The sequence below is a fragment of the Micromonospora sp. NPDC005163 genome, assembly GCF_053599835.1.
Window position 1 is genome coordinate 57,134 of the sequence record NZ_JBSFYP010000012.1, and the last position, 57,671, is coordinate 114,804.

Annotated in this window: 47 protein-coding genes (2 of these 47 running past the window's edge); 27 read left to right on the forward strand and 20 right to left on the reverse strand. The window is 71.5% G+C overall.

Annotated features, from left to right (window positions below):
- The 9 genes from ACWD6N_RS11410 to ACWD6N_RS11450 form a co-directional block, all read left to right on the forward strand.
- A protein-coding gene (locus ACWD6N_RS11410; protein ID WP_354966842.1) for a response regulator transcription factor crosses the window boundary here: on the forward strand, positions 1 to 599 show its 3' portion. 70 nt of this gene lie to the left of the window's left edge; 599 of the gene's 669 nt are visible here — the last part of the coding sequence; the start codon falls outside the window, past its left edge; it ends in the stop codon at positions 597 to 599.
- The gene (locus ACWD6N_RS11415; RefSeq protein WP_354966841.1) at positions 571 to 1,662 is read left to right on the forward strand and encodes a sensor histidine kinase; all 1,092 of its coding nucleotides are present in this window, start codon (positions 571 to 573) and stop codon (positions 1,660 to 1,662) included. The genes ACWD6N_RS11410 and ACWD6N_RS11415 overlap by 29 nt, the downstream gene beginning before the upstream one ends.
- Before the next feature lie 378 nt (positions 1,663 to 2,040).
- Entirely contained in the window at positions 2,041 to 7,254 is a 5,214-nt protein-coding gene (locus tag ACWD6N_RS11420; protein WP_387326405.1) for a hypothetical protein, read from the forward strand.
- 169 nt (positions 7,255 to 7,423) lie between these two features.
- Entirely contained in the window at positions 7,424 to 8,569 is a 1,146-nt protein-coding gene (locus tag ACWD6N_RS11425) for a multicopper oxidase domain-containing protein (RefSeq protein WP_387326408.1), read from the forward strand.
- 34 nt (positions 8,570 to 8,603) lie between these two features.
- Positions 8,604 to 10,616, forward strand: a complete 2,013-nt coding sequence (locus tag ACWD6N_RS11430) for a multicopper oxidase domain-containing protein (protein ID WP_387326411.1) — start codon at positions 8,604 to 8,606, stop codon at positions 10,614 to 10,616.
- Positions 10,617 to 10,645: 29 nt separating this feature from the next.
- On the forward strand, positions 10,646 to 11,626 hold the full coding sequence (locus ACWD6N_RS11435; protein ID WP_387326413.1) for a multicopper oxidase domain-containing protein: 981 nt from the start codon (positions 10,646 to 10,648) through the stop codon (positions 11,624 to 11,626).
- A gap of 14 nt (positions 11,627 to 11,640) precedes the next feature.
- Positions 11,641 to 12,183 carry a hypothetical protein gene (locus tag ACWD6N_RS11440; protein WP_354966836.1) on the forward strand — a complete coding sequence of 181 codons (543 nt, stop codon included), beginning with the start codon at positions 11,641 to 11,643 and terminating at the stop codon, positions 12,181 to 12,183.
- Positions 12,167 to 14,065: a copper resistance CopC/CopD family protein gene (locus ACWD6N_RS11445; protein WP_450004684.1), complete on the forward strand. Its 1,899-nt coding sequence runs from the start codon at positions 12,167 to 12,169 to the stop codon at positions 14,063 to 14,065. Before ACWD6N_RS11440 ends, ACWD6N_RS11445 begins: the two co-directional genes overlap by 17 nt.
- Positions 14,062 to 16,335: a S8 family serine peptidase gene (locus ACWD6N_RS11450; RefSeq protein WP_449936842.1), complete on the forward strand. Its 2,274-nt coding sequence runs from the start codon at positions 14,062 to 14,064 to the stop codon at positions 16,333 to 16,335. The genes ACWD6N_RS11445 and ACWD6N_RS11450 overlap by 4 nt, the downstream gene beginning before the upstream one ends.
- A 51-nt stretch (positions 16,336 to 16,386) precedes the next feature.
- On the opposite strand, the gene ACWD6N_RS11455 is transcribed toward ACWD6N_RS11450, so the two are convergent.
- From ACWD6N_RS11455 to ACWD6N_RS11465, 3 genes are all read right to left on the reverse strand, one after another.
- Positions 16,387 to 17,643: an NAD(P)/FAD-dependent oxidoreductase gene (locus tag ACWD6N_RS11455; protein WP_387326422.1), complete on the reverse strand. Its 1,257-nt coding sequence runs from the start codon at positions 17,641 to 17,643 to the stop codon at positions 16,387 to 16,389.
- A 28-nt stretch (positions 17,644 to 17,671) separates the two neighbouring features.
- Positions 17,672 to 18,268 (reverse strand): GTP cyclohydrolase I FolE, encoded by a 597-nt coding sequence (folE, locus tag ACWD6N_RS11460; RefSeq protein ID WP_387326424.1) that lies wholly within the window; start codon positions 18,266 to 18,268, stop codon positions 17,672 to 17,674.
- Positions 18,269 to 18,359: 91 nt separating this feature from the next.
- Positions 18,360 to 18,521 carry a hypothetical protein gene (locus ACWD6N_RS11465; protein ID WP_354966831.1) on the reverse strand — a complete coding sequence of 54 codons (162 nt, stop codon included), beginning with the start codon at positions 18,519 to 18,521 and terminating at the stop codon, positions 18,360 to 18,362.
- A gap of 72 nt (positions 18,522 to 18,593) precedes the next feature.
- Here ACWD6N_RS11465 and ACWD6N_RS11470 point away from each other — a divergent pair, with 72 nt between their 5' ends.
- Positions 18,594 to 19,256, forward strand: coding sequence for a helix-turn-helix transcriptional regulator (locus ACWD6N_RS11470; protein ID WP_387326427.1), 663 nt, complete (start codon positions 18,594 to 18,596; stop codon positions 19,254 to 19,256).
- 112 nt (positions 19,257 to 19,368) lie between these two features.
- On the opposite strand, the gene ACWD6N_RS11475 is transcribed toward ACWD6N_RS11470, so the two are convergent.
- The 5 genes from ACWD6N_RS11475 to ACWD6N_RS11495 form a co-directional block, all read right to left on the reverse strand.
- Positions 19,369 to 20,118 carry a DinB family protein gene (locus tag ACWD6N_RS11475; protein WP_387326430.1) on the reverse strand — a complete coding sequence of 250 codons (750 nt, stop codon included), beginning with the start codon at positions 20,116 to 20,118 and terminating at the stop codon, positions 19,369 to 19,371.
- A gap of 138 nt (positions 20,119 to 20,256) precedes the next feature.
- A complete protein-coding gene (locus ACWD6N_RS11480; protein ID WP_387326433.1) occupies positions 20,257 to 21,450 on the reverse strand; it encodes an erythromycin esterase family protein in 1,194 nt (397 codons plus the stop codon).
- 73 nt (positions 21,451 to 21,523) lie between these two features.
- Positions 21,524 to 23,350, reverse strand: a complete 1,827-nt coding sequence (locus ACWD6N_RS11485) for a glycoside hydrolase family 15 protein (RefSeq protein ID WP_387326436.1) — start codon at positions 23,348 to 23,350, stop codon at positions 21,524 to 21,526.
- Positions 23,351 to 23,384: 34 nt separating this feature from the next.
- On the reverse strand, positions 23,385 to 23,861 hold the full coding sequence (locus ACWD6N_RS11490) for a hypothetical protein (RefSeq protein ID WP_354966826.1): 477 nt from the start codon (positions 23,859 to 23,861) through the stop codon (positions 23,385 to 23,387).
- A 291-nt stretch (positions 23,862 to 24,152) separates the two neighbouring features.
- On the reverse strand, positions 24,153 to 24,788 hold the full coding sequence (locus ACWD6N_RS11495) for a class I SAM-dependent methyltransferase (protein WP_354966825.1): 636 nt from the start codon (positions 24,786 to 24,788) through the stop codon (positions 24,153 to 24,155).
- 95 nt (positions 24,789 to 24,883) lie between these two features.
- Between ACWD6N_RS11495 and ACWD6N_RS11500 the strand changes: the two genes are divergently transcribed.
- The gene (locus tag ACWD6N_RS11500) at positions 24,884 to 25,477 is read left to right on the forward strand and encodes a helix-turn-helix domain-containing protein (RefSeq protein ID WP_354966824.1); all 594 of its coding nucleotides are present in this window, start codon (positions 24,884 to 24,886) and stop codon (positions 25,475 to 25,477) included.
- On the opposite strand, the gene ACWD6N_RS11505 is transcribed toward ACWD6N_RS11500, so the two are convergent.
- Positions 25,463 to 26,407: a PfkB family carbohydrate kinase gene (locus ACWD6N_RS11505; RefSeq protein ID WP_354966823.1), complete on the reverse strand. Its 945-nt coding sequence runs from the start codon at positions 26,405 to 26,407 to the stop codon at positions 25,463 to 25,465. The two genes, ACWD6N_RS11500 and ACWD6N_RS11505, sit on opposite strands and share 15 nt — an antisense overlap.
- A gap of 70 nt (positions 26,408 to 26,477) precedes the next feature.
- Entirely contained in the window at positions 26,478 to 28,634 is a 2,157-nt protein-coding gene (locus ACWD6N_RS11510) for an amylo-alpha-1,6-glucosidase (protein WP_354966822.1), read from the reverse strand.
- 230 nt (positions 28,635 to 28,864) lie between these two features.
- Between ACWD6N_RS11510 and ACWD6N_RS11515 the strand changes: the two genes are divergently transcribed.
- From ACWD6N_RS11515 to ACWD6N_RS11530, 4 genes are all read left to right on the forward strand, one after another.
- On the forward strand, positions 28,865 to 29,476 hold the full coding sequence (locus tag ACWD6N_RS11515) for a hypothetical protein (protein ID WP_354966821.1): 612 nt from the start codon (positions 28,865 to 28,867) through the stop codon (positions 29,474 to 29,476).
- Positions 29,477 to 29,489: 13 nt separating this feature from the next.
- Entirely contained in the window at positions 29,490 to 30,398 is a 909-nt protein-coding gene (locus ACWD6N_RS11520; protein ID WP_354966820.1) for a hypothetical protein, read from the forward strand.
- A gap of 107 nt (positions 30,399 to 30,505) precedes the next feature.
- Entirely contained in the window at positions 30,506 to 31,804 is a 1,299-nt protein-coding gene (locus ACWD6N_RS11525; protein WP_387326446.1) for a D-alanyl-D-alanine carboxypeptidase family protein, read from the forward strand.
- 159 nt (positions 31,805 to 31,963) lie between these two features.
- Positions 31,964 to 32,341 carry a MerR family transcriptional regulator gene (locus ACWD6N_RS11530; protein ID WP_354966904.1) on the forward strand — a complete coding sequence of 126 codons (378 nt, stop codon included), beginning with the start codon at positions 31,964 to 31,966 and terminating at the stop codon, positions 32,339 to 32,341.
- Between the two features lie 12 nt (positions 32,342 to 32,353).
- Here the strand turns inward: ACWD6N_RS11530 and ACWD6N_RS11535 are convergent, their stop codons facing one another.
- Entirely contained in the window at positions 32,354 to 33,067 is a 714-nt protein-coding gene (locus tag ACWD6N_RS11535; protein WP_354966818.1) for a DUF4386 domain-containing protein, read from the reverse strand.
- A 105-nt stretch (positions 33,068 to 33,172) separates the two neighbouring features.
- On the opposite strand from ACWD6N_RS11535, the gene ACWD6N_RS11540 reads away from it, so the two are divergent.
- The gene (locus ACWD6N_RS11540) at positions 33,173 to 33,877 is read left to right on the forward strand and encodes a TetR/AcrR family transcriptional regulator C-terminal domain-containing protein (protein ID WP_354966817.1); all 705 of its coding nucleotides are present in this window, start codon (positions 33,173 to 33,175) and stop codon (positions 33,875 to 33,877) included.
- Between the two features lie 151 nt (positions 33,878 to 34,028).
- Entirely contained in the window at positions 34,029 to 35,405 is a 1,377-nt protein-coding gene (locus ACWD6N_RS11545; RefSeq protein ID WP_387326450.1) for an FAD-dependent oxidoreductase, read from the forward strand.
- Positions 35,406 to 35,446: 41 nt separating this feature from the next.
- On the opposite strand, the gene ACWD6N_RS11550 is transcribed toward ACWD6N_RS11545, so the two are convergent.
- The 5 genes from ACWD6N_RS11550 to ACWD6N_RS11570 all read right to left on the reverse strand — a co-directional run bounded on the left by ACWD6N_RS11550 (position 35,447) and on the right by ACWD6N_RS11570 (position 39,668).
- A complete protein-coding gene (locus tag ACWD6N_RS11550; RefSeq protein WP_354966815.1) occupies positions 35,447 to 35,926 on the reverse strand; it encodes a heme-degrading domain-containing protein in 480 nt (159 codons plus the stop codon).
- Positions 35,927 to 36,031: 105 nt separating this feature from the next.
- Positions 36,032 to 37,492 (reverse strand): SDR family NAD(P)-dependent oxidoreductase, encoded by a 1,461-nt coding sequence (locus ACWD6N_RS11555; RefSeq protein ID WP_387326454.1) that lies wholly within the window; start codon positions 37,490 to 37,492, stop codon positions 36,032 to 36,034.
- A gap of 129 nt (positions 37,493 to 37,621) precedes the next feature.
- Entirely contained in the window at positions 37,622 to 37,855 is a 234-nt protein-coding gene (locus ACWD6N_RS11560) for a hypothetical protein (protein WP_354966813.1), read from the reverse strand.
- Positions 37,856 to 37,872: 17 nt separating this feature from the next.
- Positions 37,873 to 38,715: an ABC transporter permease gene (locus ACWD6N_RS11565; protein ID WP_354966812.1), complete on the reverse strand. Its 843-nt coding sequence runs from the start codon at positions 38,713 to 38,715 to the stop codon at positions 37,873 to 37,875.
- Complete coding sequence (locus tag ACWD6N_RS11570) at positions 38,712 to 39,668, reverse strand: ABC transporter ATP-binding protein (protein ID WP_354966811.1); 957 nt, start codon at positions 39,666 to 39,668, stop codon at positions 38,712 to 38,714. Before ACWD6N_RS11570 ends, ACWD6N_RS11565 begins: the two co-directional genes overlap by 4 nt.
- 445 nt (positions 39,669 to 40,113) lie before the next feature.
- Between ACWD6N_RS11570 and ACWD6N_RS11575 the strand changes: the two genes are divergently transcribed.
- The 9 genes from ACWD6N_RS11575 to ACWD6N_RS11615 all read left to right on the forward strand — a co-directional run bounded on the left by ACWD6N_RS11575 (position 40,114) and on the right by ACWD6N_RS11615 (position 52,077).
- Entirely contained in the window at positions 40,114 to 42,258 is a 2,145-nt protein-coding gene (locus tag ACWD6N_RS11575; protein WP_450004685.1) for a TOMM precursor leader peptide-binding protein, read from the forward strand.
- A gap of 53 nt (positions 42,259 to 42,311) precedes the next feature.
- The gene (locus ACWD6N_RS11580; protein WP_046564715.1) at positions 42,312 to 42,494 is read left to right on the forward strand and encodes a hypothetical protein; all 183 of its coding nucleotides are present in this window, start codon (positions 42,312 to 42,314) and stop codon (positions 42,492 to 42,494) included.
- A 190-nt stretch (positions 42,495 to 42,684) separates the two neighbouring features.
- The gene (locus ACWD6N_RS11585; RefSeq protein WP_307871652.1) at positions 42,685 to 42,900 is read left to right on the forward strand and encodes a hypothetical protein; all 216 of its coding nucleotides are present in this window, start codon (positions 42,685 to 42,687) and stop codon (positions 42,898 to 42,900) included.
- A 77-nt stretch (positions 42,901 to 42,977) separates the two neighbouring features.
- The gene (locus ACWD6N_RS11590) at positions 42,978 to 43,163 is read left to right on the forward strand and encodes a thiazolylpeptide-type bacteriocin (protein WP_089021435.1); all 186 of its coding nucleotides are present in this window, start codon (positions 42,978 to 42,980) and stop codon (positions 43,161 to 43,163) included.
- Between the two features lie 92 nt (positions 43,164 to 43,255).
- Positions 43,256 to 45,223 (forward strand): TOMM precursor leader peptide-binding protein, encoded by a 1,968-nt coding sequence (locus ACWD6N_RS11595; RefSeq protein ID WP_354966809.1) that lies wholly within the window; start codon positions 43,256 to 43,258, stop codon positions 45,221 to 45,223.
- A gap of 10 nt (positions 45,224 to 45,233) precedes the next feature.
- Positions 45,234 to 46,850 (forward strand): SagB family peptide dehydrogenase, encoded by a 1,617-nt coding sequence (locus tag ACWD6N_RS11600; protein WP_387326465.1) that lies wholly within the window; start codon positions 45,234 to 45,236, stop codon positions 46,848 to 46,850.
- 79 nt (positions 46,851 to 46,929) lie between these two features.
- Positions 46,930 to 49,740 (forward strand): lantibiotic dehydratase, encoded by a 2,811-nt coding sequence (locus tag ACWD6N_RS11605; protein WP_449936861.1) that lies wholly within the window; start codon positions 46,930 to 46,932, stop codon positions 49,738 to 49,740.
- Positions 49,733 to 50,779 (forward strand): lantibiotic dehydratase C-terminal domain-containing protein, encoded by a 1,047-nt coding sequence (locus ACWD6N_RS11610; protein WP_354966806.1) that lies wholly within the window; start codon positions 49,733 to 49,735, stop codon positions 50,777 to 50,779. The genes ACWD6N_RS11605 and ACWD6N_RS11610 overlap by 8 nt, the downstream gene beginning before the upstream one ends.
- On the forward strand, positions 50,776 to 52,077 hold the full coding sequence (locus tag ACWD6N_RS11615; protein WP_387326474.1) for a metalloprotease: 1,302 nt from the start codon (positions 50,776 to 50,778) through the stop codon (positions 52,075 to 52,077). Before ACWD6N_RS11610 ends, ACWD6N_RS11615 begins: the two co-directional genes overlap by 4 nt.
- Here the strand turns inward: ACWD6N_RS11615 and ACWD6N_RS11620 are convergent.
- The 4 genes from ACWD6N_RS11620 to ACWD6N_RS11635 are packed head-to-tail and all read right to left on the reverse strand — an operon-like array spanning position 52,044 to position 56,939.
- The gene (locus ACWD6N_RS11620; protein ID WP_387326477.1) at positions 52,044 to 52,949 is read right to left on the reverse strand and encodes a siderophore-interacting protein; all 906 of its coding nucleotides are present in this window, start codon (positions 52,947 to 52,949) and stop codon (positions 52,044 to 52,046) included. The two genes, ACWD6N_RS11615 and ACWD6N_RS11620, sit on opposite strands and share 34 nt — an antisense overlap.
- Before the next feature lie 29 nt (positions 52,950 to 52,978).
- Positions 52,979 to 55,081, reverse strand: coding sequence for an iron ABC transporter permease (locus ACWD6N_RS11625; protein ID WP_387326715.1), 2,103 nt, complete (start codon positions 55,079 to 55,081; stop codon positions 52,979 to 52,981).
- Positions 55,082 to 55,086: 5 nt separating this feature from the next.
- Entirely contained in the window at positions 55,087 to 56,070 is a 984-nt protein-coding gene (locus ACWD6N_RS11630; RefSeq protein WP_387326480.1) for an ABC transporter substrate-binding protein, read from the reverse strand.
- 35 nt (positions 56,071 to 56,105) lie between these two features.
- Positions 56,106 to 56,939, reverse strand: a complete 834-nt coding sequence (locus tag ACWD6N_RS11635) for an ABC transporter ATP-binding protein (protein ID WP_354966802.1) — start codon at positions 56,937 to 56,939, stop codon at positions 56,106 to 56,108.
- Between the two features lie 229 nt (positions 56,940 to 57,168).
- On the opposite strand from ACWD6N_RS11635, the gene ACWD6N_RS11640 reads away from it, so the two are divergent.
- Positions 57,169 to 57,671: the 5' portion of an FAD-dependent oxidoreductase gene (locus tag ACWD6N_RS11640; RefSeq protein ID WP_354966801.1), read on the forward strand. The gene runs 931 nt beyond the window's last position; 503 of the gene's 1,434 nt are visible here — the first part of the coding sequence; the start codon lies at positions 57,169 to 57,171; the stop codon falls past the right edge of the window.

Genomic DNA, 57,671 nt, shown 5'->3' on the forward strand with positions numbered 1-57,671 from the left:
ACGGGCACGTCGTCGAGCGGGCCGGAACCGGGCGGGACGGTCTGGACGCGGCCCTCGCCACCGAGTTCGATCTTGTGGTGCTGGATCTGATGTTGCCGGGCATCAGCGGTGTCGAGATCCTCGACCGGCTCGTTGGCTCCCGCCCCGACCAACGGGTCTTCGTCGTGTCCGCGGTGCCGGAGATCGGCATCAGGGTCGCCTGCCTGGAGGCGGGAGCGGCCGACTTTCTCGTCAAGCCGTTCGCGGTGGCGGAGCTGGTGGCCCGGGTACGGGCGAGGATGCGCGGCCCCGCCCCCGGTCCGGCGCAGCGTTCCCTGTCCGTGGGGCCGGTCCGCCTGGATCTTCGGCTGCGCCGCGCCTCGGTGGCCGGCCGGCCGGTCGAGCTGTCGCTGCGGGAGTTCCTTCTGCTTCAGCACCTGATGGAGCGGGCCGGGCAGGCGTGCAGCCGGGCTGAGTTGTTGGCCGACGTCTGGGGGCTACTGTTCGACCCAGGCAGCAACGTGGTCGACGTGTACGTTCGCCGGCTCAGAGCAAAGCTGGACACCCCCGAGCGGGTGGAGACAGTACGCAATGTCGGGTATCGATTCATCGCGGAATGACCGCCTTCTCCTCGCCGCCTGGGCCGCCACGGCGATGGTCAACAGCTGCCTGATGTACGTCTTACCCGGAAAGGAGACAGTTCCCTTCCATCTCGTGTGGATCGGGCTGTCGGTCGTGTACGGACTGACCACCTGGCGCCCGGTTGTCATGGTCGTCGTGCTCGCCGCCGTCACGCTCACCACGGGATACATCCTCGTCCACCATGCCGCCGCGGCCGCCATCGGGTGGGAGGAAGTCACCGAGGTGCCACTGATGGCTGCGGTGTTCGGCGTCATGGTCTGGCATGTGCGGCGACGCCAGCAGATGGTGGCCGAGGTCGCCCGACTTGCCGATGTCGAGCGCCGGCGCGCCGAGTCCCAGGACCGCTTCGTACGGCTTGCGTCACATGAATTGCGAACCCCGATCACGATCGCCCGTGGGCACACCGAGCTGGTGTCTGCTGCCACTTCCGATCCCGTGATCCGGGAGGACACTAGAATCGTGCTGGAGGAGTTGGATCGGCTGGCCGGCATAACCCACCGGCTGGTGACCCTCATGCAGTTGGACGGGCCGTACGTCCGCGAGATGCGAGACGTCGACCTGCTGCTGGCTGGCATCGTGCGGCGGTGGCGGCCCGCTGCGGATCGCCAGTGGGGCGTGTGCTCCACGGTCGAGATGGCGTCGATCAATCAGGACCGTCTGGAGATGGCTCTCGACTGCCTTCTTGACAATGCGGTCAAGTTCACCGAAACCGGTGACCGGATCGAGGTCGAAGGAATCGGCACGCGAAACAGCTGGACCATGGTGGTCGCCGACTCGGGCAAGGGAATGTATCCGGAGCAGGTCGAGGCGCTGAGCAACGCTGGTGCGTCACCGGCCCCCCCGGGCATGTACTCCGGCACGGGACTCGGCTTGGCGATCGTAAGAGCCGTCGTCGGTTCGTGGGGCGGTTCGCTGCGGGTGGAGAGCGAGCCCGACGTAGGTACGAGGATCTCAATGGTCTTCCCACGCTTCGTCGCGCAGCAGGCGCCTACGGATGCGGCGCCCGCGCCCCAGCAGCGGGGTTCCGCCCCAGGCGGTTGAGGCGGCCCGAACGCCCGGCGCAGGACAACTGCGCGAGATCCGGGCCGACGGACCTCCGGCATGACAGCCAGATGACAAACCTGTCACGAACGCCGCGGGCCGACCTCCGGGCTCCATCATCAGTGTGACGCACGACCTGTGCCCTGATCTGGGGATCCGTGCCGAGCGTCGCGCCGGGAGGTGGAGCCGATGCGACCAGATCGGTCGAGGGCGACGATGACGAGCGCGCTGCGGACAGCATGGAAGACGTGGTGTCCACGGCCTTCGAGCCGTGGATCGGCTGCGACCCCGGACAATCGCCGTCCGGGCCGAGTCGATCCACGGTCGGGGCCAATCCTTCTCCCTGCGGTACGCCGGCGATTCCGGCGACCTCGCCGCGTGATCGCACCGTCGACGGTCGTCCTCATGGTCGCCGCTCTTCTCCCACCGGTGATGGGATTCACCGGCGCCTCGTCGGCGCTGGCGGCCACCGCGTGTCCGGCCGGGGGCTGCACGGTCACCGTGGACGCGCGCGACTTCGCGACCGCTCGGGACAACCCGGCCGCCGGGCAGCTGGCGAACTTCACGTACATCATCAACGCGGACAACACCAAGCTGGCCAGCGATCCGCTCGTCCTGAACACCGAGAGCAACAGTCCGATCGTGGCCGAAGGCGACCAGAGCCGTCCGACGGTCAAGCTGCCCGCGGGACGTTACCTGATCTCGGTCCGCTCGCTGGATCACAAGATGTGGGGCAAGCACATCACGCTGCCCATCGATGCCGCTACTGACGGAACGCTGACCGCGCGGATCGACCTGACCGAGCAGAGCGAGGACCACCCGCTGCCGCTGGGGAAGATCCGGGTCTTCGTGTTCGAGGACAACACGTGGGCCAACGGCGCTCCGGACACCGAAGAGGCGGGTCTGGAGGGCTTCAAGGTCGGGCTCGAGGAGCAGACCGGCAACGCGGTCACCGTCGACTACAACAACAATCCGCTCTGCGGCGGGAACTGCCTGACCGACGACACCGGGTTCACCCAGCTCGACGACCTCGGGCCGGCGACGTACTTCATCGACGTGCATCCGCCGGACCAGCCCTGCAACAGCGACCCTGACAGCCGGTGGTACCAGACCACGACCATCGACGGTGGGCTGCAGCTGCTGGCCCCCGTCGAGGAGGGCAGCGACGGCACCGGCGCTCCGGGCGAGCAGTTGTGGGAACCGCCGAACAACCGCACCGCGTACTGGTTCGGCTTCGTGTGCTCTCCCACCCCGTTCGCCACCAGCGGCACGGGCGAGATCACGGGCAGGGCGCGCAACTGGGCGGAATGGGCGCCCTACACGACCGGAACCTACAACGAGCCGGTGGAGAACCCGTTCGTCGCGCTGTCCGACAGCACCACCGACCAGACCGTCTACATCGGCCGGGGCGACGAGGACGGTAACTTCGACATCCCGCACGTCCCAGCGGGGACCTACAACCTGTCGGTCTGGGATGAGCAGCTCAGCTACATCATGCGCTTCAAACCCCTCACCGTGGGCGCAGGACAGACCGTCGACGTCAACGACACCGGCGACGACGGTGAGGTCGGCCTGGGTGTGTCCCGCTGGTTCGGCTGGCTGGACGGGCACGTCTACAAGGACCTGAACAACAACGGCAAGTACGACGCGGGCCTCGACGCGCCGATCCCGACCACCGACGTGGACCAGCGGTGGCGGGACGGCTCCATCAAGGAAGCGACGTTCACCGACGCCCGTGGGCACTACGAGTACCCGACGGCGGAGGGCGGCCCACTCGGCCGGTGGATCGTCAACGAGCAGGGCTTCGCCCGCTTCACCGCCTACCCCGGCCCCTCCGTGCACGACGAGCACACCGGAGCGGTCACCCCGTCCTGCAGCGTGGCGCCCCCGGCCGTACCGGCCAACCCGTGCGTGCCGACCAACCAGGGTGGCGGTCTGCTGCACAACCAGCTCCTGCTCGAGGGACACCGCGCGACGGTCGACTTCGGCAAGCGCGACTACCCCGCCGGTACGCCCGGCCAGATCGTCGGCATCACCTTCAACGCCACCACGCGCAACGAGTTCGACGCGCGGTTCCAAGCCGCCGAGGACTACGAGCCGGGCATTCCCAACGTCACCGTTCTGCTCGAAGGCCCCGGGCCCGACCGCCAGCCGAACACGGCCGACGACGTGGTCCTCAACCGGTACGTCACCGACCACTGGCAGCAGCCAAACGCCAGCCAGGACCCGCAGCCCGACGGCAACAACTTCACGCAGAGCTGCAACCCCATCCGGGACATCAGCGGCGCGGACATCACCGCCCAGTTCAACCCCAAGATCGGGCCGAACTGCCTCGAGGTGCCGCTGACCGGCGAGCAGACCAAGGACGGGGCCTTCGACGGCGGCTACGCCTTCGCCGACTACTGCCCGAGCGGCCTGAACCTGGGAACGGACCTGTGCACGGACGGCTCGGATCCGTCCGATCACCCGCTCGTGGCCGGCACGTACATCACCCATGTGGTCATGCCGAAGGACGCGTCAGACACCCGTGCCTGCAACCCGTCGGGCGCCACCCAGCGGATCAGCAACCCGAAGGGCGCCGTCCCCGGCGGCGGCCAGGGATGCCTGTACCACATCGTCCGGGAGGAAGACGTCAACGTCGACCTCGGCAACCAGTTCGCTCCGCAGATCCCACCGCCGCCGTGCGCCGGCGACAGCCACGTCATCGACCAGTCGACGCTGACCCCCCGGAGCGTTTACTACACCGGGAACCAGGCCACCAGCACGTCCCGGCCGATGTGCGACAAGCGCCTGGTCGTTCTCGAGAACGGCCAGAACGCCAACGCCGACTTCTTCCTCATGACGAACTTCCGGACCGACCCCAACGGCACGAACGCCGCTGACCACCGGACCGGCGACGTGCAGCTGCCCGGCCGCCTGGTCGGACAGGTCTTCAACGACATCTACTTCGAGCGCAACAAGCTGTCCCCGTGGTACGGCGAGCCGCGGCCGATCGCCGGCATTCCGGTCGGCATCTACGCCCGGGTGGACACCGTGCCGAACGTCAACCAGCCGTACGACGCGAACACCTGGCGGCTGTTGACGACCGTGACCACCAGCGCCGACGGCTCGTTCGAGGTGCTCGTGCCCTCCACCGAGACGTTCAACTGCCCGATCCCACAGGGCCCGTGCCCCGGCATGTACCTGGTCAAGGTCGACGACCCCGGGACCAAGGAACACCCGAACACCAACTTCAACCCGAACCTGCTTGTCGCCACTACGCCGGCCGAGGCGTGGCCCGGCCTGACCACGCAGCTCGACCTGCCGCTGGACCCGATCTCCGGCACCGCATGCGAGGACCCCGCCGTCCCGGCACGGCCCGAGCTGCTGCAGATCTCCACCCCGGTCGTGCCGGCCGCCGGCAGCCGGCAGATCACCGTCCAGGCCGACTTCATCGGCGCACCCGGCACGGCCACGGGCACGACCGGCGTCCGGGCGACACTGGCCGACGGCCGCACCGGCCAGGTGCAGACCCTGACCCGGGCCAACGGCGGCATCGTCAGCTGGACCCCGGGCAGCGGCTCCACGCCCGACAACATCGTGCTGAACGTGCCGGCGCTCAGCTCCACCTTCCGGCCCGGGCCGAAGCAGCTGACGATCACGACGGCGGACGCGAACGGTGGCGTGTCGAGCGTCAACGGCATCACGCTGCACGTGCTGGGCAGCAACGGCTCCGGCACGGACGTCGTCACCTACACGCCGACCGTGGTGAACGTGCCACCGCCACCGCCGGCCACCGGAAACGGCGGAGTGCACGCCCTGCAGAACGCGATCAACAGCGCCGTCCCGGGTAGCCTGCTCGTGCTCTCGCCCGGCGTCTACAACGAGAACGTGCTGCTGTGGAAGCCGCTCAAGCTGCAGGGACGGGGCCCCGGCGGCATCATCGGCGCCCACGAGCTGCAGGCCCGCGACCCCGAGGACGCGCGGTTCAACGTCCCCGGCACCGTCATCGACGGCCGGTACTTCCAGCAGAACGCATCGGACTACGACGCGACGATCAGCGCGAACTCGCCCTACGCGGGAGTGACGAACAACGGCCTGGTCGGCAACCACCCGGTGCTGCGCGGCGCGGACATCACCGTGCTGGCGAAGACTGCGACGGCGTACGACATCGGCACCGGCCTCACCGCGGCGTTCAACCGGGCCCGCATCGACGGCCTGGGCCTGACCACCGGTCAGGGCGACGGGGCGGGCGGCATCCAGCTGCAGGCCTCCGCCAACAACATGCAGCTGACCAACAACGTGCTGGAGAACAACGGCGGGATCGTCGCCGGTGGGATCGCGCTCGGCCAGCCGTACGACGCCGGGCCGCGCGGAACCGGCGCGCGGGTCAACCACAACTACAACGTGCGGATCGCCAACAACCGGCTGACCGGCAACGGCGGCCTGACCCAGGCCGGCGCCGTGGGGCTGTTCTACGGCTCCAACGGGTACGAGCTGGCGAGCAACATAATCTGCTCGAACTTCAGCGTGAACTACGGAGCCGGCGTCTCCCACATCGGCCTCAGCCCCGGCGGCAGGATCCACGACAACCAGATCTACTACAACGACTCCGTCGACTCCGGCGCCGGCATCGCCATCGAGACCGAGCTGCCGGTGGGCTCGCCGGCCGCGCTGGGAGACGGGACCGGGACGGTGGACGTCGACCGCAACCTGGTCCAGAGCAACTACTCCGGCGACGACGGCGGCGGGATGTTCGTGCTCGACGCCCTCACCGCGCGGATCAACATCCGCAACAACATGATCAACAACAACGGGGCGGCGGACGTCGGCGGGGCCATCACGCTGGACGACTCGTCGAACGTTTCGATCGTCAACAACACCGTGGCCAACAACGTCTCCACCGGATCGTCGGAGGACTCGGACGGCAACCCGCACTCCGCCGGCCTGGCCTCCGAGGCGAACGACCCGCTGTTCCAGGCGACGCTGCCCGCCGGTTCGCCGCGCTTCTCCAACCCGGTGGCGCTGTTCAACAACATCTTCTGGAACAACGACGCGTTCACCCTGAGCCAGCCCGGCCCGGGAGCCACCCTGGTCGACCGAGGGTTCATCGACTTCGAGGTGCGCGGAACGACCAACAACGCCGACACGTTCACAGCCCGGTACTCCACGCTCACCAACGGCCAGATCCTGGGACCGGACGGCGCGCTGCGGGCACTGCCTGGTGGCCAGGCGAACCGGATCGGCGAGAACCCGCTGTTCGTGACGCCGTTCGTCAACGAGTTGACCGTGTCCGGGTCGCGGCTGGACCCGCAGACCGCGGCGGTGACGATCACCGGGCAGGACCCGCCGGTCGGACTGACCGGTGACTACCACCTCCAGGTCACCTCGCCGGCGATCGACCGCGGCGTGCGCTGCTCCAACACCCCGGTACCGGCGAGCATCTCGGCGTGTTCCGCCACCGCGATCGGCGCTCCCACCGGAACCCCCGGCGACATCGACGGGCAGAGCCGTCCGCAGCTGCGGCTGTCGGGGCGGGACACCACACCGTGGGATCTGGGCGCTGACGAACTGGCCGGAATAACGGTGCTCGTCCCCCCGAGCGGCCAGTGAGGAGTCCGATGTGAAAGCCATGGCGCGAACTTCGACACGGAGAGCGTTCCTCAGAGCGGTCGGCTGGGGCGCGGCAGGAGTCGCTGCCGGCGGAATCGTCGGCACGACCGCGGCGTACGGTCCCCTCGGCGCCCGCCGCGCGGAGGCGGCAACGACCGAGCTGTCCCTGGTGGCCACGGACGGGTACCTCAGCGTCCCCGGCCGGGAGGGCAACCCCCTCTACATCTTCGGCTTCGTTCCCGTCGACCCTTCTCTGTCGGTGGCGGAGCTCATCTCCACCTACAAGGGGCACACCAAGCACACCGCGCCGACCCTTGAGTTCCTGCAGAACGACGACATCAGGATCACCCTGACGAACCTGGGTCTGGTGCAGCGCCCCGACCTGACGGACTCCCACACCATCCACTGGCACGGCTTCGACCTGCCGTCGCCGTTGAACGACGGTGTGCCCGAGGTGTCGGTGGCGGTGCCCATCGGCAAACAGCTGACCTACTTCTACCGCCCGCACCGTGAGGGCACGTACATGTACCACTGCCACTTCGAGGACGTCGAGCACGTGGAGATGGGAATGACGGGGATCGTCTTCGTCCGGCCCCTGCAGGACGGCACCTCGATCGGCGGGTTCACCAGGTTCGCGTACAACGACGGCGACGGGTCGACCGGCTACCACCGCCACTTCGCGCTCCTGCTCAACGAGCTGTGGACAGATTTTCACGACGGTGACCGGGACATCCAGGAGTCCATTCCGACCGACTACGACCCGCAGTGGTTCACCATCAACGGCCGGGTCTACCCGCAGACCGTGCTGCCCAACGACAGCCCGAGCCTGCCGACCGCCATGCGCATCGCCACGCCAAACCCGAACTACGGCGGCGCCCTGGACTACAGCCAGCCGAACTCCGCGCTCGTCCAGGTCAACCCCGGTGATCGGGCCCTCCTGCGGCTGGCCAATCTCGGTTACCAGCAGCACAGCATGCAACTGCCGGGCATTCCGATGCATGTCATCGGGCAGGACGCGGCGCTGCTGCGCAACGGCGCCGTCGACACGTCGTACTGGACGAACACCCTCTACGTCGGACCGGGAGAGGCACGAGACGTCCTGTTCGACGCGCCCCCGTACGACACCGCACGCCCCTCCGGGTCGGACAGTTGGGGAAGCTACAACGTCTATTACCTCAAGAACCGGGACTGGCGAAAGCTCTCGAACTTCGGCTCAGCGGCCCCGGGACCCGGGGGAATGATCACCGAGGTCCGGGTCTACTCGCCGACCCGTCCCCTTCCGGCCCAAACCGTTGTGGGCCAGACCTATGTCTGAGTGGACGTGGCCGCGCGTCGCGGAAGGAAAAGCCATGATGAGGCAGAGAGCCCAACGGCTGGTCACCGTCGTCACGCTCGCCGCCGGCTCGGCGCTGCTTGTACCGGGACCCGCCGACGCGCTTCCCACCGAAGCGCCCAAGGTCGGGATGGTTTGCACCCCCGGCACCGTCGCGGGCGGCACCCACACCTTCAACCTGCTGGCGAAGACCGGCTACATCGAGACACCTGACGGCAACAGCGTCTTCATGTGGAGCTACGCCAACGCGGACGCCCCCGACAGCGGGCAGTTCCAGAGCCCGGGGCCGGCGCTGTGCGTGACCCAGGGGGAGACCGTCGTCGTCAACCTCACCAACAACCTGCCAGAGCCCGCCTCCATCGTGTTCCCGGGCCAGGACGCGGCGGTGACCGCCACCGGCGGCGCCACGGGTCTGTTGACCACCGAGGCGGCGGCGACGAACGGGACCGTCAGCTACCGCTTCGTGGCAGGCAGTCCGGGCACGTACCTGTACGAGAGCGGCTCGGGCATCGCCAAGCAGATCGAGATGGGCCTCTACGGCGCTCTGGTCGTGCGGCCGAGCCTCGGCCCCGCCTACGCCTACGACGCCACGACGGCGTTCGACCCCTCGCGCGAGTACCTCCTGCTGCTCAGCGAGATCGATCCAGAGCTGCACCATGCGGTGGAGACCGGCGCGACGTACGACGTCAACGCCCGGCGCGATCGCTACTTCGCCATCAACGGACGGGACTTCCCGGACACCATCCAGGACAACGGCTCCGGGCTGCTGCCCAACCAGCCGTACGGGGCACTGGTGCGGATCCGCCCGACGTCGCCCGGCACTCCGCCCGCTCTGGTCAGGATGATCAACGTGGGTGCCCTGAACCATCCCTTCCACCCGCACGGCAACCACACCACCCTGATCGCGCAGGACGGCCGGCCGCTGCGCGCGCCCGGCGGGGGCTCGGCGTCCACCGAGCACTTCGGCGAGACCATCGGCTCCGGGCAGACCGAGGACTTCCTCCTGCGTTGGGACGACCAGGACCAGTGGGATCCCAACACCCACCCGTTGCCGGTGCCGCCGCCCAACTACCGCGACGTCACGTTCAAGGACGGCAACACCTGGTACGGCGGCAGCCCATACCTGGGCTACAAGGGCACCCTGCCGACGGGGGTGGTGTCGCAGAACATCTGCGGCGAGTGGTACTTCCCGTGGCACAGCCACGCGCTCAATGAATTCACCAACTTCGACGAAGGCTTCGGCGGTATGGCCACCCTGCTGCGGGTCGATCCGTCCGGCGGGTGCACGGGTTACCCGACGTCGGGCGCCATCGTCGGCGGTGCGCTCAAGGGTGGCAGCGTCTCCGACCTCGCCGCGGACGACAGCAGGTACTACATGGTGAACCCGAGGACGACGACCCGGCCGACGGCCACGACCGCCACGCAGGCGAGCATCACCGTCTCCTCGGCCGCCGGCTTCCCCGCCTCGGGCACCTACCACGTTCGGATCGACAACGAGGTTCTGCTGGTCACGGGCGGACAGGGCACCACGACCTGGACGGTGGCACGGGGCCAACTCGGCACGGTGGCGGCGAGCCACCTGAGCGGCGCCACGATCACCGCGCTGGCAACCGATTGGTACGCGGCGTTCACCGGCATTCCGGCCGGAGCCCAGAACCTCAAGGTGACCTACAAGGGCAAGAATTGCGGCAGCACGACCGCCACCACATGCGTGACGATCAGCTCGAACCAGCCGCAGCAGACGGTCAAGATCTGCAATTGGACGATCGCGGGTGCGGCGGGCTGCTCGTCCGCGACCTCTGCCGGGTGGGTGACCCTTCCGCCACCGCCGACGCAGCCGCGGACCGTCGGATCCAGCGACCTCACCTCGACGTGGACGCTGCCCGGACCCGCCAGCGCCTACGTCGGCACCGGAGCGAACGGCGGCCAGGTCCGCGTGCTCGTCCACACGCAACGGTACACGGCCCCCAACCCGACCCCCTTCTCGACGTGGGGCAACCTCATGGCCCTCACCTACGACGCGCCATGACCGGCCGCGAGGTTAAGGAGAGATCGGCGATGCGCGCACATGCGTGGAAGACGACGACCAGGAGTCTGCTCGTCCTGGTCCTGATCGCCGCCGGGCTCGGGGTTGGCAGCCCGAGCGTCTCGGCCGCACCGGTATCCATCAACGTGTGCGCGAAGGCCGGTAGCGTCACCCTGGCCGGTGGAGTGAACGTCCCGATCTGGGGCTTCGGCACGACGGCAACGCCGGGGAACTGTGCCGGCGTCACGCCGGTCCTGCCGGGGCCGCCCCTGACCGTCAACGTCGGGGACACCGTCACGCTCGCGGTCACCAACAACCTCCCCGCCGGCCACCCGCTCTCGTTCGAGATCCCGGGCATCGCCTTCAACGCGGGACCGGCCGACGCCGCCGTCGGCGCGACGGTCACCCGTACCTTCACGGCCAACGCGCCCGGCACCTACCTGTACGGCAGCGGCGGCGATGCCGGACGCCAGGCGGCGATGGGGCTCTCCGGTGCGCTCGTTGTCCGGCCGGCGACGCCCAACCAGGCCTACAACTCCACGACGACCGCGTACGACGTGGAGGCCCTGCTCGTCCTGAGCGCCATCGACCCCGCCTTCAACGCCGCACCCGCGACCTTCGACATGCACGCCTACCGGGCGACGTACTGGCTCATCAACGGCAGGGCCTACCCGGACACGGCACCGGGCATCACGGCGGCAGCCGGACAACGCGTGCTGCTGCGCTATCTGAACGCCGGCTACGACAACACGACGATGCTGCTGCTCGGCATGCACGAGCGGGTGCTCGCCCGCGACGCCCGGCCGCTGAACGTCCCCTTCGACGCGAACGCCGAGACGATCCCGGCTGGCGCGACCGAGGACGCGATCGCCACGATGCCGGCCGGGTCCGGACCGAGCCCACACGGATTCCCGCTGTACAACCGCCAGCAGCACCTCACCAACGGCGTGCAGACCGGCACCGGCCCGACCCCGGCGACCGGCGGCGGGATGCTGACTTTCATCCACCATTGAGGTGAGGTACGGCCATGAGCGATCCACTCGATCGGGGCGGCACCCCGGTTGCGGGAAGGGGCCGGTGGCGCTGGGGCGGGCGGCACGCGCGCCTCGCCGGGGGGCTCACCGGCTTCGTCCTGGCGATCGCGCTGACCGCGTTCGCCCTGTCGGCCTGGCGCGCCTCGACGGACGACGCGAAGACCGCCGACAACCCCGTCCCGGCGGCCTGGGCGCGGCCGGTCGTGGACGCCGACAGTCTCGGCCAGCGCAGCGGCGTTCGGATCACCCGGGTGGCGGTCACCGGTGGGGGAGGACTGGTCGACCTGCGTTTCACGATCGTCGACCCGGAACTGGCCAACACCCTGCACGACGCGGGCACCCCACCGGCCGTGGTGGACGAGCGGACCGGTCTCGTGGCCCACGAGCTGCTGATGAACCATTCCCACACCGGCGCGTACCGGACCGGCGTGACCTACTACCTGGTGTTCGAGAACCCCGGAAACTGGATCCATCGCGGCGGCAGGGTCAGCGTGCTGCTGGGCAATGCGCAGGTGGAGCATGTCGCGGTCCGCTGACCCGGCCCGCCGGCCGGATGCCCGCATCTGGTTGCGGCTGCTCGGCACAGCCGGTGCGCTCCTGCTCGTCCTCCTGCCGGCGCGGCCCGCGGCCGCCCACGCGGTGCTGGTCGAGTCGCAGCCCGCCAACGGCACGACCGTCACCGCGGTGCCCCGTGTCGCGCTGCTGCGCTTCAGCGAGGACATCTCGCCCGAGTTCAGCGCCGCGTCGCTGCTCGACAGCACCGGGCGGGCCGTCGAGGGTACTCGTATCGCGACCGACCGCCGGGGCGCTCGCCAGCTCGTGCTCGAGCTGCCAACGCTCGCACCAGGGACGTACGGCATCGCCTGGCGCGTCCTCGCAGAGGACGACGGGCACACCACGGACGGGGTCGTGATCTTCACGGTCGGGAGCCCGTCGCCCGGTGCGCCGGCGCTGCAGGCCGCCGAATTCCGGGACGGCACGCCGCCACCGGACATCGTCCGCCGGTGGCTCGGCCTGTGCCTGCTCGCCGGGCTGATCGGCGGACTGGCAGTCGCCGCGGTCGTGCTCCGCCCCGTCGGCGCAGCGGCGGCTGAGCCGATCCGCGTTGCCGTCGACGAGGCGCGTCGGCGGGCGCTCACGCTCGCGGCCGGCGCGGGCGGGCTGGCGGCGGTCGTCGGCGGTGCCGACCTGGTCGCCCAGACGTACCGGTCGGGTCCGCTCGGCTTCTCGACGGCCGCCACCCTGCTGTCCGGCACCCGCTGGGGCAACCTCTGGCTGGCCCGTGAGGCGATGCTGCTCGCCCTTGCCGCCGTCGCCGCCGCCCTGCGATCCCCGGCCCGAGGGCCGCACCTTCGCGGCCCGGCACCGTGGGTGGCCGTCGGGTTGCTCGGGTCGGTCGCCGTGACGGTCGAGGCACTCGGCGGCCACGCCGCATCGGTCGGGGCCACGCGAACCGTGGCAGTCGCCGCGATCGCCGTGCACGCCCTGACCGCCTGCCTGTGGCTGGGCGGCGTTGTCACGCTGGCGGTGGTGCTCGCCCGCCGCGGTGGACCGGCCGCCGGCCGGGGCGACCTGCTGAAGGCCGTCGGTCACCGCTTCACGGTGCTGGCCGCCGTCTGCGTGGCGCTGGTCGTGGCGACCGGACTCTACAGCGCCGGGCGCGAGGTCGAGTCGGTGCGCGCGCTGGTCGACACGACGTACAGCCGGCTGCTGATCGCCAAGGGCGTGCTGCTGTCGGTGGCGGGCGGCCTCGGCCTGGCCAGCGCCCTCCGACTGCACGGGCGGACAGCGGCCCGGCTCGCCGCACCGCCGTCGCGACGGCTCCTCGCGGCCGAGGCCACGGCGGGTGTCGTGCTCCTGCTCCTGGCGGGAGCGCTGGTCGAGACGCCTCCGCCGAGGCAGTCCACGGCCCTCGACGCCGGCGCCCCCACCGCCGTCACGCGGAACGGATCCGTCGGCGACGTCGTGGTCTCGGTGACGGTCACCCCCAATCAGCCCGGCACCAACGGGTTCACGGTTCTCGCCGCGAGCTCGCGCCGCCCACCACCGGCGGAAATCGAGGACGTCACCGTCGAGTTCGACCGCGGATCAACCGCCGTGCCCCTGCGCGAGATCGAGCCGGGCCGGTACTTCGGCATCGGCAACCTGTCCGGACCCGGACTCGTACAGGTCACAGCGGTGATCCACCGCGGCGGAGCGCGCCTGACGGTGCCCCTCCAATGGTCGGTATCCGCACCGGCGGCCGCGCCGCCGCCGTCCCGCGACCGGCTCGCTCCGATCGCCAACGCTGCCGCGGCCGCCGTGCTCGGCCTACTGGCGGTGCTCGCCGGCTGGCGCCTGACGGCCGTGCGGCACCGCCGGCCGGCAGCCATGCCCACCGGCGAAGTTGCGCAGAGGATCCGGGAGGATGCCCGATGAGGCGAACCGTTGTCGCCGCCGCTCTCGCCGTGGCCTTGATGGCCTCCGGGACGGCGAGCCCCAGAGCCGGGACGGCGTCCGCCGATGCCGGCCCGACGGCCTCCGCGGAACGTGCCGGCATGGTGCGGGCCATCGTCGTGCTCAGGTCCCAGGTCGACCCGAACACGGTCGTGGCGCCGAGCCGCCACCGGCGCACGGTCGCGCTCGTACGTGCCCTGCGCGCTCGGGCGGGCGCCGATCAGACCGGCATGCTCGGCCTGCTCGCCCGGCGACGCGGGCAGGGCCTGGTGGCCGACGTGCTGCCCCTGTGGGTGGTCAACGCGGTCGCGATAGTCGCCCAGCCGTCGGTGATCGCCGAACTCGCGGCACGGCCCGACGTGCGCGAGATCCGCCCCGACCGTGCGGTCCAGGCCCCGCCGTCGACGGCCGGCCCGTCGACCACAGCCGCCCCCGTGGAGCCGAACATCGCCGCGGTCAACGCCCCGGCGCTGTGGAGCCTCGGCCTCACCGGCCAGGGAACGGTGGTGGCGACGATGGACACCGGAGTGGACGGCAGCCATGCGGAACTCACCGCGAGCTGGCGCGGCGGCAGCAACAGCTGGTACGACCCGAACGGCGAACACCCGGCGACGCCGACCGACGTCAACGGGCACGGGACGGCGACGATGGGCGTGCTGGTCGGAGGTTCCGCGGGGGGCACGTCGATCGGCGTCGCGCCGGGCGCGAAGTGGATCGCCGTCAAGATCTTCAACGACCACGGCAGCACCACCACCTCGCGGATCCATCTGGGCTTCCAGTGGCTGCTCGACCCCGACGGCAACCCGGCCACGCCGGACGCACCCGACGTGGTCAACAACTCCTGGAGCGGCAGCATCGGCGGGTGCAATCTCGACTTCCAGCCGGACCTGCGCAACCTGCGGGCGGCCGGCATCCTGCCGGTCTTCTCCGCCGGCAACTACGGGCCCGATCCCTCCACCGTGCTCAGCCCGGCCAACAACCCGGAGGCCCTCTCGGTGGGCGCCGTCGACGACGGCGGGGTCATCGACCCATCGAGCAGTCGCGGCCCGTCCGCGTGTGCCCAGGCGATCGCGCCGCGGCTCAGCGCGCCCGGCGTCGGCGTTCGGACCACCGACCTGTACGGCGGCTATCGTGACGTGTCCGGCACGTCGCTGGCCGCGCCGCACGTCGCCGGGGTGCTCGCCCTGCTGCTCGGCGCGTTCCCCGACCTCGGCGCGGACCGCCAGCAGAGCGCGCTGGAGAGCGCCGCGGTGGATCTGGGGAAGCCCGGACCGGACAACACGTACGGGCACGGCAGGGTGGACGCGCTCGCCGCCTACCAGTGGCTCGCCACGGCGCCCGACTTCAACGTGGCGGCGTCGCCTCCCGAAGCGACGACCGTCCCGGGCGGCACGGTCACGTACACCGTCGCCGTCTCGGGCGTGCACGGCTTCGCCGGGGACGTGGCGCTCGCGCTCGGCGGCCTCTCCGGCACACCGGCCACCTGGACGATCACCCCGGCCGTCATCGCGGGTGGAACGGGCTCCGCCCAGGTGGCCGTCACCACGGCGTCCACGATCGCGGCCGGGACCTACCCACTGACCCTCACCGCCACCAGCGGCGGACTGAGCCGGACGGCGGTGATGCTGCTGGTGGTGAGCCCGCCGCCCGACTTCGGCCTCGTCGCCGCGCCGACCTCCGCCGGCGTCGTCGCGGGCGGCAGCACCGGTTACACGATCGGCGTCACCGGCCTGAACGGGTTCACCGGCACAGTCGGGCTGAGCCTGAGCGGCCTGCCGGCCTCGGTCGGCACGGGATCCTTCTCGCCGTCGGTCGTCGTCAGACCGGGCAGCGCGAGCCTGCGCATCGCGACGTCGGGGTCGGCGCCGCCAGGGACGTACGCCTTGACGGTGACGGGTACGAGCAGCTCGAAGAGCCACTCCACCGGGATCACGCTGGTGGTCACCCCGGCACCGGACTTCTCGCTTACTGTCTCGCCGTCGGCGGCGACGGTGCAGCGGGGCCAGACCGCCACCTACGCCGTGTCGACCTCGACGATCGGCGGATTCGCTGGCACCGTGGCATTGTCGGTAACCGGGCTGCCAACCGTCTCGTCGGCCAGCTTCACGCCGAACCCCGTCGGCGCCGCCGGCGCCTCCACCCTGCGGGTGAACACCGCCAGCCGGACCCCGCGCGGCACGTTCGCGATGGTCATCACCGGCACCAGCGGCTCGCTGGTCCACCAGGCCACCGCGACGCTGATTGTCCGCTAGAAGGAGGCCGACCACGCCAACCCGGAGCGTCGTGCACGTTCTCAACGCCGCCTATCCGAGCTGCGTCCCGGGTGCCGAGGGCGGCTGCAGCTCGTCGAGCGGCACGGCGGGGTCGGCCAGTCGGTCGAGGTCGACCGGCTGGGCTGTCGCGACGAGCCGCCGAATCGACGGGCCGACGTCCCACACGTTGACGTTCATGCCGGCGAGCACCCGCCCGCCGGCGGTCCAGAAGGCGATGAACTCGCGCTTGGCGACGTCGCCCCGGACGACGACCCGGTCGAACGCCTCGGGCGGGGCGTGTCCGACGTACTCCATTCCCAGGTCGTACTGGTCGGTGTAGAAGTAGGGCAGGTCGTCGTAGCTGACGGGCTGCCCCAGCATGGCGCGGGCCGCCGCGGCGCCGCCGTGGAGTGCGTTGGCCCAGTGCTCGACGCGCAGGCGCCGGCGCAGCACGGGATGGTAGGCGTTGGCGACGTCACCGGCGGCGTAGATCTCCGGGTCGGCGGTGCGCAGGGACGCGTCGACGACGATTCCGTTCTCGACGGTGAGGCCGGCCGCTGTCGCCAGCTCAGTGTTCGGCTGTACGCCCACGGCCACCACCACGGCGTCGGCGGGCAACTCGGTGCCGTCGGCCAGCAGGACCGAGGAGACGCGACCGGTGCCGCGGATCTCACGGACCTCGGCGCCGAAGTGAAAGGTGACGCCGTGGTCCCGGTGCAGGTCGGCGAACACCCGGGCGATCTCGTCGCCGAGCACCCGGCGCAACGGCAGCGCGGCCGTTTCGACGATGTCGACGGTGGCGCCGCGCTGCCGGGCGGCGGCGGCGACCTCCAGGCCGATCCACCCCGCTCCGATGATCACGACGTGCGCGCCGTCCACCAGCGCCGCGGCGATTCGACGGCTGTCGGCGAGGGTGCGCAGCCGCAGCACCCCGTCCAGGTGGACGCCGGGTGCCGCGAGGTCGCGGGGTCTGGAGCCGGTCGCCAGCAGCAGCTTGTCGTAGCGGATCCGCTGGCCGTCGGCGAGCTGGACCTGCCCGTCGGAGCGATCGACGGCGACGGCACGCACGGCGGTGCGCAGGTCGACGTCGTGCTCCGCGTACCACCCGGCGTCGTGCACGTACACGCTGTCGGGTTCGGCGCCGCCGGTCAGCAGACCCTTGGACAGTGGCGGCCGCTCGTACGGTCGCTCCGACTCGTCGCCGATCACGACGATCCCGCCGTCGAAGCCCTCCTCCCGCAGCGTCTGCGCTGCCCGCGCGGCGGCGAGCCCGGCTCCCACGATTACGAACGTGCCGGTCTTCGACATCGGTCCAGCTCCTTTCGAGGTGCGTCGATCAGCGGTGGCCGATTCCGGTCAGGGTGAAGAACTCGGCGCGCGAGCGGTGGTCGTCGCGCAGGGTGCCGAGCAGGGTGGAGGTGATGGTGCTGCTGCCCACGGCCCGGACGCCGCGCAGCGTCATGCACAGGTGTTCGGCTTCGATGACCACACCGACGCCGCGCGGGCGCAGTTGGCTGGTCAGCCAGTCGGCGATCTGTTTGGTCAGGCGTTCCTGGACCTGCGGGCCGTGGGCGAACAGTTCGACCACCCGGGCCAGTTTGGACAGTCCCAGGATGCGTTCGCCGGGCAGGTAGCCGACGTGCGCGACGCCGACGAACGGCAGCAGGTGGTGTTCGCAGACCGACCGGATCGGGATGGCCCGGGCCAGCACCAGCTCGTCGTAGCCTTCGTTGTTGTCGAAGGTGGTCAGCTGGAACTCGCGCGGGGTGAGCAGCTCGGCGTAGGCGCGGGCCATCCGGCCCGGGGTGTCGGCGAGCCCGTTGGCGGACAGGTCGACGCCGAGCGCGGTCAGGAACTCCGCCGCCGCCCGTTCGGCGGCGGCCGGGTCGCGGCGGGGACGCTCGTGCTGCACCCGAAGGGCGGTGACACTCACCTCAGCGACCTCCCACGCCGAGGGCCGCGGGCGCGGTCGGGACCAGTCGGGGAGCCGTGCGTGATCCAGGTGCCGAGTGCGGCGATGCCCATCAGGAGTTCTCCTTGTCTGTGCTGTTGTGGCCCTGCGCCCGGATGGTCTCGTCGGCGACGTGCACGCCGTACCGGTGGACCAGTTCGCCGCCGAGGTGACCGGCGACGGTCAGCCTTGCGGAAGGTCGAAGGCGAAGCTGGATATTTTCACCAACGCTCATTGGTGTTATCGATCATGCTCCCCCAGCGCGGCAGGAATTTCAATAGCCTTCGCTGGTGATAATCTCGGCGCTGTGAGCACGGGCGAGCGCTGGAGCGCGATGGCCTCGCTCGTCGACCGGTCCCGACGGGCGCTGTACGACTACGTGTACCGGGCCGACCACCCCGTCACCCGGGAGGAGGCGGCCGAGGCGCACGGCATGTCCCGCAACCTCACCGCGTTCCACCTCGACAAGCTCGTCGAGTCCGGTCTGCTGCGGGCCCACTATCAGGCGCCGACCGACCAGCCCCGGGGCCGCGGCCGGACGCCGAAGGTCTACGAGGCGGCCGGCGACGGCGTGGCGATCACCGTTCCCGAGCGACGCTACGAGCTCATCGCCGAGATCCTCGCCGACGCGGTCGCCGACGACCCGCACGACGCCCCCGAGGCGGCGCGACGGCACGCACGGCGACGCGGCCGGGACATCGGAGCACGGGTACGCGACTCCGGCGAGGACCTCATCCCCGTGCTCGCCGGACTCGGCTTCGAACCCGAGACGCTCAGCGACCATGTGCTGCTGCGCAACTGCCCGTTCCACGCCCTCGCCACCCGGCAGACCGCCCTGGTGTGCGGCCTCAACCACGCGTTCCTCACCGGCATGATCGACGGCGCGGGACGCACCGACCTGTTGCCCCGGCTCGCGCCGCGTCCCGGGGCCTGCTGCGTCCGGTTGGACGGCCCGCCGGAGCACCTCTGAGAACACGCCCCAGGCCTGAAACTGTCGGAGGTCGCCCGCACCGGCTCGCCCGCACCGGCTCGGCTGCGCCGGCTCGGCTGCGCCGGCTCGACTGCGCCGGCTCAGTGCAAGGTCATGCGAGGACGCGCGTGGACCCGGGGTCGTGGTCCTGCGCGTCGAGGTCACGCAGCGCGAAGCGGAGGTGTTCCCACTCCTCGTCGATGATCACGTGAAGGCAGTGCAGGACCGGCTCCTGGTGGTCGGGTGACCATGCGGTGGGGCGAGGTTCGGCGAGCAGTTCCGGAGTGATGGTCGCGAGGAAGTCCCGAACGCTGGCCTGCCGCTCGGCACGCACCTCGAGGAGCTCTGCGAACGTCGGCTGCTCCGTCGAGAACACCGACATGTCGAAGCCGTCGGTCTCGTACTCGACGTGCGGCTGGCCGAGCGGGTGGAAGGGCTGCGGCAGGCGCAGGATCGCCTTGCCCAGCCACGCGTCGGTGGCGAACGCGAGATGGCGCAACGTCTGCGCGAACGACCACTCGCCGCCGATCGAGACGTCGGCGGCACCCTCGGGCATGGACATCACCCGGTCGACTGCGGCCGCCCAGGCCCGTTCGGTCGCCGCCCACGCCGCGCGGAGGCTGGTCGGGTCCGTGGCCTGCCTCAGCTCGCGCCCGGGGAACCGCCGGTTGAGTTCCGCCTCGACGAGCGGCGCGACGTCGACACCGTTGACCAGGAGCGCACCGTCGGCCAGCCACGGCGCATCGATGTCGAGCCCCCGCACGTCGACGCCGCGCATCACGGCGCCGGCCAGCGTCGACCTGGTGAACCGCGCACCCCGCAGGTCCCTGTCGACAAACGTCGCGGCGTCGTCCCGGGCCATGGCGTCCTCCCACCCTCTTGGCGATCGCGGCGATGCTAGCGCGCCTGTCCGACAACCCGTCGCCTTCCGGGCCGCGGTCGTCGGGGCGGCGCGCGCACCAGTAGTCGACGTTGGACGCCGCCGCCGAGCCCTGCTCCGTCAGGCGTCCTTGACGAAGACGATCCCGTCGGTGCTGGCCACGTGGGCCGGGTCGAGCGGGGAGTAGCCGAACCAGGGGGACACCCGGGCAGCGGGCGTCACCGTGGCGAGGGCGGAGGCCAGTCGGCCGGCGTCGACGACGTGACGGTCCTCCGGCAGCGCGTACAGCAGTCCCTCGATGGTGTCCGGGGGCGGGGAGTCCACGCCATGGTGGCGGATCGTGCCGAGTGCTGTGGCGAGGAAGGCGTACCCCTGGCCCAGGTGGGCGTCGACGATCGCGCCGGCGCCCCACCATTGGACCGGCAGGTCGCCCATCCGCATGCTGCTCCTGTCCCGCTGAAGGTGGCCGTTGTGGGCGTTCACCAGCGCCGGGCCCCGCTCGGAGATGGCGAGCAGGTTGGCGGCCATCATGGAATCCCGTACGCCGAGCAGCCTCGCCATGCGGCTGGGTGACGTGTCGGCCATCGCGAAGTGGTAGCGCAGCAGGCCGATGGCGGTGCGCGCGTACAGGCGTGCCCGGTGCCAGTCCTCGCGTGCGGACGCCGCGATCAGGTGGGGCGTCTGCGCGTCGAGCAGCGCGACGAGCTCGTCGGTGAGCAGCCGCAGCTGTTCGGCGTCGGGCGTCCGCCCCACGGACTGGGACGGGTCCATCATCGCGGCGGGGTTGGTCCACCGGTCGTCGGCGCCGAGCAGGCGGTCGAGCGTCTCCGCGGTGCAGGGAAGAAGGTCGGCGTCGACCCAGGTGGTGACGTAGGCGTGGAGTGCGGTGAGCGCCTGCCGGGGGCTCGCGGCGCCGGTGATCTCCAGCGGGCCGTCGAAACCGGCGAAGCGCAACCGCTCTGCCACGGGCCGGCCGTCGTTGTACGCGCGCATCCAGCGCACCAGCTCCCGGTTGCCCGCGAAGGCGCCCCACTCGTGGCTGAAGCCGCGCTCCATGGCCTCGTCGAGGGTGCCCGTGCCCGAGGTGACGTAGTCGTCCACGATCAGGCCCATCACGCAGTCGCTCTCGATGGCGACCGTCCGGTAGCCCTCCTGCTCGACGAGTTGCCGGAAAAGATCGTTCCGCAGGTCGAGCAGACCTCCCGCGCCGTGGGTCGGCTCACCCAGGGCGAGCAGCCGTGGTCTGGCCGGAAACAACGCCATGACGGAAGAAGCGTCGACGGCGTGGACGGCGTCTGTGATGCCAGCAGTCATGCCTTGAACGGTATCGTTGAACCAACGGTGCAGACTTTTCAGCAGATGTCAGCAGCACAGCGAGGCAAAACCCTCAAAGCGGTAGATGGCTGTTGGGGGCGTCCCGGATGGCGAGTGCGGCTTGGACGAGCGCGGCGTGGGTCAGCGTCTGGGGGTAGTTGCCAAGATGGGTACCGGTCGCCGGGTCCAGCTCTTCGGGATAGAGGCCCAGTGGGCTGGCGTAGCCGAGCATGGTCTCGAACAACTCGACCGCCTCGGTGCGGCGCCCGGTGCGGGCGAGGGCTTGAACCAGCCAGAACGAGCAGGGCAGGAACGCGCCTTCGGTGCCCGGAAAGCCGTCAGACCCCGGCGGATAGCGGTAGAGCAGCGGGCCGCCGGCGGAGAGTTGGTCCCGAATGGCGTCGATGGTGCCCTGCACGTGGGGTGACTCGACGCTGTCCATGTTCAGCAGCGGCAGGACGAGCAGGGCCGCGTCGAGGTCCTCCGAGCCGTATCTGCGCATGTAGCTGCCCGCCGTGGGGTCGAAGCCGGATGCCCGGACCTCGGCGGCGATGGCGTCTCGTGCCTTCTGCCAGCGTCGACGTTGGCGGTCCGGCAGGGCGTGCGTGTCGGCGATGCGCAGCGCGCGGTCCAGCGCGAGCCAGCCCATGAGCTTGGAATGGACGTGTTGGGCAGGTTCGCGGACCTCCCAGATGCCGGCGTCGGGATCCTGCCAGCAACGGGCCACCACGTCGGCGAAGCCGCGCACCGCCCGCCACGTCTCGCTGGAGAGCCTCTGCCCTGCCTGTGCGAACGCCCAGGCGGCGTCGGTCACCCAGCCGTAACCGTCGAGCTGGTGTTGCCCGGCGGCGCCGTTGCCGATCCGTACCGGGACGCTGCCGAGGTAGCCGGGCCAGCCGGCCAGGTCCCGTTCCGCCGGCACGTGGCGCCCGTGCAGGGTGAGCACCGCCGGCAGGCGTGGCCGCTCCAGCCGGCTGGCGTGCAGCAGCCACGCGAGGAAACCGTGGGCCTCGTCGGGTTTGCCCACGCTGAGGAAGGCACTGACGCCGATGCTGGCGTCCCGGGGCCAGACATAGCGGTAGTCCCAGTTCCGTATCCCGCCGGGATTCTCGGGCAGAGACGTTGTGGGTGCGGCCACCGGGGCCCCCGAGGGCGAGTACGTCAGCAGCCGCAGGGTCAACAGACTTCGTACGACGTGTTCCCGGAAAGGCAGTGACCCGTCGATGTCGGCCGTCCAGGACCGCCAGCGGTCTTCGTCCTCGCTCAGCAGGTCCCAGGCCGATGCCGGCTCGACGTGGATCAGCGGTTCGCGATGGGCCACGGCCAGCACGAGTGTGACCGGACGGCCCGGCGTGACCCTGATCCGGGTAGGCCGGCCTGGTTCGATGGTGAGCCCGGGTGTGCTGCCCAGCGAGACCGCGAGGGACCCCCACTCACACACCAGGGCCTCGCGCCGACGCTGGATCCGGGGCCGACGGTGCCGTACACCGAAGCGGGGATCGAACTCGATGACGGCGTCGACCGCCGCGTCAGCGGCCGACAGACGCCGCACGATCAGTGTCGTGGGCAGCAGGCGGCCGCTGACCTCGGTCACCATGGCCTCGGTGAGGGTGAGCCGGCCGCTGCCCACCGCCCATGTCGTCTCCAGGGTGGCGGTGTACTGCCGGTAGCGCCGTTCGACGACCGTGGCCGGCCCGGCCGGGCCGACCCGGAACCTTCCCGCGTCGGCGCCCCCGATCAGCCTGCCGAACAGGGGCTCGCCGTCGAAGCGAGGCACGCAGAGCCAGTCGATCCCGCCGTCACCGGCGACGAGGGCAGCGGTGCGCGTGTCACCGAGCAGCCCGTAGTCGCTGATCGGCGCCGGGTCCCGGGGACAGTTCGTGTCGTTCGCGCCGGTCATGGAGATCGCCGCCGGACGGGTCGTGCGGCGCGGGTCAATCGGCCTGTAGGAGCAGCCCGAGGACCACCCCGTAGAGCACGTGGACGGCGGCCACGACCGCGGGAGTCTGGATGCCGTAGTTGACGGCGAACAGGCCGGGCGGCTCCAGCACGGCCGTGCTGGTCAGGCCCGCCCGCTGGGAGGCCATGCGCGGGTGTACGCCCGGAAGCAGCGGCAGGAGCACCGTCAGCGCGATCCCGACGTGGATGGTCCCGAGCAGCGCCCCGATCCACCAGGTGGCGCGGTGCAGCAGGGCGAACGTGGCCGCATAGCCGAGGGCGAAGCCCTGACCGGCGCAGAGGTGGATAAAGAAGCCGACGACCCGGGCCCGGTCGGGATCCTCGGTGACGAGGGTCCCGAGGACCAGCGGAAAGTCGAGGCGGGTGAGGCCGGCCAGTTGGGCAGTGGTCAGCGCCGCGGTGAGCACCGCGGTGGCGACCAGCCCGAACAAACCCCATCCGGCCCAGTCCATCTCAGCGGTGCGACCGGGCCTGAACGGCCGGACAGTGGTTCCGAGCCGTCGGCACGCGGCACCGTGACGTTCTCTCGGTCATCGGTCCGTCCTTCGGCTGAACAACGTGAAAGGTCTACGGTCCTGATCTGGACGCCCGCGTCGCACCACCTCGGACGACAGGGGCCGCGCCGGCTTTTCACCATAAGTCACCGGGATACGGCATGTTGCCTGCTCGCCGAGATGGCGCCGGGACGGCGCCCACGGACCGATTCGGGGTGCGACGTTCCCGCATCGAGGACGCGGTGTTGATCAGGGGCGTCGTGTGGCGCGCACGACGACGTCGTGCAGCGGACCCGCGTGGCCGCCAGAGCCGGTGACCGTGCGGACGTGCTCCTCGGCGGTGGTGATGTCCCACGCGGTGCTGTCCAGGCCCGCGGTGATGTCCGCGAGGGTGACCGATGCCTCGGCGGGAGGGTGGTGCCCGTGCCCGGTGGCTCCCGGGGTGTGCAGGTGCCCGACGATCAGCAGGGTGCCGCCGGGCGCCACCCATGCAGAGAGGCGGTCGTAGAAGGCCAGTTGCGGCATCGCCGGGTGCGCGTAGTGCGTCGTGACCAGATCGAACCGCACGCCCGGGTCCCAGACGGTCAGGTCCGCTTCAACCCACTGCACGCGCTCGGACACCTCGCTGTTCGCCGCGCGCTCGGCGGCGCGGGCGAGGGCTTCGGGGGCGATGTCGACCGCGGTGACATGCCAGCCGTGCGAGGCGAGCCACATCGCGCCGGCGCCGGTGCCGCACCCGGCATCCAGCGCCGTGCCCGGGACCAGGCTGCTGGTCTCGCGGGCCAGGTACGGCTGCGGCGTACTCCCGGCCATCACCGCGGGTCCGTCCCGGTGCGCCTGGTGCCAGTGCCGCTCCCAGTAGTCCTTGTCGAATCCGTGCGTCATCGGGCCACCCCTTCACCGTCTTCGCGTGTCCTTGACGACTGTGGCCGGCAGTCGAGCGATACGCAAAACTTCTTGCCAAATGGCAAAATGGGGGTATGGGCAACGACCTGGACCGCACGCTCGACGCTGTCGGGCCGAGGCTGAAGCACCTGCGGCTCCGCCGCGGCCTCACGCTCACCGACCTCGCGGAGGAGACCGGCATCTCCGCCAGCACGCTGTCCAGGCTCGAGGCGGGCCTGCGACGCCCCACCCTCGAGCAGCTACTCCCGCTCGCTCGCGCCTACGGCGTCACTCTCGACGAGCTCGTCGACGCGCCACCAACCGGCGACCCCCGCATCAACCTGCGGCCCATCGCCGGCGGCGACGGGTCGACCATCCTGCCCCTGACCCGTAGGCCCGGAGGCATCCAGGCCTACAAGTTCGTCCTCCCGACCGGGGCCGACGACCGCGAACCCGACCTGCGCACCCACGAGGGCTACGACTGGGTCTACGTCCTCAACGGCACGCTGCGCCTGGTCCTCGGCGAGCACCATCTCATCCTCAAACCGGGGGAGGCCGCGGAGTTCGACACCCGAACCCCGCACTGGTTCGGGTCCACCAGCTCCGGTCCCGTCGAGTTCCTCAGCCTCATCGGCAAGCAGGGAGAACGCGCGCACGTCCGCGTAGCACCAGGATCAGGCCCCGAGTAGGGGTGCACGGGCGGCCCGAAGCGCGTCTGCCGTCAGGTTCGGCCGCCCGCCGGGATATCGGACGGTTGCCCCGGCCGCGGCGACGGCGTATCGGGCGGCGACCGGGGGCGGGTCGCCACGCAGTAGCGCCGCGGTCAGCGCGGCGACGAGAGCGTCGCCGGCTCCGGTGGTGTCCACCACCTTCTGATCGGCCAGCGGGACGAGCAGGTGCCCGTCGCCCCACTGCTGGTCGCGCCAGACGAAGAGGTTCCCGGCGTCCACGCCGAAGGCGAGCAGCCGCGGCCCGGCCGCCAGGATGTCGCCGGCGGCGGTCAGCAGCCGGTCGATGTCGTCGGTCGGCGCTGCCGTCCACAAGCGTGCTTCGTGCGCGTCGCCGCGGACGACATCGGCCGCGGCTAGCAACGCCGGGCCGTCGCTGTCGTTGGCCGGTGCACCGTCCAGCACCACAAGCCGACCAGCGTCGTGGGCCAGACGCGCGGCGGTGAGGGCCGCCACGGGCGGCTGCTGCAACTGCACGAGTACGGCGTCCGCGGCGCACAGCAGCTCCGCGGAGGCTTCGACGTCGGCCGCGGTGAGGAGTACCTCGTCGGGCAGGTGTTGCAGGTACCGCCACCGCCCGGCTCCGTCGAGCGCCTCCACGATCAGCCCGGTGGAGGTGTCGGGCCGGCGGGCCACCTGAGTGACGTCCACCCCGTCCCGGGTGGCCTGCGCGAGCAGATGGTCGCCGATGTCGTCGTCGCCCGCCACGGCGACCAGCGCCACCGTCACGCCGAGCTGAACGAGCGCTACCGCCTGGTTGGCGCCTTTGCCGCCCAGCATCTCGCGCCGCCCCCGGACGTCGGCCGCCTGGCCGACCTCCGGCCAGTGGTCGATCTCGAGGACGAGATCGCGGGCGAGCTGGCCGATCACCACCGCGCGGGGACTGCTCATGTCGCTGTTCTACCCCGTACCGGTCATGGCTACCGGTTTGCCGAGACGAGCGGACCGACCCGACGCGGCCCTAGTCTGCGGGCGAGACGCGGCAGTGGGAACCGGTGGCATCGACACTCCAGTGTCGGCCGGCCACCGCCACACGGTGCATGCCGACCCGTCCGAGTTCGTCGGGGACGTGGGCGTCGGCGAGGAGCCCGTCCTCGCCCGGCTCGAGGCCGAGCATCGTGCGCAGAAACAGCAGGGGCGCCCCGCTGGCCCAGGCCTGCGGGTTGCAGGCGGTGGGGTACGGCACGGGCTGGCGACCGAAGGACCGGTCGTAGCCGGAGAGCGCCTCGGGCAGCCGGTGATCGGAGTCCCGGGAGGCCTCCAGCATCGCCATCGCGATCCGGTTCGCTTCCTTCCGGTAGCCGTAACGGGCCAGCCCCGCGGCGATGATGGAGTTGTCGTGCGGCCACACCGTGCCGACGTGGTAGCCGATCGGGTTGTAGCCGATGTCCAGGGCCGACAGGGTGCGTACGCCCCATCCCGAGAACATCTCCGGAGACATGAGCTGTCGCGCGACCTGTCCGGCTCGATCCTCGGGGACGATGCCGCTCCACAGCAGGTGACCCATGTTCGAGGTCATCGAGTCGATGGGCCGTTTGTCGCCGTCCAGGCCGACGGCGTAGTAGCCGCCCCGTTCGGGGATCCAGTAGTCCCGGTTGAACCTCTCGCGCAGGCCTGCGGCCTCGGCGCGCAGGCGGTGGGCCATCGAGGGGTCGTGCCATGGCCCGTCGGCCAGTTCCGCCATGCGCAGTTTCGCGTCATAGGTGTAGCCCTGTGTCTCACAGGTGGCGATCGGCAGGACGGGAATCGTCCCGTCGGCGTACTGCACACCGTCGGGGGAGTCTCGCCAGCACTGGTTGCCGAGGCCCTGGGTGGAGCGGGTGGCGTACTCGACGTAGCCGTCGCCATCGCGATCACCGTGACGGTCGATCCACCGCAGCGCGGCCTCGGCGTTCTCGCGCAGCCGGCACACCAGCTCGGCGTCCCGGGTCCATCGCCAGTATTCGGACAGGAGGATCAGCCAGAGTGGCGTGGTGTCGGCGGCACCGTAGTAGGGACGGTAGGGCTTGATGCCCAGCTGGCTGAGCTCACCCGAGCGGTACTCGTGCAGGATCTTGCCCGGCTCCTGGTCGGTGAAGTCGTCGAACACTCTGGCCTGGTGGTCGGCCAGCACGATGAGTGCTCCCCGGGCAACCTCCGAGCCGCAGGTCATGGTCTGGTACGCCGTGACCAGCGTGTCGCGGCCGAAGGTGGTCAGAAACCACGGCAGACCCGCGGAGAAGAGGACGACCGATTCGCCAGCGATGGTCTTCTCGAGCCGCATGGACACCAGATCGATCGCCGACCTGTGGTAGACGTCGCGCAACAGATCCGCCTCCGCGTGCAGACGCGGCTTCTCCGCCGCCCACCGCGTCGACGGGTCCTCCGGCCCATGATCGAACGTCTCGCCGAACCCGCGCACCACGGGCCGGCGGTCCTCCCCGCCGCACCACAGCGGCACACGCAACTCACAGCTCCACTTCTGTCCCCGCTCGAGGCGCAGGTTCCATACCAGGGCATCGCCGTCGACCAGGTCGGGAGGTGGGTCGGCTTCGACGCTCACCGAGGCGGCGTAGCTGCCGTTGCGGTAGTGGAACCCGAGTGCCGAGGCGCCCCGTCCGTCCTGGCGGGTGATGTCCGGGGTGCGGTCGCGGCCGGACTCCTTGATCTCGAACAGGTCGGCGAAGTCGGTGCCAACCGCCAGGCGCAGCCGGATCGATGTCGGCTCGATGCCGAAATAGCGCAGTTCGACGCGCTCATAGAGGCCGTCGCCGACGAAGCGCTGCCGCCGCACGCCGACCCGATTCGCGGGCAGGTGGGGCAGGTCGGCATTCGCCAGGAAGAACGCCGCCGAGTAGGCGTCGACGGTCCCGGAGGAGAGCACCAGCAGCGGGGCGTCATCGATCGTCAGCTCCCACTGGTTGAGGAACCGGGTGTCGTCGTGGACGAGACCGCCGATCGAGCCCCTCGGCACGTTCCCCGCGGCGTCGGAGAACATGAACGTACGGCCCTCCAGCACACCGACCGCGTCGGGGCCCAACTCCGGAGGCAGGTCTCGGGATGCGCCGCTGGACACCCGCCCCGCCGACATGTCCGGCCACGGATCCACGGGCGTCGGCCGCCGTGATGTCGCGGTCACCCACACCTCCTCAGGTTGCCTGACGTCACCGCACCGGGTTCCCGGCCACACGCAAGTCATCCCGCCGCGTTCGCTGCCAGTGGCGGCTGCGCGAATACGATCGCCGAGCGCCGTCCTGTGCGGTACCGGCCCGACTGTCCGGTTCGGTCCGGTGGCGCACACCGAACGACGCCAACGTTCGACGATGAGCGGGATGGCACGGGCCATCAGTGACCGACGATCATGCCTTCATGAATCCCGCTCCGGGCGCCGTCTCCGCCGATCCGCTCCGGCCCCGCCGAATCTGGTACGTCGTCGCGGCGCTGATCGCCGCCGGCGGTGTGCTGGCCGCCGCGGCGGCGCTGTTCCTCGTTCCGTTCGGGGGTGAACTCGGGCAGCCGGTCACGTCCGGACAGCCGTTCACGGTGCACCTTCCCGAGGGCGGGAAGATGGTGTGGGCCAAGGCCAGCGGCCCGGACGCACCGGGTGTGGGTTGCGCACCGGCACGGGTGGAGGCCGAGGAGCTCGAGGAGTGGCAGATGGTCTCGATGAGTTTCGACGACCTCACCCTGGAGGCGGACGGCGAACGCTGGCAAGCGGTGGTGCTGGTGGGCGCCAGGCCGACCGGCACGTACACCCTGACCTGCACGGCCTCGGCGGCGGACGGGACGCCGTCGCTGTCGATCGGCGATCCTCCCCGCTTCTACGGCGCGCGTTCGGAGGCGCTGGCCGGGCTGGCCGCCTCGATCCTGGCGCCCCTCGGCGTGCTCGTCGGCGCCGCGTTGGCGGTGGTCGTCGCGGTCCGGCGGCGGGCAGAGCGGGAACGGGCTGGTCACGCTCGTGTTGGCCCGGTCGGCCCGTGACATGATTGCGCCCATGGGTAAGCAGCAGGACGTCGGCGGGCCCGACCGTCAGAGCGGTTCAGGCACCACCAACCATCCTGTGACCGGTGGCAGCGCGGACGCGCAGCTCGCGCTCGCGCAGGACCCCGCCACGCCACAGATGACCCTCATCGATCTGGCGTCGGACCCGTCGGCGGTGGTTCGTAAGGCGGTCGCGTCCCGGACCGACGCACCCGCGCAGGCGCTGCGATCGCTGACCCGGGACGCTGATCGTCAGGTCCGGGAGGCCGTTGCGAGAAACACGTCGACCTCGGTCGGCAATCTCCTGCGTCTCGTCAAGGACGCCGACCGGTGGGTCCGCTGGGCGGTCGCCGGCAACCCGGCCTGCGATGAGTCGGTTCGCCAGGTGATGGCGGCGGCGCCCGACAAGGAGCTTCGCGGTCTCCTCGCGGAGACCCGGGGGTTGGAGCCCGACCTGGCCGCAAGGTTGATCGACGACGTCTCACCCGAGGTACGGGAACGACTCGCCACCCACACCCACGACCCCGACGTGATCACCGCCCTGATGGCCGACCGCACCGCGCGCGTACGCAAGGGGGTCGCCCGCAACCCGCGGACCACCGCCGCGCAGCGCAGCGTGCTCGCCCAGGACCCGGTGGTCGACGTCCGCGCCGCGCTGGTGCGGGCGGTCGAGCTGGACGAGGCGGATCTGGAACGCCTGGTCGACGACCGTTCGGTGCAGGTCCGACTGGCGATGGCGAAGTCCGAGGTCATCCCGTCGCGGATCCGGCACGCTCTCGGGCGTGACCCTGACGAGACGGTGGCCGACGCGGCGCGGAGCTTCCGCCCGGGAGCGGGCAATTCGCCGGTGGTACGGGCGCCACGCGTCGGTCACCGGCGCTCCGGGACCGGCCCGGGTCGCCCGGGCGGCGCCACGCGTTGAGGAGCCGGCGGCCGCGCCGGACCGGTGACCACCGGGCCGAAGCGCGGCCAGCTACGGGCCGACCGGGACTGTTAACCTCCGGGGTTCCATCACGGGGGAGGTACACGATGGGTGGTCCGACGGAATCGCCGACCGAGGATCTCAGCGAGCTGCTCGCAGCGTCGCCGGTCCGGGGCGGCCGGCGTCGCCTGCCGTGGGCGCTGGGCAGCCTGCTGGTCCTGCTGCTGCTCCTCGGTGGCGGGCTGTACGCCGTCGCGCCGCTGCGCGACCCGCTGCCCGCCCCGACGGTCGAGCTGACCCTGCCGGCGTCGATGGCCATTCCCGGTACGGCGCCGCGACTGCCCTGGCCGCGTACGGGCCAGGCGATGATCTCGGTGGACGGGCTCGGGACGATGGGCGCCTTCGGCGGGTCGAAGCGGCTGCCGATCGCGAGCGTGACGAAGGTTATGACGGCCTACGTGATCCTCACCGAGCACCCTCTCGCTGTCGGTGAGCAGGGGCCGAAACTGACGGTCAGTGCCGCGCAGGCGGCCGCGTACCCGGCCGAGAATGCACGCGGCGAGTCGCTCGTGGAGGTGCGGGCCGGGGAGGTGATCACCGAGCGGCAGGCGTTGCAGGCGGTGCTCCTGCCCTCGGCGAACAACATGGCGCGGATCCTCGCGGCCTGGGACTCGGGCAGCGTCGCCGCCTTCGTCGAGAAGATGAACGCAGTGGCGGACGACCTCGGCATGTCCGACACCCACTACACCGACCCCTCCGGCCTCGACCCGGAGACCGTGAGTACGGCGCGGGACCAGGTGATCCTGGCGAGCCGGGCGATGGCGTTGCCGGCGTTCGCCGAGATCGTCAAGCAGAAGCAGGCGACCATTCCGGTGGCCGGCACGGTGCGGAACTACAACGAGCTGGTCGGCCGCGACGGTGTCGTGGGCATCAAGACCGGCTCCACCGACGAGGCCGGCGGCTGTCTCGTCTTCGCGGCGGTGGTCACCGTGGGCGGCCGGAAGCTCCGCGTCGTCGGTGCCGTCCTGGGCCAACCCGGCGCCAACACCCCGGTCCAGCTGGACCGGGTGTTCGCGGTGACCCGGTCGTTGCTGCGCTCGACAGCGGCCGCGCTCGCTGTCCACACGCTCGTCGAGGCCGGCGAGCAGGTTGCCACCGTGCGCGGCCCGCTGGGTGCCGGCAGCACCATCGGCGCCGGCGAGAAGGTCGAGGTGGTCGGCTGGCCCGGCCTGCGGGTACGGCTTGACGCGCAGATCCCCGAGGTGTCGTCGCGGATCGCCGCTGGCGCCGAGCACGGCCAGCTCACGGTCACCGCCGGCGTCGGCGAGCCGGTCGTCACGACGCTGCGGACCGGCGCCGCGATGGAACCGCCGACCAGCTGGGAACGCATTCGCCGCCACCGCTGAGCGTCGGACGAGACGTTCGACGCTCAGCGGTGGTGTGCCGCTGCCGTCAACCGACGGTGGCGGTGTAGAAGGCGCTCGGGTCGCCGGCGAGGGACGCCTTGACGTGGGCGCTCCGGAGGTGCAAGCCGTGTGGCCAGCGCCACAACCAGGGTGCGGGACGTGCGGATCGGTGAACTCGCCGCCAGGACCGGCGTGTCAGTGCGAGCCCTGCGCTACTACGAGGAGCAGGAGCTGCTGATCGGGGCGCGCAGTAGCGGCGGCCAGCGCCACTACCCCGACAGTGCCGTCGACCGGGTCAACCTGATCCAGATGCTGTACGGCGCCGGCCTGTCCAGCAGGACCATCCTGGACCTGCTGCCCTGCGTCGACGCGAACGTCAACACCCCGCAGTCCCGCGCCCTGCTCAACGCCGAACGCGACCGCGTCGAGCAGCAGATCACCCAACTGACTCAGGTCAGAGATCGGCTCGACGCCGTCATCGCGTCCAGCGAGAGCCCGGCCAGCGGCTGTACCCGGATGGAGGCCGAAGCGCCGTAGCGGGCCCGGGTCCTACGAGATGGTCTGTGGCGCGGCCTCCGGCTGCCCGCCGGACGGTGCCTGGTCGAGCGCGTGGCCACGGACGCCGCGCGTCAGCAGGTAGCCGATCATCCAGAACTCGCCAACCGTCGCCGGAAGGACGAGAGCGTCGGCGACGGACTGAGCGCCAGGAGCGAGGTATCCGACGAACGCGCTGAGCAGGTATCCGATGCCGCCGCCGACGAGGATGTACCCGAGCGGGCGTGGCATCCAGTTCGAGCGGAGCACGCAGCTGCCCATGGGGATGAGCCACAGGCCGAAGAACAGCCCCCCGACGGCCCACAGGTTTCCGCTGATCAGGTAGAGGAGCTGGACGGTGGCTGCCGCATCGCCGACGGGGTCGAGCGCGATGTCGAGCGCTGTGCCGAGCAGCGCCGCGCTGACGAGGACCACGACCGCGTTGATGAGGCCGAACGCGGCGATGGCGCTGGCGGCGCGTGCGTCCGCGGTGCGGAACAGCCGGTAGAACCAGACGGCGGCGAGGGCCTGGGTGACGACGATGAGCAGTTCGAACGCGACGCCGGCCCGGGCGAGTGCCTCGTGCTGGACCAGATTGTCGAGCGTCGCGCCGGGGTCGTCGGCGTTGAAGAGGCGCGGCCGGATGAGCAGAAAGCCGAGTGCGCCGGAGACGGCCAGGCCGAGGTAGAGCGTCCCGGCTGCGCGGGCGGTACGGGTCAGGGCGGGCATCGTGGCTCCTTCGGGGAGGCCGTACCGGATCGTGGAGTGGTGGTGACTCCCTTACAACGTAAGGCAACCATACGATGTAAGGTGCTGGCAAGAGTGGGGGGACAGATGGCAGCGAAGGCGGCTCGGCAGCCGCTCAACCGTGAGCGCGTACTGTCGGCGGCGGTCGCCCTGGCGGATGCGGAGGGAATCCCGGCCCTGACGATGCGCCGCCTCGCCGGCGACCTCGGTGTCGAGGCCATGTCGCTCTACCACCACCTGCCCGCCAAGGAGGCACTCCTCGACGGCGTCGTGGAGACCGTGATCGCGGAGATCGACGCCGCGGTTGGCCGCCTCTTCGCGAACGGTGACGACGGAGACTGGCGTACGCGACTGCGCGGGCAGTTCCTCGCGGCGCGGCAGATCATGCTGCGTCACCCGTGGATGCCAGAGCTGTTGGGCTCGCGCCGTGCCATCCCCGTCGGCCTGTACACGTACTACGACGGGGTCGTGGGAACCCTTCTCCGGGCCGGGTTCTCGCACCACCTCGCGCACCGCGCGTTGCACGCGTTCGGCAGCCTGCCGCTCGGGTTCGCGCAGGAGATCTTCAGCCCGGCGGCGGGCGCGAGCATGGAGGCCGACATGGCGGAAGCCGACCTGGCCGCGATGGCCTCGGCCCTGCCGCACCTGACGGCCATGGTGGCGACCGAGATGCACGACGGCACCGACCCCACGCTCGGCTGGTGTGACAGCCAGCTCGAATTCGAGTTCACCCTCGACCTGCTCCTGGACGGGCTCGAACGCCTCCGCGGCCAGGCCGCGACAAAGAGCTAATTCACGACAGACTCTGCGTGTCGGGCAATGGCCGAGGCCTGTGCAACGATCGTCGGGCGCCCTGTCGAACAGCCCTTCCCGGCGGCCCGTCCACACTGTCGTGGACCGACACGGGGGAGGGCGCCACACCTCGTACCCCTTGGAGAGCACGATGCCCCTCTCCCCGGCGCGGGTCTTCGCCGCGCTCAATGCCGTGCTGCCCCCCGACCAGGCGTCCCCGGTCATGGGCAAGGCCGTCGTGCTCGGCGGCAGCATCGCCGGACTGCTGGCCGCCCGGGTGTTGTCCGACTACGCGGAGAGCGTCGTCATCATCGACCGGGACGACCTGGAGGTGACGGGCGGGAGGCCCGGCGTGCCACAGGGGACGCAGCTGCACGCGCTGCTGCCCGGCGGCTTCGTCCAGTTCGAGCGCCTCTTCCCGGGATTCCGCGAGCAGGCCCTGGCCCAGGGAGCGATCGAGGCGCCGCCCGCGGCGAGGCGGAACTACCTCGACGGCCGTCTCAAGGTGATCGTCCCCGACGACGCCGACAGCCTGGCGGGCAGTCGCCCTCTCCTGGAGGGGCTGATCCGCCAGCAGGTGCTGCGGCTGCCGAACGTCAAGACGGTCACCGCCCGCGCCACCGGTCTCGTGTTCGACGGCGCCGTGGCGAGCGGTGTCCGCTGCGAGGTCGGCGGGGTTCCCGGGGTCGAGAGCGGCGACATCGTGGTGGACGCCATGGGGCGTTCGAGCAGGCTCTCCGACTGGCTGGAGCAGGCCGGTTGGGACCGACCCGCCACACGGCGGATGACCGTGCACCTGAACTACGCGACCGCCCTGTTCCGACGTCCCGAGGCGGACCCGGCCTCGACGGTCGTGCTGGCGCTGCACACGCCGAAGATGTCGCTGGACGTGGTCGGTGCCGCGTTCTTCGCGATCGAGGGCGGCCGGTGGATGGCCATGATGGCCGGTTACGGGGACAGCCGCCCGGGAAGTACGGCGGAGGACTTCGTCCGTCGGCTGCGGGAGCAGTTCCCACCGGAGTTCGGTGCGGTCGCCGGAAACGAGATGCTGGGCGACGTCCAGACCTACCACCATGCCGACAGTCGCCGGCGGGACTTCCACGCGGTGCAGCGTTTCCCGGCGGGCCTGGTCAGCGTCGGTGACGCCGTCGCGTCGTTCAACCCGGTGTACGGGCAGGGGATGACCGCGGCGGCTCTGCACGCGGCCTGCCTGTCGACGTACCTGCGGTCCGGCCCGGATCTGAGCGCGCCCGCGCGCCGGTACCTCGCCCTGCAGAAGGTCGTGGTCGACGCCGCCTGGTCGACGTCGACCTCCGCCGACCTGGCGTTGCCGCACGTCGACGGCCCCTACCCGCGTGGCTACCGGTTCTCCAACTGGGCCAGCGATCAGATCGTCAGGGCGACCGTCACGGACGTGGCGACCGCGCGACGGTTCAATGAGGTCGTCTCCATGCGCAAGCACCCGCTCGCGCTGGCCGCACCCCGCGTGATCCTGGGCGCCCTGCGCGCCAACCGGCGGGCGCGCTGATCGGTCCGCCCGAGGTGGCGTCACGCGGCCGCCGCGCGCGACTACTGCTGCTGAATCTTGCGCAGGATGTCGACGACGAAGCGGTGGTCGTCTAGCTGCGGAAGGCCGGACACGCCCATCCAGCCGACCACGCCGGTGCCGCGAACACGCAGTGGCACCGCGCCCCCGGCGGCCGCGTAGCGGGAGGCCGGCAGGCCGTACTTCTCCGCCAGCGTCACCTGCTTGTCCTGGCAGAGCCGGGCCATGTACAGCGACGAGTGCTCGAACCGCATCACCACGCGCCCCTTGCGGCGCAGCCACACGTCGTTGTCCGCGGTGGAGCCGGGCAGGCCGCTGTGGAACAGCTGGCGCCCGGCCCGCCACACACCCACCGCGATCGGGAGCCGCTGCTCGCTCGCGGCGGCAACGGCGAGCGTCCCCAGCTCGTACGCGTCCGTCTCCGACAGGCCCGCGAGCTCCAGCTCGCTCTCCTCGCGCAGCAGCTCGTCCAGCGTGGGCCACGGGTCGTGGTCAGATGGCATGCGTACCTTCTCCTCGTCGAGTGGGCGTACCTGCTGATTGTCGCAAACCCGCTGGTAATGGGTTCGAGGAGGCAGCGCAGCGGACCGTCGTGACCGACGTGGCGGTCACCAGGCGCAGGGGGCGTAGTCCTTCAGGAAGCAGCCGTACAGGTCTTCGCCCTGCTCGCCGCGGACGATCGGGTCGTACACCCGTGCCGCACCGTCGACGAGGTCCAGCGGGGCGTGGAAGCCCTCGTCCGCCAGTCGCATCTTCGTCGGGTGCGGCCGCTCGTCGGTGATCCAGCCGGTGTCGACGCTGGTCATCAGGATGCCGTCGGTCAACATCTCCTGTGCGCTGGTCCGGGTCAGCATGTTCAGCGCGGCCTTGGCCATGTTGGTGTGCGGGTGCCCCGGCCCCTTGTAGCCACGGCCGAACTGGCCCTCCATCGCCGACACGTTCACCACGTACTTGCGGCGGGCCTTCGCGGCGGCCATCACCGGTCGCAGTCGGCTGACCAGCACGAATGGCGCGGTAACGTTGCACAGCTGCACTTCGAGAAGCTCGACTGGGTCCACCTCCTGCACCCGCTGGACCCAGCTGTTGACCGAGTCGAGGTCGGGTACCAGACCGCCGGCGTCGATGGCCGTGGACGCCGCGATCCGCTCCGGCGAGGCGGAGCCGCTGGTCAGCGCCAGCGCGGTCAGCGCGTGCGGGGTGAGCGCGGTCGACTGCGGCCCGGCGGTCAGGCTGCCCGCCGGGGTGCCCTGGCCGCCCGACTTGGCGAAGGTGATCAGCTCCGGCAGCGGGCCCTCCGGCAGGGCGGCGGCCTCCGCCGCGACGAGCTGCGAGTATGCCCCGGGCGAGCGCCGTACGGTCTGCGCCGCGTTGTTGATCAGGATGTCGAGTGGTCCCTGTGCGGCGACCGAGTCGGCGAGGGCGATCACCTGGGCCGGGTCGCGCAGGTCGATCCCGACGATCCGCAGCCGGTGCAGCCAGTCCGCGCTGTCCGGCATCGCGGCGAACCTGCGGACCGCGTCGTGCGGGAACCGCGTCGTCACGGTGGTGTGCGCGCCGTCACGCAGCAGCCGCAGCGCGATGTACATGCCGATCTTCGCCCGGCCGCCGGTGAGCAGCGCGCGCCGGCCGGTCAGGTCGGTGCGGGCGTCCCGGCGCTCCCGGTTGAGCGCGGCGCAGGACGGGCAGAGCTGGTGGTAGAACGCGTCCACCTCGCGGTAGCGCTGCTTGCAGACGTAGCAGCCGCGCGGATTGTGCAGGACGCCAGCCGTGGCGCCCGCGGTGGGCGAGGCGAGCGGGATGCCCTGCGTCTCATCGTCGATCCGGCCGGGGGCGCCCGTGGCGGTGGCCGCCGTCACCGCGCGGTCGGCCGTCACGATGGCGTCGCGCCGCTCCTCGCGTCGCCGCTGCTTGATCACCTTGTAGAGCTTCGCAGTGGCGCGCTGCACCCGCACCACGTCGGGATGATCGGACGGCAGAGCTTCCAACGCCTCGAAGACGCCGAGACAGGTCTCCAGCTGGCTCCGGTCAATCCCGGGTTGACCGATTTCCGTACCGTTGTCCGCCGTCATGCGTGTCTGTCTCGTCCCGTTCCCTGCGCCGGATCCAGCCGGCCCACCCCAAGTCCGACCCGGAACTGTACGCACCGCAGGGCCTCCGCTGCACCCCACACACCCTGCTCGCCCCGAAGCCGCCCGGGGTCAGCTCTCCGGGTGGCGCCGGACGAAGTCCTGGTAGGTCTCGTTGGCCAGCTCCTGCTCCCGAACACGGGCGGTCAGCTCCGCCTGGCGCAGCTCGACCGCCGACCGGGCCTGAGCGAGGCGCAGCTCGTGTCGCCGGTCGCGTGCCCGGGCCAAGGCGCGGACCACGGCCCACGCGATCCAGCCACCGCAGGCCACCAGTCCGGTCAACGCGAAGGCAAGGAGGAAGTCCATCTCGACATCCTTTCCGATCAGTTGACGTCCCGGCGTGCCGCGAGCCAGATCCCCAGGCCGAACATCAGCACCACGTATCCCGCCAGGACGGCGGCGGGCAGCCCGGCGCCGGTCGACTCGATCACCCCTGGCGTGCCCCCGTCGAACTGCGATGGGGCTCCCAGCGCGCCCGCCAGCGCGCCGGAGCTGGGGGCGAGCAGAAGCTTCTGGACCGTCTCCAGCGGGCTCAGTACCAGGGCGAGGCCGCTGATCGCGTTCTCCAGCACCAGCGTCCACACCAGGCCGACGGCGATGGCCGTGGCGGTGCTGCGGAACACGATCGCGAGGAAGTAACCCACGCTGGCGTGCGCGCTGCAGATCAGCCAGGCGGCCCCCACGGCCCCCGCCAGGTCACTCGTCGCCGGCCAGTCCAGGCCGCGTCCCTCGATCAGCGCGAGCAGCGCGGTGACCCCGGCCATCGCGGCGAAGGTGAGCGCGACGAGCAGCAGGGTCAGGGCACAGAGCGCGACGGCGTGCCCGGCCAGCACCTGCGCCCGCCGGGGACGCTGGGTGAAGATCAGGTTGAGCGTGCCCCAGCGGTACTCGTTGCCCACGACCAGAGCGCCGAGGATCACCACGATCGCCCCACCGAAGAGCGGGAACAGCCCGATTCCGGTGGTGACCAGCTGGCCGGGCAGCACGGCGTCCAGCAGGGACGCGGCCGAGGCCGCCTGCTCCGGATCGCCGGCCAGCGCCAGGTGCACCAGGTACGGGACGCCGACGCCGAAGGCGAGCGCCAACACGATCCAGGTGAGGGTGACGGTCCAGACCGCCGGCCGTTTCCGGTCCGCGAACCAGGCCGCGCGTACCGAGGCGATCACCGGTTGCCCCCCGTCATGGTCGTCGACTCCTCCCGACCGGCCCGGTCCGGCCCGGTCAGCTCCAGGAACGCCTCTTCCAGCGAGTGGCGCACCGGCCGCAGCTCCCGTACGTCGATGCCCGCCTCGACCAGCCGCCGGTTGAGCTCCGCGGCCAGCGCCGGATCCGCGCTGACCCGTAGCCGGCCGTCGACCGTCTCCACCCCGCGGACGCTCCGGTGGTCACGCAGGCACGCGGCGGCCTTGTCGACCGGATCGGCGGCGATGAGCAGCTCCCCGGCGCCGAGCGCGGCGCGCAGCTCGTCCGAGGTGCCGTCAGCGACGAGGCGGCCGCGGTTGATCACGGCGATCCGGTCGCAGACCTGCTCCACCTCACCGAGCACGTGGCTGGAGAGCAGCACGGTGCGCCCGCGTTGCCCGAGCGACCGGAGCAGCTCCCGGATCTCCGACACACCGGCCGGGTCGAGCCCGTTGGTGGGTTCGTCGAGGATCAGCAGGCTCGGGTCCTTGAGCAACGCGGCCGCCACCCCGAGCCGCTGCTTCATGCCCAGCGAGTACGTCCGGAACGCCGAGCGTGCGCGTCCGGTCAGGCCCACCTCGGCCAGCACCCGGTCGGCGGCGCTGTCGGGCACTCCCGCGTAGCGGGCGGCCAACCGCAGATTGTCCACACCGGACAGATGGGGATAGAACGCCGGTGACTCGATCAGGGCACCGACCCGGGCCAGCTGGTCCGGGGTGCCAGGCGGCTGGCCCAGCACCCGGATCCGGCCGGAGGTCGGTCGGACGAGCCCCACCAGCATCCGCATGGTGGTCGTCTTGCCGGCGCCGTTCGGGCCGAGGAAGCCGAAGACCGTCCCCTCGGGCACCCGCAGGTCGAGGCGGTCGACCGCGGTGACGTCGCCGGGATAACGCTTGGTGACGTCGTGCAATTCGATGGCGAATCGGTCATTCCCCAACGGATTGCCGCAATCGTCGGACGGTGTGGCGGATGCCGCCGAGGAGATTTTCCATCGTCTTCATCTGACGGTCCTCACTGATTCCCGACCCACAACACACGGTTAATTGTGCACAGTCAACTAACTGACCGTTAAGGCACGGTCGCGGTGGCGGTGGGGCACCGCCAGCCTCGGGATCGCGCCACCGGCCCGCCTTTGCCTGGAACGATGTAAAAGTCTCTGACCTGCGGAGGTGCCGATGACGCCCACAGAGTAGCGGAGGTTGATCGGTGCCGGAAGGCCCGCAGCGGTGGGGTGCGGAAAAATTTCCCCTAGCCGCAGCTCAGTGCCCTCCAATTGACTCCCGCCGCTGCCCTCGACGAAACAATCTGTTGACGAATGAATTGACCATGGGCAGCATGTAGACACTTTCGAGTCGATGGTGATCGCTGGCATAGGAGCCCGGATGAGCCTGCCGCGGGACGGTGCGGAGAACCTGGAAGTGCGACCCAAGCTGCGACACGACGTGGTCTTCCTGGACGCGCCGGCCGGCGCCTACCTGCGCGGGCCGGACACCGCCTTCCTGATCAAAGGATGGTCCGCCTTCCGTTGGCTGACCTCGTTGAGCCCGTACCTGACCGGGGAGCACACCCTGGGACAGCTCACCGCGTCCCTGGACCAGGGCCAGCGGCAGACGGTGCTCACCCTGGTCCGCGCGTTGCTCGCCCGTGGCTTCGCGAAGGACGCCGGCGACCGTACGGAGCTGGCCGAGGCGGTGGGCCGGCGGTTCGCCCCGCAGATCGAGTTCATCGACCACTTCGCCGACGATCCCACCGGCCGTTTCCTGCGCCTGCACACCGCCCGCGTGGCGCTGGTCGGTGGGGGAGCGACCCTGCTGGCCGCGGCGAGCGGCCTGCTCCGCAACGGGTGCCTCCACCTTGACCTGTACCCGTACGACGACCCGTCGCGCTACGCCGAGGCGTTGCGGCCGGAGGTGGAGGAGCTGCGCGACGACGGTCTGGCGGCCGCGCTGCGAGTGCACGACGGCCCGGTCGAGCTGAGCGGAGCGGACGCGGTGGTGTACTGCGCCGACCGGACGGACCTGGCCGGCCTGGCCGAGCTGGCTCGCACCTGTCACCGCGACGGCCCGCTGTTGGTTCCGGTGGTCTGGGACGACGAGCGGGCGGTGGTGGGGCCGACGGTCGAACCGGGCGGGACCCCCTGCTGGCTCTGTGCCCAGCTGCGGCTCACCGCCGCCGCCGCCGCCGCCGTCGCCGCCGAGTTCTGGCGGCAGCTCGCCGTCGGCCCCGGCGCCGACGCGCCCGCGCCGCTGCCGGAGGTGACCGCGCGGATGGTCGGCAACGCCGCCGCGTTCGAGCTGTTCCGGGTCCTCACCGGCGCGCTGGCGCCGGACACGGCCGACGGCGTGCTGCTACTGGACCGGTCCACCTTGGAGGCCGCCCGGGAACGGGTGCTGCCGCATCCGGCCTGCCCGGTCTGTCGGGACGTCGACGTGCCCGAGCCGGCCGGGGCGGGCAGCTCCGACGACGAGACCTACCAGCGTGCCCAGGCGTTGGTGTCACCGAACGCCGGCGTCTTCACCCGGTTCGTGGACGACCCGCTGGAGCAGGCGCCGCTGAAGACGGCCCGGTTGCGGCTGCCCGGCCGGCGTGGGCCACGCGAGGTGACTGCGTTCGACGTGCACACCGTGCTGACCGCCCGGCTGGCCGCCTACCGGGTGGCGGTGTGTGACCACGCCGCCCGGTACGCCGACCCACGCGCCGGCGTCCTGGCCTCGGCCGAGCAACTGCGTGAGCGTGGCGGGCAACCGGTGCCGTGGACCGAGCTGCACAGCGCGACCGGCGCGGTGCCGTACGACCCGCGCCGAGCGGTCCGCTGGCTGCCGGCGACCGTGCTGGGCCGTCCGGAGAGGGGGTGGGTTCCGGCGGCACTGGCCCTGCCCACCTCCGCTGCCAACGGCGAGGGCCTCGCCGAGCGGACCCACGCCGGCGCGGCGGCCGCCGACAGTCTCGACGGCGTCATCGATCAGGGCCTCGCGGACGCGCTGGCGTACCACGCCCTGACCGCGGCGATGCGGGGCGACGGTGGTCTCGCCGCGCTCGGCGAGGAGGAGCTGGTCGCCGACGAGGACACCGCGTTCGTGGTGAAGGCGGCCCACCGCTTCGGCCACCAGCTCGCGGTCTTCGCTCTTCCCGGCGCGGCACCGGCGCACGCCGTGCTCGCCGTCAGCGAGGCACCAGGCGGTGGGGACCGCGACTGGCGGCTCGCCGGCGGTTTCGACCCGGTCGCCACGCGGCTCAGCGCCCTCCGCGACCTGGTCGGACGAATCCAGGTGCGGCACTTCGAGGGGACCGACGCCGACCTCGGCGATCCGGTGCTCGCGGACCTCGATCCGGCGACCCTCACCGGCCGCGCCGCCAACGGCACCGCGGCGGTCGGCGGCACCGACCGGCACGCGGTGCTCGCCGCCCTCGCCGAGCGGGGGATCAGCGCGCTGCTGGTCGAGACCACCACCCGGGACCTGCGGGCCAGCGGCGCGTTCCGCAGCGGCGTGGTCCTGCTGCGGCACGACGGCCTGGCGGCCGATTGAACCACCACACCAGTGGTCCGAGCGAGGCACGCACCGTGGAAGGAGGTGGAAACATGCCGATCACCCTGAACGACGAGCTCCGCGAGCTGGAGACCGAGACCTTCGAGATCGAGGAGGTTGAGGACGGCGGCGAGGCGCTCGCCGCTACCAGCTCCAGCTGCTCCTGCTCGAGCTGCTGCAGTTGCAGCACGTCGAGCTGCTGCAGCACCAGCACCAGCACCTCCAGCTGCGGCTGACCGGGTGAACGGGGTTGACCCCCACAGCGCTGACGCAGTCCAGTCCCCGGTGGGACGTCGCATCTGAACGCACCAACCGCCGCCGGCCGACACCGGCGAGTAGCCCCTGCGTGCCTCCGCTGGCTCCACCGTGGTGGTGCGGACGCAGACCCACCACGACTGGCGCCGACCGCGGCTCAAGGAGAGGCCCGTGACACAACCCCTGTCATCCGCCGCGCTGTCCGAATCGGTCCGCGGCGAACTGCGGGACCTGCAGACCGAGACGTTCGAGGTCGAGGACATCGCCGATCTGTCCGCTGACCACATGGACATCTGCAGCAGCAGCACCAGTACGTCGAGCTGCTCCAGCTGCAGCACGTCCAGTTGTTGCAGCTGCACCTCGTCGAGTTGCAGCAGCACCAGCTGAGCCTCGGCGCCACCGGCCGCTCCGGACGGTCGGACGACGCAGAGGCCCGCATACGCCCCGAGGGGAGGTAGAGGGAAATGCCGGATCTGACGGAGGAACTCCGCGCGTTGGAGACCGAGACGTTCGAGATCGAGGACGTCGACGCGATCGACGCGATGGTCATGGACTGGTCCAGCTCCAGCTGTTCCTGCTCCAGCTGCTGCAGTTGCAGCACATCCAGTTGCTGCAGCAGCAGCACCAGCACCGGATGCGGCGGCGGGTAACCGCACCGCAGTCGTCCCCGCCGGCGAGCCACGCCGGCGGGGAGCCCCGGTCCCGACACCAGACCCGCAGCGACCGCAGACAGGTGAACCGCATGATCGTCGATGTCCGGACCACCTCCACCGGGTGGGACGCCAGCCTCAAGCAGCTCGGCGAGGCGTTCCACGAGCGGCTCCAGAACCACGCTGGCCAGCCGGCCGGCGACGGCCCGTCACCCGCCGGGATCACCGTCCGCATCGCCGCCCTCGGCCTGACCGACGCGTACGCCGACGGCGGCGAGGGGCTCACCGGCGACGTGGTGCCGATCTGGCTGCACGGCGCCACCGCGCTGGTCGGCCCCCGCTGGACCGGCGCCGGTGACCCGGTGCCGACCCGACCCGGGCCGTGCCCGCTCTGCGTCCAACGGCGCTGGCAGGCCATCCGGCTCCGGGAGGAGCGGCACGCCCTGGAGCACGGCGCTCAGGTCGGGACGGTGGCGCCCCTGCCGCACCTCACGCCGTTCGCGGTCGACGCTCTCTGGCAGCTGTTCCGGCAGGCGTGCCGCTCCCGGGCCGACCGCCCCGGTGTGGCGCGGCTGCACCAGCTGCGGATGGACACCCTGGAGACGACGCTGGTCGAGGTGCTCGCCGACTCCGAATGCCCCGCCTGCGCGACCACCCGTGCGGACACCGCCGAGGCGGCGGTGATCCCGCTGACCCGCCGGCCCAAGCCGGACCCGACCGCGTACCGGCTGCGTGCGGCCGGCGAGCTGGACCTGCCGGTCGCTGCGCTGGCCAACCCGGTCGCCGGGGCGCTGGGCGGCAACGCGCTGCGGGCGTACAACGCCACCGCCACCGCACCGGTCACCGGCTACTTCCGGGTCCGCAGCCGGTACGACCTGCACGAGATGTGGTGGAGCGGGCACGACAACAGCTACGGCGGCAGTGAGACGTACGCGCTGCTGGAGGGGCTGGAACGCTACGCCGGCCAGTTCCCGCGGGCCAAGCGCACCGAGGTCTTCGACAGCTACGCCAACCTCGCCCCCGACGCGCTCGACCCGGCCGGCCTGGGCTACCACCCGGCCTTCTACCAGGGGCACGGGCTCTACTACACCCCGTACTCGCCGGACGAGCCGATGCACTGGGTCTGGGGGTGGTCGCTGCGCGACAGCACGCCCCGCCTCGTTCCCGAACAGATCGTCTACTACCTGGACCGCCGCACCGACCAACGCAAGTTCGTTCAGGAGTGCTCCAACGGCTGCGCCAGCGGCAGCTGCCCGGAGGAAGCGTTGCTGCACGGCATGCTCGAACTCATCGAGCGGGACGCCTTCCTGCTCGCCTGGTACGGCTCGGCCCGGCTGGCCGAGATCGACCCGGCGACCTGCCGCGACGAGCGGGTGCACTTCATGCTCGACCGGGTCGACCTGCTCGGCTACGACATCCGGCTCTTCGACACCCGCGCCGACCTGCCGGTCCCGGTGGTCACCGCGGTCGCGGTCAAGCGCGGCGACGGGCTCGGCCAGCTCTGCTTCGCCGCCGGCGCGAGCCTCGACCCGGACGACGCGGTCCGGGCGGCGCTCTGCGAGACCGCCTCCTACGTCCCCGGCTTCGACGAGCGGGTCGCCGCCAGCGAACCCGAGCTGCGCGAGATGGTCCGCGACTACACCCGGGTCACCGAGCTGAGCCACCACGCGCTGCTCTACGGCCTGCCGGAGATGGCGCGACACGCGGCGTTCCTCCTGGACGACCCGCCGCTGCGGACCATGTCGGAGCTGTACGGCGACTGGCTCGCCGTCCGACCTGACCACGACGACCTGCGCGCGGACATGACGTACCTCGCCGGCCTGATCGCCAGCCTCGGCGGTGACGTCGTCGCCGTCGACCAGACCTGCCCGGAGCAGGAGGTCGCCGGGGTGCACACGATGGCCGTCGTGGCTCCGGCCCTGGTCCCCATCGACTTCGGCTGGCAGCGGCAGCGGGTGCTGTGGAGCGACCGGCTGGAGCGGTACCTGGCCCGGGGCCGGCACGGACCGGACGGGCTCGGCGCCACCGGCCGCAACCCCCACCCGCACCCCTTTCCGTAGGAGCAGCGACATGCAGCAGGAGGCCCGCGAGGTCGTCCGGGACTACACCGAGGCGGTGTTCCGCCGGGCCCGGACCCCGATGGAACCGCTCAACCACGAGGTGGACTGGGCCGACCAGCCGTCCCGGCACAAGAGCTACCCCGGCGCGTCCCGGCTGCCGCTGCCCGCCGAGCTGCCCGAGCTGCCCACCCTGAGCGACCTGCACACCGGGGAGAACCTGCCGGCGACCACCCGCTGGTCGCTGGCCGGGCTGGCCGCCCTGCTGCGCCTGTCGTACGGGGTGCTGGACCGGCGGATGACGGTCAACTGGAACCAGGACGTCGCCAAGCGGGCGCACCTCGAGCACGCGGTGTGGGGACGCGGCACCGCGTCCGGGGGCGGGATGTACCCGGTGGAGCTGTACCTGGTGGTGGGGGCGGGTGGGCCGCTGCTGCCGGGCGTCTACCACTACCACACCGGAGCGCACGTGCTGGAGCGGCTGCTGCTCGGCGACGTCACCGGCACCGTCCGCGCCGCCCTCGGCGCCGACGGCCCGGGGACCGCCGGCGACAGCTACCTGCTGGCCGGTATCCGGTTCTGGAAGAACTCGTTCAAGTACAACAGCTTCTGCTATCACGTGGTCACCCAGGACCTCGGGGCTCTGCTCGGCTCCTGGGACCTGCTGGCACCGGCGCTGGGCGTACCCCTGCGGCGGTTGCTCTGTTTCGATCCGGCGCCCCTGGACCGGCTGCTCGACCTAGACAGCGACGCGGAGAGCATCTTCGCGGTCGTGCCGATGGACTGGACCGGCGCCGACACGCGCCCACCGGTGGTGCCGGCGGACGCCGTCGCGCGGGTGCGCGCCCGGTACCCCGCCTTCGAACGGTCCCGTCGGGTGCGGGACTTCTCCGCGGTCACCGCGGTCCACCGGGCGGCGGCCACGTCGGCCGTTCCCGCCCCCGACACCGTCGGTTCCGCCGCTCCCCGGGACCTGCCGGGCGAGCCGGTCGCGCTGCCCGAGCCGGAGCTGGACCGGCTCAACCGTCCACTGTCGGCGGTGTTGGCCAGCCGGTCCAGCAGCTTCGGCCGGTTCCGTCGGCCGCCTGAGCTGACCGCCGCCGACCTCGGCACCACGCTCGCCTTCGCCGCCGCCGCCCGGCGTTACCCGGCGGACATCAAGCGAACCGACGGCGGGCCCGAGCTGACCCGGCTCTGGGTCTTCGCCAACCACGTCGACGGGCTGCCCGGCGGCGGCTACGCCTACTGCGAGCGGCGGCACGCCTTGTTGCCGGCCGGCCCCGAACCCGAGGACGGGATGTCCGCCTTCCTGCAGCAGCAGTACTTCCTCACCAACTACACGATGGGTCAGGTCGGCGCGGTGCTGGCCATCTCCGGCCGGCCGGACGCGGTCCTCGACGTGTTCGGCCCCCGTGGCTACCGGATGCTGAACGCCGAGGTCGGCACCGTCGCCCAGCGGGCGTACTGCGCGGCCACCGCGCAACGCCTGGGCTGCGGCGCGGTGCTCGGCTTCGACAACGTCGCCATGAACACCGCCCTCGGGCTGGACGGCACCGACGAACGCACCGTGCTCTTCCTGCTCCTCGGGCGGCATCCCGAGGCCACCGCCGACCTGGCGTACCGACTGTGACGACCCCGTCCCGCGCCGCTCCGCCGACGCCAGCGGCGGACGCCCGATCCGTGACCATCCGTCGACGAAGGAGAAACCCGTGACGGTGTCCCTGCCCGCACCCCCGGTGACCCCGGTCTCCTGGCGGATGCCCGGGGTGTTCATGCTGCGCACCGCCGGACTGCCCATCGAGGTCGCCGACCAGCTCGCCTTCGACCGGACCGCCGACTGGTCCCGCCGCGTGCTCGACCTGGAGGACCGGCTCCGGGTGACCGGCCGGGACCTGGCCGACGCGCTCCAGGTCGCGGTGGGCCGGAACCTGACCGATGACGGGCTGCGGCAGCGGCTGATCCGGCTGCGCCGGGACGTGTTCAACCTCCGCCCGCCCCGACCGGCCGACCCGTCGGCCTGGCCGGTCGCCGCGTTGGGGCCGGACACCCACCGGGACCTGGCCCACTGGCTGGAGACCTTCGCCGCGTACCGCCGGGAGTTGGCCGCCGGCCCGGCGGTGCTGGACGACGAGTTGGGGCGGCGGCGGACCGTGCTGCGTGCCCTCGCCGACGACCCGAACCTGCGCGGTGGCATCCTGCTCGCCTCCCCGTCGCTGGACCGGTACCTCACCGGCTACCTCACCGGGACCGGCCCGCTCGGCAAACGGGCCCGCCGGGTGGAGCGGTCGCTGCTGGAGTACGCCTACCGCGCTGCCGCGAAGACCAGCCCGTTCAGCACCCTGACCACCGTGAACGTCGGCACCCTCGAAACCGGCGCCGGCCGGCTCCTCGACGTCGCGCCGAGCACCGACGCGCCGAGCACCGACGCGCCGAGCACCGACGAGGCGGTCACGGCGACGCGGGGCAGCGCCCGGCTCAACCTGGCGGCGCTGGGTCGCCTGTCGAGCATCGTGCTCGCCGACGAGACGCTCCGCGCCGACCTTCCGGTGACCGTGACCAGCGGTTGGCGCATCGCCCACGGCCGGCTGCGCTACCTGCGCCGCCGCCGGACCAGCTCGGAGGACGGCGACGCCGCGATCACCCTGGAGTCGATCCACGAGTCGCTCTTCGTGCTCCCCACCGGCCGGGTGCTGCACGACATCCTGGACGCGCTCGACGGCGGACTGGTACGACGGATGGACGACCTGGTCACCGAGCTGACCAGCGACGGACGCCCGGCCGAGGAGATCGCCCAGTACCTGCACCACCTGCTCCGGGTCGGTCTGCTGGTGGTGCCGAACCTGCAACTGGACATCCACGCCGACGACCCGGTCCAGGGGTACGCGGCGGCGCTGCGGCGGATCGGCCGGGACTGGTCCGACCGGCTCGCCGAGCGGGTGGCGACGGCGAACCGTCTGGCCACCGCCTATCCGGTGGCGGACCTGCCCGGGCGTCGCCGGGCGCTCGACGGGATCCGTGACGAGCTGATCGCCGCCCACACCGACCTCGGCCGCCCCGATGTCCCGGCCCCCCGCACCCTGGTCTACGAGGATGCCACGCGGCACACCGGCGCCCCGGTGACCGCCGACCGCGAGCGCTGGGAGCGGGAGGTCCTACCCGGCCTGCGGGCGCTCGCCCGGATCATGCCGGTGTTCGACATCAACCTGCCCCGCCGGCTGGCCACCAAGGGCTTCTTCCGGGCCCGGTACGGCGCCGGCGGTCGCTGCGACGACCTGCTCACCTTCGCCCACGAGTTCCAGCAGGACTTCTTCGAGCACTACAGCGGCCGGATGATGCGCCGCCGGGCGTTCGACGCGGAGAACCGCTACGTGCGGCAGGAGAACTGGTTCCGGCAGGAGGAGATCACCGCGCTGGACGACGCCCGGCTGGAGGTGGCCCGGCGGATGAACGACGCGTACGACCGGCTGCCGGCCGGCGCCGAGGAGTTGGCCCTGGACGACGCGTTCATGACCGACGTCGCCGCCATGGTGCCGCAGACACTCGGCACGCTGGACCCCCGGTCCTTCTTCCTCCAGCTCGCCGACCAGGGTGGACGGCACCGGGTGGTGGTGAACCGGGTCTACTCCGGCATGACGCTGCTCTTCTCCCGCTTCGCGCACCTCTTCGCCGAGCAGGACCTCGCCGGCGCGCTCCGCGCCGAACTCGTCCGGCTCCAGCCGCCCGGCGCGGTGCTCGCCGAGCTCAAGGGCGGGTACGACGCGACCAACCTCAACCTGCACCCCGTGGTCACGCCGTACGAGCTGGTCTGCCCGGGGGAGATCAGCCACCGGCCGGCGGCCGAGCAGATCGACATGGACGACCTCAGCGTGGAGCACGACCCGGTCGCCGACCGGCTGCTGCTGCGTTCGCGGCGGCTCGACGCCGAGGTCATCCCGGTCTACCTCGGGTTCCTGCTGCCGATGGCGCTGCCGGAGGTGCAACAGGTGCTGCTCACCTTCGCCTACCTGGGCATGGCCCAACCCGACCTGTGGGCCGGTACGACCGTGCCGCTGCCCGGCCGGGGCATCGCCGGATACCCCCGCATCGTGCACGGCGACCTGGTGCTGCAACGGCGGATGTGGAAGCTGCACCCGGATCACCTGCCGCCGCGTACGGCCGGGCAGAGCGACGCGGAGTGGTTCCTCGGGTGGCAGCGGTGGCGGCGCGACAACGGCCTGCCGCGCCGCGTGTTCGCCACCCCGGAGGGCACCCGGCTCGCCCCGGCGGCCGGGGACGACGCCGCCGGGCCGGCCGCGCAGGGTGGGGCCCGGCCGGACCACAAGCCGCTCTACGTGGACTTCGACAGCCACTTCTCCCTGCACCTGCTGGACGCGACGGCCCGTGCCGCCGGCAGCCGGCTGGTGCTGACCGAGATGCTGCCGGGCCGCGACGAGCAGGTGCTGCGCGACGGCACCGGCACGTACGTCACCGAACTGACCGTCGAACTCAACGGTGTCCGAGTTGGAGCAGACCATGACTGACCACCCCGCGCCGACCGCCCACGGCTGGCTCAGCGTGCACGTCTTCTACGCCAGCAACGCCAACCCCATGCTGGTCGAGGGGGTTCGTCCGCTGGTGGACGAGCTGCGCGCCGAGGGCCTGATCAGCCGGTACTTCTTCATCAAGTACTGGATGGAGGGCCCGCACGTACGGTTGCGGGTGCTGCCCGCCCCCGGCGTCGACCCGGCGGTGGTCCGCGCCCGGGTGGACGCGGCCATCGGCGCGTTCCTGCGCCGCCGGCCCGCGCTCTACGAGGTGGACAGCGCGGGGCTGGGTGACCTGTACAAGCAGATGTTCCTCGCCGAGTACGGCGCACAGCGGTGGGACGAGGAGTACGGCCCGGACGGCGTCATGCCGATGCGGGCGAACAACAGCTACCACCACATCCCGTACGAACGGGAGTACGGCCGGTACGGCGGTCCCGCCGGCGTCGAGCTGGCCGAGTGGCACTTCGAGCAGTCCAGTGACGTGGTGCTCGACCTGCTGGCCACCACGAACGTGCACGTCCGTCCGGTGCTGCTGGGGCTCTCCGCCCAGCTCGCCATGATGATGTGCGCCGTCTTCCTCGACGACGACCGGCGGATTGCCGGCTTCCTCGACGAGTACCGGCGGTTCTGGGAGGTCTCCTACTCGGAGCCGAGCGACGACTACCACGCGAGCTTCGACACCAGCTACCGGCGGATGGACGCCGCGCTGCGGGGTCGGCTCGCCGACATCCGCGTGGCGGCCCGGGAGCAGTCGACCGCGCGTGTGGGTGGGGTCGAGGGCCGCTGGCTGGCGCACTGTCGCGCGCTGCGCGAGCGGGTCGTGGCGTTGGCCCGAGACGGCGAGCTGGTCTTCCAGCGCGGCGGTGGTGAGCCCACCCCGCTCACGGATCTCGACGCCGCGCTGCCCATCCTGCTCAGCTCGTACGTGCACATGACCAACAACCGGCTCGGAGTGAGCATCCTGGACGAGATCTACCTGTCGTACCTGATGCGTGCCGCGCTGCTCGACGACGCACCGGCCGGCGCGCGATGACGACGGTCGACGCCACCTGGGCCCGCCCCCGTCTGCGCGCCACGGTCGTGCTCGGCCCCGGCCAGTGGCGGGGCGAGAAGCTCGTGCACCACGTCAAGGACGGCGAGACCGGCTGGTACTACCGGGTCGGGCCGCGGGAGCACTTCCTGCTCTCCCGGATGGACGGCACCCGCACGCTCGACGATCTCGCCGCCGAGTACGCCGCGACGTACCGTCGCCGGCTCGGGCCGGAGAACTGGCAGCAGCTCTTCGGCATGCTGCACCGCCGTCAGTTGCTCGCCGACGCCACCGACCCGGAGACGATCGCCCGCCTGACCGCCTCGGCTGCCGAGGGCGCCGCGAAGGCCCGGCGCGGGCCGTTGTCGGCCCGGTGGCCGCTCTTCGACCCGGACCGGCTCTTCACCCGGCTGCTTCCTCGGCTGGGCGCGCTGTTCAGCTGGGGGTTCGTGCTGCCCGCCCTGCTGGCCGTGATAGCCGTGACCAGCTATGTCGCGGTGCACCTGCGGGACCTGATGGACGGGGTGGGTGGCGGACACCGCCCGCTCGCCGCGATCGTGGCGGCGGTGGTGATCACCTGGGTGATCGTCTTCCTGCATGAGTGCGCGCACGGGCTGACCTGCCGGCACTTCGGCGGGCGGGTCACCGAGATCGGGGTGATGTGGCGGTTCCCGCTGCTGGCGCCGTACTGCAAGGTCGACGACATCGTGCTCTTCACCCCCCGGCGGCGGGTGGCCACCGCGTTCGCCGGCGTGTTCGTCAGCATGCTGGCCCTGGTGCCGTTCGCCGCGATCCGGGCCTGGGTGGGGCCCGGCGCGCTGCGCGACCTGGCCGGCACCATGCTGCTCTTCGGCGCCGCGACCGCCGCGCTCAACCTGGTGCCGTTCCTGCGCCTGGATGGTTACCACATGCTCAGCCACGCCCTCAACCTGGCCGACCTGCGGGCCGACACCTACCGGTTCTGGGGTCGGTTGCTGCGCGGCGGCCCTGCCACGGTCGCCGGTTACCGCTGCCGGGAACGGTTGATCTACACCGGATACGGCCTGGCATCGGCGGCTTTCGCGGTGACCGTGCTGACGCTGCTGGTGCGGTTCTGGTATGTCTCGCTGGCCGGCTGGCTCGGGCCTGGCCGGGCGGTCGCCGTGCTGCTCGCCGAGGCCCTGTTGCTGCTGGTGTTCGCCGGTTACCTGGCCCGCCGTCGACGCGCCGCGGGCGGCGACGCTTCGACGGCGGGCGGGGGCGCTTCGGCGGCGGGCACGGCGACGACTCAGACCGGGTCGGCGCGGCCGAGCCGCCAGTAGCCCATGAAGGCCACGGCCCGTCGGTCGAGACCCCGCTCCGCGACCAGGTGCCGGCGCAGGGTCCGGATGACACCGGCTTCCCCGGCCAGCCACGCGTACAGCGGAACCGGTGGCACCTCGTCCGGGACCTCCCACAGGATCTCGGTGTCGACGTCCACGTCCGCGACGGGCTGGGCGGCCCCCGTCGCGTCGCCGGCCAGCAGTTCCCCCGCCGCGGCGGCGACGGCCGGCACCAGCCTGCTGCCGTGCCCGTCCGCGCCTCGGACCAGCCAGCGGACCTCGACTCGCGGCGGAGCCACCAGCGGCAGCACGTCGTCGATGTCGGGCACCTCCAGCACGACCGTGCCACGCGCATCGCGTGGAAGCCGTTCGCAGATGCCGCTGATGGCCGGTACGGCGGTCTCGTCGCCGGCCAGCAGCAGGCTTCCCGCCGCTGACGGCTGGAACTCGATCCCGCCGTGGTCACCGTCGTAGCCGGCGTCCGGCCCGAGGATGGCGATCTCGTCGCCGGCGCGCACCCTCGCGGCCCAGCGGGTCGCCGGGCCGCTGTCGCCGTGCAGCACCAGGTCGACGTCGACCTCGGCCAGGTCCGGCCGGACCGCCCGTACGGTGTAGGTGCGTACGGGATTGCGCAGGTGCTCGGGCAGGGCTCGCCATTTCGCGTACCAGTCCGGTCCCTCCGGTAGACGCACCTCGCGCTGGCCGGGCAGCGGCAGCGCCAGCTTGATCCGCTGGTCGTAACCGTTGTCGGCGAAGCGGTCGAGGTCCGACCCGGTGAAGGTCACCCGGACGAACGACGGGCTCAGCCGGCGTACCGCGCGGACCTCGACGGTGAACAGGCGCCACGGGGTGATGGGCATGGTCTCGGTCATGGTGCCTCTCTGGGGCTCGGGCCGGCGTGTTATCGGGGGTGGTTCGCCACGGCGCGGGAGCGCCACAGCAGCCAGACGAAGTACGGGGTGCCGATCATGGCGGTGACCAGGCCGGCGGGGATCTGGGCCGGAGCGATGAACGTCCGGCCGAGGGTGTCGGCGATGCTGACCAGCGCCGCGCCGAGCAGGGCGGCCACCGGAAGCACCCGGGAGTGGCGGCCGCCGACGAGCGCCCGGGCGGCGTGCGGGGCGACCAGGCCGACGAAGCCGATGACCCCGACGGCGGAGACCGCGGTGGAGGTGAGCAGCGCCGCCGCGCCGAGCGCGACCAGCCGGGTGCGCTCCAGCCGGACGCCCAGCACCCGGGGGGTGTCGTCGTCCAGCGTCATCAGGTCGAGTTCGCGCCGGGCGGCGACCACCGCCGGCGTGAGCACCAGCAGGGCGATCAGCACCGGAAGCACCTGTGTGGACGTGCGGCCGTAGGTGGAACCGGACAGCCAGGTCAGCGCCTTCCCGGTGTTCCACGGGTCGAAGGCGACGATCAGGTACGTGATCACCGCGGTGCCGCCCTGCCAGGCGCCGAAGCCGATCAGCACGAGCCGGTCGGAGCTGAGCCCGCCGCCCCGCCAGGCGAGGCCGTAGACCAGGGCGAACGCCAGCATCGCGCCGAGCCCGGCGACGCCGGAGACAGCCCACACGCCGGCCAGCGGCACGAACGTGAGCAGCGCGACCGCGCCGAGTCCGGCGCCGGCGGTGATGCCGAGGATGCCGGGTTCGGCGAGCGGATTGCGACAGACCGCCTGCACGGTGGTGCCGGCGACCGCGAGCGCCGCGCCGGCCAGGACCGCCGCCGCGACGCGCGGCCACCGCTGGTCCAGCACGAAGGTGTACGCGGGCCCGGTGGTGCCGTTGACCCAGTTGACGAAGTCACCGAGGAGCACCCAGGTGTCGCCGGCGAGCATGCCGACCGTCACGGCGGCGACGGTGACCACGGCGGTGACGGCGACGACGGTGCGGTGGGATGCCGGGGACCGGACGGCCGCGTGCCCGCCGGGCGGGCGGCGGGTGGGGCCGGCGTCGCGGTGCCGGCGGGCCAACCAGATGAGGATCGCCGCGCCGAAGAGGGTGGTGACCACGCCGGTGGGAACCTCCACCCCGGCCTGCCCGCCCATGATGGCGCGCAGCAGCACGTCCGAGCCGAGCACGATGACCACCCCGGCGATGCCGGACAGCGGCAGCAGGACGCGGTGCCGGTGCACCCCGGGCACCACGGGGGCGAGCAGCCGGACGATCACCGGGGCGCACAGGCCGACGAAGCCGACCGGGCCGGTGAGGGTCACCGCCGCGGCGGACAGCAGCACCGCCAGCACGGTGACGGTGAGTCGGGTACGCCGGACATCGAGGCCGAGCACAGTGGCGGTGTCGTCGCCGAGGGCGAGGATGTCCAGGCGGTGGCCGAGCAGCACCAGCACGATGATCGCGCCGACGATCACCGGGGCGAGCTGGGTCAGCGCGACCAGGTCGCTCTGCACCAGAGAACCGTTGCCCCAGGCGAACATACCGATGGTGGCCTGCTCGAACAGGAGCAGCAGCAGGGTGGTCACCGAGCTGAGCGCCACCGCGGTCGCCGAGCCCGCGAGGATGAGTCGGGTGGTGCCCGCCTGTCCACCGGCGGACATGGCCATCACCAGGCCGGCGGCGGCCAGTCCTCCACAGAAGGCCAGTGCGCCGGCCGGCAGTGCGGGCAGCGAGACGCCGAACGCGGCGACCGAGACGATCGCCAGGTGGGCGCCCGCGTTGACGGCGAGTGTGTCGGGGGAGGCGAGTGGGTTGCGGGCGATCGACTGCAGCGCGGCACCGGCGACACCGAGCGCGACGCCGATGGCCAGCCCGGCGAGCAGTCGGGGCAGCCGGGAGGCGACCAGGACGCGGGCCGCCTCGTCGTCCGCGCCGGCGGCGAGCCGCAGCAGGTCCAGGGCGCCGACGGTGGAGGTGCCCTGGGTGAGGTGCACCGCGCCGACCACGAGCAGCAGCAGGGTCGCGGCGAGGAAGACGGCGACGACGCGGGGCACGGCCAGCCGCCCGCCCGGAGCTGGCCGGGTGGCCGGCTCCGGGCGCGGGGGTGCGATCAGCACGGTCACACCGTGTAGGTCTTGACGAGCTGGTCGATGTACTGCTTGCCGGACAGCGGACCGCCGAAGGTCCAGACGCCGTCGGGCATCTTGTGCAGGTTGCCCCGCTGCACGAAGGGCAGCGACTTCCAGATGGCGTTGCCGGCGAGACCGTCGGCGAACACGTCGTCGCCGTCGGAGGCGTTGTAGAAGAGGTGCAGGTTCGGGTCCTTGAGGACGGTCATCCCTTCGACGTCGGTCTGGCCGAGGCCCCACACCTCGTCGGTCTTGCCGGTCCAGGCGTTGGTGAGGCCGAGCTGGATACCGATCTGGGAGACGAGCGCGCCCTGGCCGAACATCCGGATGCTCACGGTGCTGCCCTCCTTCCAGCCGTCGGCGATGGCGAACGGGCGGCCGGCGGCACCAGCGTCGGCGATCTTCTTCTTGCCGTCGGCGATGGCCGCGTCGAAGTCGGCGAGCAGCTTCTGCGCCTCGGTGGTCCTGCCGACCGCCTTGGCGATCATGGTGAGCTCCGTGCGCATCCGGCCGAGGTTGTCCTTGGCGTCGCTGCCCTTGGCGACCACGACGGGGACGTACTTCTCAAGCTGGCTGACCAGGGTGCCGCCCCGGTCGTCCTCCATCACCACCAGGTCGGGCTGGAGGGCGACGATCGAGTCGACGCTCGGCTCGCCGCGCGTGCCGACGTCCTTGACACCCGGGTCGAGCTTGGCGGCGCTGACCCAGGTGCCGTAGCCCTTGGGGTCGGCGACGCCGACGGGCTGGACGCCCAGGCTGACCAGCATCTCGACCTCACCCCACTCCAGGCCGACGACCTTGGTCGCCGGGGCCTTGAGGGTGACGTCCTTGCCGCGGCTGTCCGTGACGGTGACCGGCCCGCCGGCCGCCGAGGCCGCGGCCTCGGGAGTGGCGGTGTTCTCGGTGGTGCCGCAGGCGCTGAGCGACAGTGCGGCCACCACGGCGATGAGGGCGGTGAAACGGGTACGGGTCATGACGATCTTTCTCTGGTACGGAGCGGGGTGGTCGTTCAGACCGGGGTGCGGGTCAGGTGCCGTCCCACGGGGCGGGTGGTGACCAGCCCGCTAAGCGGGTCGGTGCTCACCTCGATCCGGATCCCGTAGGTCTCGGTCAGGGCGTTCTCGGTGAACACCGCGGCCGGGGTGCCGGTGGCGCGGACCCGGCCGTTGTGCAGCAGGACCACCTCGTCGGCCACGGCGGCTGCCTGGTTGAGGTCGTGCAGCACGACGCCGACGGCGACGCCGTGGTCGTCGGCGAGGTCACGGACCAGGTCGAGGATCTCCACCTGGTAGCGCAGGTCGAGGAAGGTTGTGGGCTCGTCGAGGAGCAGGACCGGGGTGTCCTGGGCCAGACAGGTGGCCAACCACACCCGCTGCAACTCGCCGCCGGAAAGTTCGTCGACCGGACGGTCCGCCATCGCGGTGACGCCGGTGACGTCCATGGCCCGGGCGATGGCGACGGGACCGTTCGGATCCTCTGCCCGCCAGCGTCCCCGGTAGGGGTGACGCCCGTACCCCACCACGTCCCGGACGGTGACCCCGCTGGGTACCGGCCGGCTCTGGGCGAGCAGGGTGACCCGACGGGCGAACTCCCTGGCCGGCAGGCTTGCCGCCGCGCCGCCGTCGGCGAGGTGAACCATGCCGGCCTCGATCGGGTGCAGCCGGGCCAGGGCGCGCAGCAGGGTGGACTTGCCGCTGCCGTTGGGCCCGACGAGCGCGGTCACCGCACCCCGGCGGAGGCCGATCGCCGCGCCGTGCACCACGGTCACGCCGTGGTAACCCAGGCGGAGGCCGACGCCCGACAGGCGGTGTTCCCCGGTGGCCGACGCCAACTCCTTCTGCATGAGGTTAGGCTAACCTAACCATCGGATGATCTGTCAAGACGAGTCCCGACCTGCGTTTTCCCGCCGCGCCCCGCGCATCGACGTCGTTGAGCGCGGTCCGTGTCCGGTGGCGGACGGCAGCTCGGTGAATACCAACGAGAAAATGCGGATCCGCTGCCACTGACTGCGGCGGGTCTGGTGGTTACGGTCGTGGATGCCGAGGTTTCCCGACCACCCGAGGAGCGACCGTATGCCCCCCTCGCCGTCCCGGCTCTTCTCGGAGATAGCGACAGCGGAACGCCCGACCGAGACCAGGGTGATCATGCGGCGGGCGGTGGTGCTCGGTGGCAGCATCGCCGGGCTCATGGCGGCTCGGGTGTTGAGTGACCATGCCGACGAAGTGCTCGTCATCGAGCGCGATTCGTCCGATGTGGATGACCGGCCGCGCCCCGGTGTGCCGCAGGGCAGCCAGGTGCACGCGCTGCTGCCCTCCGGTCAGATCCAGTTGGAACGCTGGTTTCCCGGCATCGTCGACGAGGCGCTCGCGCTCGGCGCCCCACCGCCGCCGACCGACCAGGGCGCGGCGAAGATCTTCGTGAACGGCGTGCTGGGGCTGCCGCCGGCGCCATCCGGCACCGGCCCGATGCTGATCACCACACGTCCGTTCCTGGAGGCGCTGGTCCGGCGGCGGACCCTCGCGGTCGACAACATCCGGATGGTGTACGGCCGGGCGGACGGCCTGGTCTTCGCCGA

Bases quoted from the DNA above. Each gene is read 5' to 3' on its own strand.
- ACWD6N_RS11415 (WP_354966841.1), top strand. From the start codon at position 571: ATGTCGGGTATCGATTCATCGCGGAATGACCGCCTTCTCCTCGCCGCC.
- ACWD6N_RS11430 (WP_387326411.1), top strand. From the start codon at position 8,604: ATGATGAGGCAGAGAGCCCAACGGCTGGTCACCGTCGTCACGCTCGCC.
- ACWD6N_RS11435 (WP_387326413.1), top strand. From the start codon at position 10,646: ATGCGCGCACATGCGTGGAAGACGACGACCAGGAGTCTGCTCGTCCTG.
- ACWD6N_RS11440 (WP_354966836.1), top strand. From the start codon at position 11,641: ATGAGCGATCCACTCGATCGGGGCGGCACCCCGGTTGCGGGAAGGGGC.
- ACWD6N_RS11445 (WP_450004684.1), top strand. From the start codon at position 12,167: ATGTCGCGGTCCGCTGACCCGGCCCGCCGGCCGGATGCCCGCATCTGG.
- ACWD6N_RS11450 (WP_449936842.1), top strand. From the start codon at position 14,062: ATGAGGCGAACCGTTGTCGCCGCCGCTCTCGCCGTGGCCTTGATGGCC.
- ACWD6N_RS11455 (WP_387326422.1), bottom strand. From the start codon at position 17,643: ATGTCGAAGACCGGCACGTTCGTAATCGTGGGAGCCGGGCTCGCCGCC.
- ACWD6N_RS11465 (WP_354966831.1), bottom strand. From the start codon at position 18,521: ATGAGCGTTGGTGAAAATATCCAGCTTCGCCTTCGACCTTCCGCAAGG.
- ACWD6N_RS11475 (WP_387326430.1), bottom strand. From the start codon at position 20,118: ATGGCCCGGGACGACGCCGCGACGTTTGTCGACAGGGACCTGCGGGGT.
- ACWD6N_RS11480 (WP_387326433.1), bottom strand. From the start codon at position 21,450: ATGACTGCTGGCATCACAGACGCCGTCCACGCCGTCGACGCTTCTTCC.
- ACWD6N_RS11485 (WP_387326436.1), bottom strand. From the start codon at position 23,350: ATGACCGGCGCGAACGACACGAACTGTCCCCGGGACCCGGCGCCGATC.
- ACWD6N_RS11490 (WP_354966826.1), bottom strand. From the start codon at position 23,861: ATGGACTGGGCCGGATGGGGTTTGTTCGGGCTGGTCGCCACCGCGGTG.
- ACWD6N_RS11495 (WP_354966825.1), bottom strand. From the start codon at position 24,788: ATGACGCACGGATTCGACAAGGACTACTGGGAGCGGCACTGGCACCAG.
- ACWD6N_RS11500 (WP_354966824.1), top strand. From the start codon at position 24,884: ATGGGCAACGACCTGGACCGCACGCTCGACGCTGTCGGGCCGAGGCTG.
- ACWD6N_RS11505 (WP_354966823.1), bottom strand. From the start codon at position 26,407: ATGAGCAGTCCCCGCGCGGTGGTGATCGGCCAGCTCGCCCGCGATCTC.
- ACWD6N_RS11515 (WP_354966821.1), top strand. From the start codon at position 28,865: ATGAATCCCGCTCCGGGCGCCGTCTCCGCCGATCCGCTCCGGCCCCGC.
- ACWD6N_RS11520 (WP_354966820.1), top strand. From the start codon at position 29,490: ATGGGTAAGCAGCAGGACGTCGGCGGGCCCGACCGTCAGAGCGGTTCA.
- ACWD6N_RS11525 (WP_387326446.1), top strand. From the start codon at position 30,506: ATGGGTGGTCCGACGGAATCGCCGACCGAGGATCTCAGCGAGCTGCTC.
- ACWD6N_RS11535 (WP_354966818.1), bottom strand. From the start codon at position 33,067: ATGCCCGCCCTGACCCGTACCGCCCGCGCAGCCGGGACGCTCTACCTC.
- ACWD6N_RS11540 (WP_354966817.1), top strand. From the start codon at position 33,173: ATGGCAGCGAAGGCGGCTCGGCAGCCGCTCAACCGTGAGCGCGTACTG.
- ACWD6N_RS11545 (WP_387326450.1), top strand. From the start codon at position 34,029: ATGCCCCTCTCCCCGGCGCGGGTCTTCGCCGCGCTCAATGCCGTGCTG.
- ACWD6N_RS11550 (WP_354966815.1), bottom strand. From the start codon at position 35,926: ATGCCATCTGACCACGACCCGTGGCCCACGCTGGACGAGCTGCTGCGC.
- ACWD6N_RS11555 (WP_387326454.1), bottom strand. From the start codon at position 37,492: ATGACGGCGGACAACGGTACGGAAATCGGTCAACCCGGGATTGACCGG.
- ACWD6N_RS11560 (WP_354966813.1), bottom strand. From the start codon at position 37,855: ATGGACTTCCTCCTTGCCTTCGCGTTGACCGGACTGGTGGCCTGCGGT.
- ACWD6N_RS11575 (WP_450004685.1), top strand. From the start codon at position 40,114: ATGAGCCTGCCGCGGGACGGTGCGGAGAACCTGGAAGTGCGACCCAAG.
- ACWD6N_RS11580 (WP_046564715.1), top strand. From the start codon at position 42,312: ATGCCGATCACCCTGAACGACGAGCTCCGCGAGCTGGAGACCGAGACC.
- ACWD6N_RS11590 (WP_089021435.1), top strand. From the start codon at position 42,978: ATGCCGGATCTGACGGAGGAACTCCGCGCGTTGGAGACCGAGACGTTC.
- ACWD6N_RS11595 (WP_354966809.1), top strand. From the start codon at position 43,256: ATGATCGTCGATGTCCGGACCACCTCCACCGGGTGGGACGCCAGCCTC.
- ACWD6N_RS11600 (WP_387326465.1), top strand. From the start codon at position 45,234: ATGCAGCAGGAGGCCCGCGAGGTCGTCCGGGACTACACCGAGGCGGTG.
- ACWD6N_RS11610 (WP_354966806.1), top strand. From the start codon at position 49,733: ATGACTGACCACCCCGCGCCGACCGCCCACGGCTGGCTCAGCGTGCAC.
- ACWD6N_RS11615 (WP_387326474.1), top strand. From the start codon at position 50,776: ATGACGACGGTCGACGCCACCTGGGCCCGCCCCCGTCTGCGCGCCACG.
- ACWD6N_RS11620 (WP_387326477.1), bottom strand. From the start codon at position 52,949: ATGACCGAGACCATGCCCATCACCCCGTGGCGCCTGTTCACCGTCGAG.
- ACWD6N_RS11630 (WP_387326480.1), bottom strand. From the start codon at position 56,070: ATGACCCGTACCCGTTTCACCGCCCTCATCGCCGTGGTGGCCGCACTG.
- ACWD6N_RS11635 (WP_354966802.1), bottom strand. From the start codon at position 56,939: ATGCAGAAGGAGTTGGCGTCGGCCACCGGGGAACACCGCCTGTCGGGC.